Raw genomic sequence first — 57,671 nt, 5'->3', positions numbered from 1 at the left:
CTCGCGGTGAGGTTTCTGTCATTCGACAGAAAAGCTGGAAACCCAGAAGTTACCGGAGGACCTCCAACCGATACACGCAGGTCACCGAAAGCGCGATCGCGGCCGCAAAACTATCGACTGATAGTTATTGGCGCTCGCCGAAGGACATCCGCATATGGCCACCACAGTCGACACCCGCCCCGCCGATCCGCCCGACCACGGCTCCGACAGCGCCGATCTCGCCGATTTCGGCTACCAGCCCGTCCTGCATCGCAAGCTCGGGCGCTACGCCTCCTTCGCGGCCGGATTCTCGTTCGTCTCCATCCTCACCACGATCTTCCAGTTCTTCGGCTTCGGATATTCGTTCGGCGGGGCCGCGTTCTTCTGGACCTGGCCGATCGTGTTCCTCGGCCAGCTCATGGTGGCGTTGAACTTCGCCGAGCTGGCGGCGCGGTACCCGCTGTCCGGGTGCATTTACCAGTGGTCGCGGCGGCTGGGCGGCGCGGTCGTCGGCTGGTTCGCCGGGTGGCTGATGATCATCGCGCGGGTGGTCACCGCGGCCGCGGCGGCGATCGCGCTCCAGGTGGTATTGCCCTCGATCTGGAGCGGATTCCAGGTCATCGGCTCCGACACCGCGCTCACCTCCTCATCCGGTGCGATGAACGCGGTACTGCTCGGGACCGTGCTGATGGCGCTGACCACGCTGATCAATGTGATCGGCATCGATATCATGGCGCGGATCAACTCGATCGGGGTCACCATCGAAATCGTCGGCGTGCTGGCGATCATCGCGCTGTTCTTCGCCGATACCGAACGCGGGCCCGGCGTCGTCTTCGAGACCGAACACGCCGCACCCGGCCCGTACTGGGCGGCGTTCCTGGTGGCCGGGCTGATGGCGGCCTACGTCATGATCGGATTGGATTCGGCCGGTGAGCTCGCCGAGGAGACCAAGGATCCGCGCCGGGTCGCGCCACGGATGATCCTGACCGCCCTGACGGTCTCGGCGATCGGCGGCGGGTTGATGCTGCTCGGCGCGCTGATGGCGGCACCGAGCCTGTCCGACGGCGCCCTGGCCGCCGATGGGCTGGCCTATGTGCTCACCGCCAAGCTGAACAGCACCGCGGGCACGGTGCTGCTCGGTTGTGTCGCGGTCGCGATCATGGTGTGCACGCTGGCCATTCAGACCGCCGGTTCGCGATTGATCTTCTCCATGGCGCGTGACGGGAAACTGCCTTTCGCCCGCGCGCTTTCGGTTGTGCACCCGCGCTTCGGCACTCCGGTACTGCCCGCGGTGGTGTTCGGTGTGCTCGCCATCGCTTTGCTGCTGGTGAATCTCGGCAATGCGGCGATCTTCGCGACGCTGGCCAGCGTCTGCATCGTGACGCTTTACCTCGCCTATCTCCTGGTGACGGTGCCGCTGCTGGTGCGCCGCTGCCTGGGCTGGCCGACAGGCGAGCAGGAAGGCGCCCGCACCGGACTGTTCTCGCTGGGCCGCTTCGGGATTCCGGTGAATGTGCTCGCGGTGCTCTGGGGTATCGCGATGGTCGTGAATCTGGCCTGGCCGCGGGCGGAGGTGTACACGCCGGACGGCGGATCATCGGTGATGCGTTGGGCCGCACCGATCTTCGTGCTCGCCACGCTCGCGGTGGGTGCGCTGGTCTACCGGATGGTGGTCGCCCGCAACGGCACCTCCGAGCCGACGCCGCAACCTCTGACCACCGAGCCGATGCCCGGACCGCTGACCCGATAGCCGCGCCTGAGTCGTTCGCAGCCCGGACCGCGCGCCGGCTACGGCGCAGGAGCTGATCGGACCGCCGACCTCATAGCCGGCTCCCGCACCGGAGCCGATCACGCTCCCCAACCGCAAAGCCCATTACCGCACCAAAGCCGACCACGCACCCCCAACCGCAAAGCCCACTACCGCACCGAGCCGACCACGCCTACGACCTGCAACCGAACCGACTGCCGCCTAGCCCAAAACGACGATCCTGCCTCGAATTCCCCCACCCACTACCCGCGATCCCCACCGAGGAGCAGCGATGACCCGAACAACCTCATCCACCAGCGGCGCCCGAGCACACGCCCGGGCCCAGGCGGCCACAGCGTCCGTCGTCGGACCCGACCTTCCGCCGGGCCTCGACCCGGAGGCTCTCACCTTCGCCCAGCGCATCCCGGCCGACGGCTACGCCAACGTCGTGCTCGGCCGCGGCACCCGCCTGCGGCTGGCCGATCCGGCGGGCGACGCCTGCGCCCACCTGACGCTCATGCGGGCAGGCGCCCCGTGGGAGCGCCTCAATGTCGCCGACACCGTGAAGGTGCCCTGGCAGGCCTACCTCGGTCCCGGGCATCCGCTGCTATCGGATCAGGGCCGAGTGCTCGCGACCGTCGTCGCCGACGATTCCGGTGCCCACGATGCCCTGTGCGGTCCCTCCGCCACCGGCCGGGCACTGCTGCGGATGGCAGGCGCCAAACAGGGATTGACCCCGCGCGATATCGCACCCCCGGTGTCGCTGTTCCGTGGCGTGCGGGTGGGCGACGACGGCAGCCTCACCGGCACCGGCAACCGCGCGCCCGGTGCGGCGGTCGAGCTGATCATCCATCTGCCCGTCATCGTGCTGATCGCCAACGCCGCGCACGCGCTCGACGACCGGCCGGTCACCGAACTCGATGTGCTGGCGTGGCACGCGCCGGCCGATCTGGATGCCACGCACAACACCGACCCCGAATACCTGCGCGCGGTGGAGAACACCGAAGCCGCATGGGCGGCCGCACTCGACACGAAGGACATCGCATGACCGACACCGTTGCCCGCACCGTCATCGGCGACCACCTGGTCGACGCCTGCGCACCGTGGTCGGCGATCGTGCGCGCGGGCGAATACCTCGAGATCATCGACCTGCACGGAAACCAGGCCGTCGATTGCCTGCTCTACGCGGCCGCCGATCACGCCGACCGCTACAGCGCTCAGGCCACCATCGCCGCGCAGCGCAATATCTTCCTCACCACCGGCAGCGTGCTGCGCACCGAGAACGGCACCCGCCTGATGACGGTGGTCGCCGACGAAGTAGGCAACCACGACACCATCGCCGGCGCCTGCTCCCAGGAGTCGAACACCCTGCGCTACGGCCATCACACCCGCCATCAGCACGCCTGCGTGGAGAACTTCCTCGCCGAAGGCATGCGCTGGGGCCTGGGCAAACGCGATCTGGTGTCGAATATCAACTGGTTCATGAATGTCCCGGTGGAGGCCGACGGCACCCTCGGCATCGTGGACGGCCTGTCGGCGCCGGGCAAGCGGGTGACGCTGCGCGCCGAGACCGACACGTTGGTGCTGGTGTCGAACTGCCCGCAGATCAACAACCCCTGCAATGGATTCGACCCGACGCCGGTGCGCATGGTGGTGTCGCGATGACCGTCATCGATCCGGATCCGGTCATCGCGCCGGAGGTCACGGCGCCGGTCCGCCAGGTGGAGGTGGTGCGGCCGGGTGCGATGACCACCGTGCAGGATTGGCCGGGGCGCGTCGGGTATTGGCATGTGGGAGTGCCACCGTCGGGTCCGATGGACGATGTGTCGTTCCGGCTCGGGAACCGGGTGCTCGGCAATGCCGAGGGCGCGGCCGGGCTGGAATGCACTCTCACCGGGCCGGCGCTGCGGTTCCACGCGGCGACGTGGGTGTGCGTCACCGGTGCTCCGGCGCAGGTCACGGTGGACGGCCTGCCGGTGGAGCAGTGGCGCACCATCGAGGTCCCCGCAGGCGGGTTGCTCGAGGTGGGCGCGATCCGCGGGCCGGGTTTGCGCGCGTACATTCTGCTGTCCGGCGGCTTCGCGCTACCCGAATACCTCGGCAGCTCGGCCACTTTCACGCTCGGCAAGTTCGGCGGCAGTACCGGAGGGACACTGCAAGCCGGTGAACTGCTGCCGATGGGTCCGGCCCACGCCCCGCGGGCCACCGCGGTACCGGCCGACGATCGTCCGGTGATGTCGCGGCGCTGGGAGCTCGCCGTCACCGAGGGACCGCACGGTGCGCCGGAGTTCTTCACCCGCGCCGACTTCGACACCATCATCGGCACCGACTACGAGGTGCATTTCAATTCCGATCGCACCGGCGTCCGGCTGATCGGGCCGAAACCGGAGTGGGCGCGCACCGACGGCGGCGAGGCGGGCCTGCATCCGTCCAATATCCACGACACCCCGTATTCGGTCGGCGCGCTGGACTTCACCGGCGACACCCCGATTCTGCTCGGCCCGGACGGTCCCAGCCTCGGTGGTTTCGTCTGCCCCGTCACGGTGGTGGCGGCGGATCGGTGGAAGCTCGGCCAGCTGTGCCCCGGCGACGCGGTTCGGTTCGTGCCGATCCGGGCGGAGCGCTCCGCGCCGATGGCCGCGCTGGGGCCCGCGCGACGGGCAGGCTGGCAGCCGGTGCTGTCCACCGGCGGCGACGGTGACGACGGCATCCTCCGCCGCACCGACGCCGACGACGACACCAGCGTCACCTACCGGCGCGCCGGCGACGACGGTGTGCTCATCGAATACGGCGCCATGACCTTGGATCTCGGCCTGCGCGCCCGCGTGCACGCCTTGCACGAACATCTGCTCGCGCTCGCACCGCGCGGGATCGTCGACCTGACGCCGGGGGTGCGATCGCTTCAGGTGAAGGTCGATCCGGCGGTACTGCCGGTTCGCCTGCTGCTGGATCTGCTGGCCGAGGCCGAACAGCAGCTGCCCGCGTCGGACGCGCTGGTGGTGCCGAGCCGGACCGTGCACCTGCCGCTGTCCTGGGACGATCCATCCACCAGGGAGGCGATCACCCGGTACATGCACGGTGTCCGCGCGGATGCGCCGTGGTGCCCGTGGAATATCGAGTTCATCCGGCGGATGAACGGGCTGGACTCGGTCGATGACGTCTACCGCACCATGTTCGACGCCGAGTACCTCGTGCTCGGCCTCGGCGATGTGTACCTCGGTGCGCCGGTCGCGACTCCGACCGATCCGCGGCACCGGCTGGTCACCACCAAATACAATCCGGCGCGCACCTGGACGCCGGAGAACGCGGTCGGCATCGGCGGCGCCTACCTGTGCATCTACGGGATGGAAGGCCCCGGCGGGTACCAGTTCGTCGGTCGCACAACCCAGGTGTGGAACCATCGAGGCACCGGAACACCCTGGCTCCTGCGGTATTTCGACCGCATCCGCTGGTATCCGGTCGAGGCGGACGAACTACTCGACCTGCGTGCCGATTTCGCGACCGGGAAGGTGAATCTGCGCACTGAAGACGGCGAGTTCCGCCTCGCCGACTACCGGCGCTTCCTCGCCGACCACGCCGATTCCATCGCCGAGTTCCGCGCCATGCAGGCGCAGGCCTTCGCCGCCGAACGCCAATCCTGGCGCTCGGCGGGCGAGTTGGCCGAAACGTGAGCGGATCAGCGCAGGTCGCGGAAGAACTCCCGGATATCGGAGGTGAGCAGCACCGGCTCCTCCAGGGCCGCGAAATGCCCGCCGCGGTCGACGTCGATCCAGCGGGTGATCGTGTCGGCGGTGCCCGCGTACTTGCGGATGGCGACGTCGTGGGCGAACACGATCACACCCGTCGGCACGCCCGAGTTCTGCTTCTCGACGCCCCACGGCGCGTCCTGCGCGTACCCGACGTAGGCCGCGGTGCCCGCCGTCCCGGTGAGCCAGTACAGCATCACGTTGGTCAGCAGCCGGTCGCGGTCGATGATCTTGTCCGGGTCCACCGGGCGCGGATGGGTCCATTCGCGGAACTTGTCCATGATCCACGCCAGTTGGCCGACCGGTGAGTCGACCAGCCCGTAGGCCAGGGTCTGCGGGCGGGTCGACTGTATCGAAATGTAGCCGAATTCCTCCTGCATGAACGCCTCGGTGCGGCGGACCCGGTCGCGCTCGAGTTCGGTCAGCGTCGCCAGTTCTTCCTCCGCCAGCGGCAACGGCAGGAAGTCGCCAACACCACCGTTGACGTGCACGCCCGCCACTCGCTCCGGTGCCACCCGGCCCACCTCCGGGCTCACCGCGGCACCGACATCGCCGCCCTGCACGCCGTAGCGCTCATATCCGAGCCGCGACATCAACTCCGCCCACGCCGCCGCGATCCGCTCGACCGTCCAGCCGGCATCGGCGACCGGCCCGGAGAACCCGAAGCCGGGCAGCGACGGAATGACCACATGGAACGCGTCGGCGGGATCGCCGCCGTGCGCGCGCGGGTCGGTGAGCGGACCGATCAGGTCGAGGAATTCGACGATGGAACCCGGCCAGCCGTGGGTCAGGATCAGCGGCAACGCGTCCGGTTCCGGCGAGCGGACATGCAGGAAGTGGATCAGCTGCCCGTCGATCTCGGTGGTGAACTGCGGGAATTCGTTGAGTGTGCGTTCGGCGGCCCGCCAGTCGTAGTCGTTGCGCCAGTAGGCGACCAGCTCCCGCAGCCAGCCGGTGGGGACGCCGGTAGTCCAGTCGTCGCCGGGCAGCGGTGCGGGCCAGCGGGTCGCGTCGAGCCTGCGGTGCAGGTCGTCGATGTCGCGCTGCGGGATGTCGATGCGGAAGTGGGTGATGGTCATGAGAACTACCGTAGGAACCGGTTAGGGCAAATTCGGTCCTAACTGTGCGGCAGACTCGCGGATATGTGGGAAACCTCGGCGCGACTGCTGCGGCTGCTGTCGCTGTTGCAGATGCATCGCGAATGGACCGGCACCGCCCTGGCCGCCGAACTCGGCATCGATATCCGCACCGTGCGCCGCGATATCGACAAGCTGCGCAACCTCGGATACCCGGTCGAAGCGGCCCGCGGGGTCGCCGGCTACCGCCTCGGCGCCGGCACCCACCTGCCGCCGCTGCTGCTCGACGACGACGAGGCCGTCGCGGTCGCCATCGGCCTGCGCACCGCCGCGGGCGGCACCATCTCCGGCATCGAAGACAGCTCCCTGCGCGCCCTGACGAAACTCGAGCAGATGCTGCCCTCCCGGTTACGTCATCGGGTACGCACCCTGCTCGCGGCGACCGTCACCGTCGGCGCGGGTGGCCCGACCGTAGACCCGGAGATCCTCACCGCGATCGCCGGCGCGATCCGCGACAAGCATCGCCTGCGCTTCGACTACCGAAGCCACAACGGCACAACGACATTGCGCGTCACCGAACCCCATCGCCTCGCCCACACCGGCCGCCGCTGGTACCTCATCGCCTGGGACGTCGACCGCGCCGACTGGCGCACCTTCCGCGTCGACCGCCTACACCCGCGCACCCCCACCGGTCCGCGCTTCACGCCACGCGAGGCCCCCGACATCGACCTGGCCGGCTATGTCTCCAGCAACGTCTCGGTCGCCCCCTACCGCTACGCGGCCCGGGTCACCATCGGTGTTCCCGCCGAAACCGCCGCCGACCGGATCCCGCCGACCATCGGCGTCATCGAACCGATCGACGCCGAATCCTGCACCCTGCGCACCGGTTCCAACTCGCTGGACGAACTCGCGATCTACCTCGCCCTCTTCGACCTGCCGATCCGCATCCACGAACCCCCGGAATTGATCACCCGCATCCGCCAACTCACCGCGCGGCTCAGCGCGGCCGTGGAGTGATCCGCTCGCATCTGGCAGTCCACATCGACGCCGAGGAGCGGGACCGTGAGCGCGCGCAGGTCTTCCCTGAGCCGACGACATTCGTCCGGCTGCCCGGCCTCGGCTGCTGGCAGGATCGACGCTTATGCGCTTCATAGTGCCGGCCATTGTGTCGATGGCCGCAGTCCTGCTCACTGGATGCTCGCTCTTCCCGGAAGGGCCGGATCAGGACGAGCGGGACAGCTGGTCGCGGAAGATCGAGACGGCCATCGAGGCCGTTCCGGGCGTGGCCGACGCGTCACATGCGTTCGAATACCATCCGTACGGTACCAACTCGTACTACACATCCCTGCTCGACGTGCAGCTCGAGGACGACGCCATACCGGCCGACGCCGGGTCCGTGGTGCGTGTCATGGCCACGCAGGCGCTGCCGCCGCACTACCGAGGTGACTCGACAATTGTCGAGATCGAGCGGATGACGGACTCCTATTTCGGGTCCTGGGCGTTCGGGCGGGATGTGCAACCGGAAGTCGACGCAGCCCACAACTGGGCCCGCCTCTCCCTGGCCGGGACCGGTGCGACGATCCACTGGTCCGCGCCCTTCACCATCAATGTCAGCGCGGGCTCGGAGGCGGAACCCCACCGTGCCACCGCGGCAATGCGCCGAATCATCGAGGACTTCCCGGAGCTGGCGTCCAACAATTGGAAGGTGTCCCCCGTTCACGGGGAAGGCATGTTCGAGAGCTATTCGAGGCTGGAACCCAGCGTGATCCACTCCGACGGCCGCCGCCGCTTCCCGTCCGATAGCGAACTCGAATTGTGGGAATGGTTCCTGACCGACCAACCCACCTCGGCGATAGTCCAGGTGTCGGTATTCGACCCACCCGAAGCATCAGGCCGCACACTGGGCGTGATGGTATTCCCGCCCGACGGAGAGAAATTCAGCACCGCGCAGGCGACACAACTCGCCGACCGCCACCTTCCCCACTTGTCCCAGCGCGGTGGCGTGGTCGACTACACCATCATCACCCGCAGCGGGCCCACCTTCGCCGTCCTCGTCGGCGGCTGCCCACCACCCCGCCCCGAGGCCCTGCCGGAGTCGGAGCCCTTCACCCGCCAGTACGAACGGTGCTAGTCCCATGCCTACCGGTCGATGAAGGTTCCTCGCATAGGTTGTCGCGCTTTTCGGGCCTCGTAGCCTGTGCGAGGTGATCAGAACCTGTGCGGCACCAGCTTTGGTGTGCGGTAGGGGGGCCTTGCCGCCGGAAATCGACATGATTGCTACGAACTATGTTCTGGCGACGCCTGATTGGCGAGTCCATCGAGGATGACATCCAGTCCGGCGTTGAACTCCCTTTCGGGTGGGACTGCTTGCGCGTCTCCTGCTGTCTGCGCGAGCAATGGGAACTCCTGGGGGGATAGGGCGGCCATGATTGCGGTGCCTTGACCCGAGAGCGCGGCGTAGTGCTCGTTTTGGAGGAAGCCGAGTAGGTAGGCGATGAGGGTGCGCTGGGCTATGACGCGGTCGGTGCCGGTGAGACCCGCGTCGGTGAGGGCCGAGAGCATGGCTTCGATGAGGTCGAGGGAGCCGCGGGCGGACTGGCGGTGGCGCAGGATCAGGGGTACGGCGGCGGGGTGTTCGGCCGAGGCCCGACGGGTGCGGTCGAGGAGTAGACGGACGCGGTCGCGCCAGTCCAGGCCGGGCGGAAGGGTGAGGTCGACGGCGGCGAAGACGCGCTGGACGACGAGAACTTCGAGGGCTGTCCGGTCCGCGACGTAACGATAGAGGGCCATGGTCGCCATGCCGAGCTCCTTGGCGACGGCGCGCATGGTGAGGGCGTCGAGGCCGTCGCGGTCGATCACGGTGAGGGCGGCGCCGGTCAGGTCGTCGGTGGTCAGCGAACGGGGACGCGGCATGGATTGACAGCGTACGCGATACGCGCATACTGGCTGTAGGCGTACTTTGTACACTTAAGGAGATCCCGATGTCGTTCCCCACCACCGTCACGGGCCGTGAGCTCGTGACGATTACCGGCGCCCCGGTGCCGATACCCGACCCCGATTGCCTGATCCACCTGCAATTCCGCAGATTCGCGGGCTGCCCGGTGTGCAGCCTGCATCTGCGGTCGATCGTCAATCGGCTGGATGAGATCAGTGCGGCGAATATCCGCGAGGTCGTCGTCTTCCATTCCAGCGCCGAAGAGCTGCTGAAATACACCGCCGACCTGCCGCTGGCAGTGATCGCCGACCCCGACCGCCGTCTCTACCGCGAGTTCGGTGTGGAATCGGCGCCACGCGCGCTGCTCGATCCGCGGGCCTGGCCGACCATCGTCCGTGCCGTCGCTCGTGAGCTGCGTGCGTCACGCGAGCCCGGCCACGTCACGCCACCGGGCAACCCGGAAGGCGGGCGGCTTGGCCTGCCCGCGGATTTCCTGATCGCGCCTGACGGCCGGGTTGTGGCGAGCAAGCACGGGCAGCACGCGGACGATCAGTGGTCTGTCGACGAACTGCTGGCTAACGCCGCACAGACCGAGTCCGGGGTATCTCGATAACAGTCGCTCGGCCCGTCCTGCTGCTTTCAACGGCCCTCGCGGCAGCACACCACCGAGGCGTGGGCGGCGTGCGGTCGACCTGCCGCGCCGACCCCGACATCTTCGCGCCGGGAGAACATCCACCTGCCCGCGTAACCTGCGCGGTCCCGATTCGGCCTTTATCCATACGGCGACCTTGTTGCCTTCGAAGGAGATTCACTCATGATGACTATCGATCTGTACGTATCCGATCCCACCTTGACCGGTGAGCGCGGCCAGGCCCTCGCCGCGCACGTGCTGCACACGATCACCGCCGCAGACTCCGCGCCCGACGCGGTGATGGCGCGCGCCCGCGAGTTCACCCACGTCCTCGTGCACCAGCCCGCCGCCTGGGCCACCGGCGGGCCGAGCCTGTCCGACGCACCGCGCTACCTGGCCCGGGTCACGGTCCCCGGTTCGTGGGCGGGCCAAGGTTTCGGCGACGGCATCATCCCCTTGATCACCGACGCCATCGCCGAATTCGAAGGCGATCCGCAGCGGCTGCGCGACCACCCGCATTGCGTGGTGCAGATTCTCGGCGTCCGCGAACACAACCTCGGCACCGCCGGCCGCACCACCACCGCCACCGAGCTCACCAAAATGATGACCGCCGATTACGACAGCGAGGCCGACACCCGCGACATCCCCGAAGGCTACGGCGTCGACCCCGTCTGCGGCATGACCCTCGAAATCGCCACCGCCGAATACACCCTCACTTACAACGGCGAAACCCGCGTCTTCTGCGCCCCGGTGTGCCGCAAGGTCTTCGCCGAGGAACACGCCCTCACATAAGCATGTCGGCTCGGCAGCCGATCATCGACTCCTCAGGAACGGCGCGGAGTCGGCGATCCACGCGATGGCCTCGCGCTGCCGATGCTGCCGGACGAATAGACGCAGCGCCGTCAGGACGGTCTCGGTTGCTGTTGCGCCACCGACAACCTGGCGCGCCTGTTCGATCAGTTCGTCCGGCAGTTCGATCAACGTCTTGGCCATAGCTCCAGCGACCGGATGTGCTCGTTCGCCCTCATTCAAGGCAACAGGGCGGCTGGGTCGATCGTGACGTCGAACGGGCTTCGCACGGTGACCTTCTCTCCGCCGGGCACCCGATGCGTCTGCTGGTACTTCTGATCGTCCCCGATCACGTGAGCGAACAACACAGGAAGTTCCTCACCAGGCAGCCGGCCTTTGAAGGAGTTGATCTCGAAGCGCCAGTAGGCAGGAATCCCACCATCCGCATACAAGACCGGCTTCACCATGCGATCTTGGAGGGTGGTCGAGCCCGAGACGACTTCGACGGCCAACTGAACCTGTTCGACCGGAATCCCACGCGCATCCCACGGGATCGGCCCGGTTGCGACGATCACATCGGGGATAGGCTCGTCGTCGCCGATCAGTACCCCGACTCCCTCGAGCACCACGAATTCGGACGTAGCCGCGTCGACCATTCTCCGCACCAGCCGTTGTAACAGCATCTGATGCCGAGGCTTGGGTGCAGTACTGACAACGAGCTGGCCGTTGAGCACCTCGTAGCGCAGCCCGTTCTCGGGTAGGCCGTCGAGATCGGCGGCAGTCCAACGGCCTGCACCCGCAGCAGGTTTGAGCATGCGACGCACCTCCTAGCGGCCGCGAATGCAGCCGTCCATGATCGTCGAGCGTCGACACAGTAGCGCCCACAAGCTGGACCACGCGAGTGCTTACCGGAGTTCGGCGCCCAGGTACCCGCCATCATCAGCGCCGCCGCGTTGGCAGAGCCGGTGTGAGGCCACGATCGTCGCCACACACCGGCTCGAACCGCAACTACCCTTCGCCCACGACTCGCACGTCACCCACACCATCGGTCTCCTCGCCCGCCGCGGCGAACCAGTGCGTCACTTCCCCGTCCGCGATGTCGTCGGCGGGGTCCGCGTCGGTCGGGAGGACCGAGAGGGCGCCGGCGGTGGCAGAGGCGAGGAACTCGTCGACGGCCGCGCGGCCGGTGGCCGCGGTGGTGAAGGTGGCCGACTCGTAGTCGATCTCGTTCACCTCGCGCAGGTGTTCGGCGCGGTCGAGGGCCTGGGTTTGGGTCAGGACCACGGGTGCGCCGTCGGCGAGCTGGACGAAGGCCGGGTGGTCTTCGCCGAGGGGGCGGGCCCGGTCGGTGTAGGAGACCGGGTGGCCGGGGGCGGCGGCGAGTTCGGTGACGATCTCGGGGTCTGACGGGTCGAGGCCCGGCAGGCCGTCGGTCGCACCGATGACGAACGCCGCTCCGGCGGAACGGATCTCGTCGGCGGTCAGGCCGGTCGCGAAGAGCAGGGCGGCGCCTGCCTTCTGGACCGCCCAGGCGGCGACCACGGAATCCACCGACCGCGGCAGCGTCACCGCGACCACGTCACCGGGGCCCACCTCGCGGGCGATGAGCAGCCGCGCCAGCTGTGAGGACCGGCGGTCCAGCACCTGGAACGCGACCTCGGAGTCACCGGCGAGCAGCGCGGGCGCCTGCGGATCTTCCTCGACCACCTCGGCCAGCACCTTGGCGACGGTGCGGGCGCCGACGCGGCCGACCGGTTCCGGTGCGGCGGTCGCGGCGGCGATCCCGGAGTCGGCGAGCAGGCGGGCCCGCTCCCCGGCGTCGAGGATGTCGATATCGCCGACCAGCGCGGCCGGGTCGCCGACGAGCGCGTCGAGCACCCGCTGCAACCTGGTCGAGAGCACCTCGACCTCCTCGGCGGTGAACCGGCTGCGCAGATACTTCAGCGTCAGCTCGATGGTCGACTCGGCCGTCACCAGCAGCGTCAGCGGGTAGTGCGTGGCGTCGTTGACGCCGACACCGGTCACCGACATGCCGTCGATGGAGCTGGCCGCCGAAATGGCTTCCTTGTCCATCGGATACGACTCGAACACCAGCAGCGTGTCGAACTGCGAGGCCGGCCCGGCCACCCGCTGGATATCGGTCAGCCCGACATAGTGGTGGTCGAGCAGATCGGCCTGCTCGTGCTGCAAGGTCTCCAGCAGTTCGCCGACGTTCTGGCGATCATCGATGCGCACCCGCACGGGCAGCGTGTTGATGAACAGACCGACCATCGACTCCACGCCGGGCAGCTCCGCCGGACGTCCCGACACTGTCGCGCCGAACACCACGTCACCGCGGCCGGTGAGCCGCCCGAGCAGGATGCCCCACGCGGCCTGCACCAGCGTGTTCACCGTGACGCCCAGTTCGGCGGCGTGCTTGGTGAGCTTGCGGGTGCGGTCGGCGTCGATCTCGGTGATCAGCTTGCCGATCGAGTAGTCCTCGGTCCCGCGCGGCTGCGGCGCCAGCTGGGTCGGCTCGCCGAGACCGTCGAGCGCCCGTGCCCAGGCCCGCAGCGATTCCTCGCGGTCGCGGCCGGCCAGCCAGCCGAGGAAGTTGCGGTAGGAGGCCACCCGCGGCAGCGCCGTCTGATCACCGCGCACCGCGTACAGCACCAGCAGATCCCGCATGAGCAGCGGCATGGACCAGCCGTCGAGCAGGATGTGGTGGGTGGTGATCGCCAGATGCCACTGGGTCTCCGCGGTGCGGAACAGGGTGAACCGCATCAGCGGCGGCACCGCCATATCGAAGTGCGTGGCCTGATCGGCGGCGATCCGGCGCTGCAATTCGCCGAGGCGCTCGGCCTCGGGCAGCTCCCGCAGATCCACCTCGGTCCACGGCGCCTCGACCTTGTCCAGCACCACCTGCACCGCCTGCCCCGACGAATCGGTGACGAAGGCCGTGCGCAGGTTCGGGTAGCGGTCGATGATGCCCTGCGCCGCGGCCCGCAGCCGCGAAACGTCCAGGCTGCCACCGAGATCCACCACCGCTTGCATGGTGTAGACGTCGACGGTGGCCTGCGTCATCAGCGCGTGGAACAGCAGACCCGACTGCAACGGCGACAGCGGCCACACCTCCGACAGCGCCGGGAACTCGCGCTCCCACTGTTCGAGGTCGCTCTGGCCGACGTGCACCAGCGCCATATCCGACGGCGTGAAACCACCGGCGTCCGGACGACGGGCGTGCGCGGCCAGCGCTTCGAGCGCGGCCACCCACAGGTCGGCGAATTCGCGCACCTGTTCGCGGGTGAGCAGCCCGGCCGGGAACGCCAGCGACGCGCCCAGCTCCGGTCCGTCCGCGCCGTCGGTGACGATGGCGTTGATGTCGAGCACCGCGTTGGCGGGCATGTCCCGGTCCATCTCGACGTCGAGGCGGCCGAGATCGTCCACCGGCACCCAGCCGACTTCGGTGAGTTCCTCGGGGATCTCACCGGCCGACATCCGGCCCAGATAGTTGAAGCTGATCTGGCCGGTGGCACCGCCGGCGAGCTGCACGGCGGTCTCGTCGTTGAGGTAGCGCAGCATGCCGTAGCCGAGGCCCTTGTCGGGCACGGCGAGCAGCTGCTCCTTGACCGACTTGACGATCGCGCCGAGCGCGGCGCCGCCGGCGAAGGCGTCGTCGAGATCGGCGTCGCCGAGCGCCAGCCGCACCGGGTAGGCCGCGGTGAACCAGCCGACCGTGCGCGACAGATCCGCGCCCGGCACGACCTCTTCCTCACGACCGTGACCCTCGAGCTTGATCAGCGCCGCGTCGCCGCCGCGCCAGCGCGCGACCGCCATGGCCAGCGCCGACAGCAGGCCGTCGTTCACACCGCCGCGGTACAGGCTCGGCACCGCGGTGAGTACGGCGTCGGTGACCTCGGCCGACAGCGAGACCTCGACCCGCTCGACGGTGGCGAAGGTGTCGACCTCGGGGTCGAACGCCCGCGCGCCCAGCTGCGGATCGGGTGTGGCCGTGACCTCCTGCCAGAACGGCAGTTCCGCGACCCGCTCGGGTTCGGCGGCCGCGTCGACCAGGCTGTGCGCCCAGCGCCGCATCGAGGTGCCGTTGGCGGGCAGACTGACCGGCTGACCGGCCGCCAGCTGCGACCACGCCACCGCGAAGTCCGGGATCAGGATGCGCCAGGACACGCCGTCGACCACGAAGTGGTGGGCGACGATGAGCAGCACATCGCGGCGATCCCCGTCGAAGGCGAACCAGACGAACTGCGCCATCGCGGCACCGGCCGGATCCAATCGGCCAAGGGCGGCGTCGAATTCGGCGGTGGCCAGTGCGGTGAGCTCGGCCTCGCTGATCTCGGCGGGCGCGTCGACCCGGTGCACCAGCGCGTCGACGTCGACCGCACCGCGGTCCAGCGCCTCGAACGACCAGGACTCGCCGACGCGGCGCAACCGCGAGCGCAGCACATCGTGGTGATCGAACACGGCCGCGATGGTGGCGACCAGCGTCTGCCGGTCGATGCCGTCGGGCAGCCGCAGTGCCATGGACTGCGAGAACCGGTCGAACGACGAGCCGCCCGACAGGATCTGCGCCATGATCGGCGTCAGCGGGATATCGCCGACCCCGCCGCCGGGCAGCTCCTCCAGGCGGACCTGGCCCGGCGCCGCACCGAGCGTGGCGACCTCGGCCAGCGAGGCCACACTGCGCCGCTCGAACACATCACGCGGGGTGAACACCACACCGCGCGCCTTGGCCCGCGACACCAGCTGGATGGACAGGATCGAGTCGCCGCCGAGGGCGAAGAACGAATCGTCCACACCGATCTGGTCCACGCCGAGCACCTCGGCGAACACCTCGGCGATGATCGCCTCGACCTCGGTGACCGGCGCCCGGAATTCGCGCGGCGCGAGCTGCGGTTCCGGCAGCGCCTTGCGGTCGAGCTTGCCGACCGGGGTCAGCGGGATCTCGTCGAGCACCACGATCGCCGACGGCACCATATGCGGCGGCAGCGAGCGCGAGACGAACTCGGTGAGCCGCTCGGTGTCGATCTCGTGGCCGGGCACGGCGAGCACATACGACACCAGGATCGTCGCGCCCGCGTCGGTCTCACGTCCCAGCGTGATCGCGAACTCCACGTCGGGATGCTTGCCGAGCGCGGTGTCGATCTCGCCGAGCTCGACGCGGAAGCCGCGGATCTTCACCTGGAAGTCCGAACGGCCGACGTAGTCGAGTTCCCACCGCACCGTGTCCACAGCGGCATTGCCCGCACGCTGCTCGGGTTCGGCGTACCAGCGCACCACGTCACCGGTGCGGTACATGCGCGCGCCCTCGCTGCTCCACGGGTTGGCGACGAAGCGGTCCGCGGTGAGGTCGGGGCGGTTGTGGTACCCACGCGCCAGCGCGCCACCGGCCAGGTACAGCTCGCCGGCCACACCCGGCGGCACCGGGTTCAGGCGGGCGTCGAGCACCAGCGCGGTCATGCCGTGCACCGGGAAGCCGATGGTGACGTGGCGCCCCGCGGTCAGCCGCGCGTACGACGAGATGATCGTCGTCTCGGTCGGACCGTAGGCGTTGAAGTACTTACGGCCCGGCTCCCACTTGTCCAGCAGTTCCTGGGTGGTGACGTCACCGCCGACGGAGACGACCTCGAGCTCGTCCAGGCCCTCGGGGTCGACCGTGCCGAGCACCGCGGGCGTGATGACCGAATGCGTCACCCGCTCGGTGCGCAGCAGCTCGTGCAGATCGTGCCCGCCGATGATGTGCGACGGCACGATGACCAGGGTGGCACCGGTGTAGTGGGTGACGACCCACTCCAGTACCGACGGGTCGAAGCTCGGCGAGCAGATGTGCAGGAACCGGTGATGCGATTCCAGGTGGTACAGGTCGGCCGCCACATCGGCCAGTCCACCGATACCGGCGTGGGTGACCATGACGCCCTTGGGCAGACCGGTCGAGCCGGAGGTGTAGATGACGTAGGCCGGATGCCGCATGGCCAGCGAGCTGATCCGGTCGGCATCGGTGACCGGCGCGGGCGACTGCGCGTCGATCAGCTCGTCGGTGGACGGATCGTCCAGGCACAGCCATTCGACCTCGTGCGGTAGCCGGTCCAGGTACTGGTGCGCGGTCAGGCCGAGCACGGCACCGGAGTCGGTCACCATGTGGCGCATCCGGTCTTCCGGATACGTCGGGTCGACCGGCACATGCGCGCCGCCGGCCTTGGCCACCGCCCAGAACGCGGCAACCATCTCGTAGGAGCGCGGGAACGACAGCGCGACGATGCGCTCCGGCCCGACCCCACGCTCGATGAGCACCCGCGCCAGGCGCGAGGAGTACTCGTCGAGTTCGCGGTAGGTGATGGAACGGCCTTCGTACCGCACCGCGATCTGGTCCGGGTTGATCCTGGCGCCATGGGTGAGCAGATCCGGCAGCAGGCCGGTGGCCATCACGTCTTCGCCGTGCACGTGCGTCAGCAGCTGGTATTCGGCGTCGGCCAGGATCGGCAGATCGCCCACCGGTTGTTGCGGTGCGGCGGTGATGGATTCGAGCAGCCTGGTGAAGCGCTGCGCGAACACCTCGACGGTGGCGTCGTCGAACAGGTCACGCGCGAAGGAGAATTCGGCGTACATGCCGGCACCGTCGTCGCCCGCGGCCTCGCGGATGGTCAGCGACAGATCGAACTTGGCGGTGTCGACGTCGAAATCGACGGCCTGCACGTGCAGGCCGGGCAGCTCGAAGCTGGTGTCCGGCAGGTTCTCGAACGACAGCGCCACCTGGAACAGCGGGTGCCGCGCGGTCGAACGCTCCGGGTTGAGCAGTTCCACCAGCCGCTCGAACGGCAGATCGGCATGCGCGAACGCTTGCAGGTCGGCGTCCTTGGTGGCGGCGAGCAGCTCACCGAAGGTGAGTTCGCCGCGCACGTGCGAACGCAACACCAGCGTGTTGACGAACATGCCGATGACGTCGTCGAGTTCGGCCTCACCGCGACCGGCCACCGGGGTGCCGATGGCGATGTCGTCGGTGCCGGACATCCGCGCCAGGAACACCGCCAGCGCGGCGTGCACGACCATGAACATGGTCGCGTTCTGCTCCCTGGCCACCTCGGCCAGCCTGCGATGCAGCTCCGACTCGATCGGGAAGACCACCCGACCACCGGCGAACGACTGAGTCGTGGGCCGGGCGCGGTCGGCGGGCAGGTTCAGCTCGTCGGGCAGTCCGGCCAGCGCGGTGCGCCAGTACTCGGCCTGCTGGCTGATCAGGCTCTCCGGATCCGATTCCGAGCCCAGCACCTCGCGCTGCCAGATGCTGAAGTCGGCGTACTGCACCGGCAGCGGCGCCCAGCCCGGCTCGACACCGTTCGCGCGGGCGGCGTAGGCCACCATCACGTCGCGGGTGAGCGGGCTCATGGACCAGCCGTCGGCGCTGATGTGGTGAGCCACGAAGACCAGCACGTAGTCGGCATTGTCGACCTGGAAGAGCTTGGCGCGCAACGGCACTTCCACCGTCACGTCGAAGCCCGCCGAGATCACCTCGACGATCCGCTCGCGCAGTTCCTCCGCGCCGACGGCGACCGGCGTCAGATCCGGCACGGCCTGATCGGCGGGCAGGATCACCTGATGCGCCGCGCCGCCCTGTTCGGGGTAGACGGTGCGCAGGGTCTCGTGCCTGCCGACGACGTCGGCGACGGCCAGCCGCAACGCACCCACATCGAGGTCGCCGCTCAACCGCACCGCGACCGGGATGTTGTTGACGGCCGAGGCGGTGTCGAACTGGTTGAGGAACCACATCCGCTGCTGGGCCAGCGACAACGGCACCTGCTCCGGACGCGGACCCGCCACCAGTGCGCGGCGGCCACCGGCACCGGCATGCTGCTCGACCTTGACCGCGAGACCGGACACGGTGGACGCCTCGAACAACGTCCGCACCGGCACCCGCGCATCCAGCGCCGCACCCAGCCGGGCCGCGACCTGCGTGGCCAGCAGCGAGTTACCGCCGAGGGCGAAGAAATCGTCGTCCGCGCCGACGCGCTGCACGCCGAGGACCTCGGCGAAGACCCCGGCCACGATCTCTTCGATCGGGGTCGACGGCGCGCGGAACTCCTGCACCTCGAACTCCGGCTCCGGCAGCGCCTTGCGGTCGAGCTTGCCGTTGACGTTCAACGGCAGCGCGTCCAGCACCACGAACGCCGAGGGCACCATGTACGACGGCAGCGCCGCCGTCAGCGCCGACTTCACCTGCGCCACATCGAGTCCGCCGCGCTGCCGTTCCAGCCCGACCTCGTCCACATGCGCGGCCACACCGGACGCCGGCACCAGGTAGGCCACCAGGCGGTCACCGGTGCGCGGATCCGACTTGGCCACCACCGCGGTCTGCGCGACCTCCGGCAGTGCCAGCAGCGCGGCCTCGATCTCACCGAGCTCGATGCGGAAACCGCGGATCTTCACCTGGAAGTCGGTGCGGCCCCGGTATTCCAGCTCGCCGTTGCGGTTCCAGGCCACCAGGTCACCGGTGCGGTACATGCGCTCACCGGTGCCGAAGGGGTTGGCCACGAACCGTTCCGCCGACAGGTCCGCGCGGCCGAAGTAGCCGCGCGCCAACTGCGCACCGGCCAGGTACAGCTCACCGGCCACACCGTCGGGCACCGGGTTCAGGCGGGCGTCGAGCACGTAGACCTGGCTGTTCCATTGCGGCACACCGATCGGCACCGAGGCGATATCGGCCGCGCCGACGCGGTGGGTGGTGATCGAGACCGCGGCCTCGGTCGGGCCGTACAGGTTGAACAGCTCGGTGCGCGGATGCGACTCACGGAACCGCTGGGCCAGCGCACCGGGCAGCGCCTCACCGATGGCCAGCACCCGCCACAGCGAATCCGGCAGCTCACCGGTCAGCAGCGCGTCCAGCATGGACGGCACCACGTGCAGGGTGGTCACCCATTCGCGCGCCATCAGCTCGTTCAGGTACGCCGGGTCGCGGTGGCCGTCGGGCGCGGCGATGACCAACCGGCCACCGCAGACCGCCGCCGACCAGAACTCCCACACCGACAGGTCGAAGGTCGCCGCCGTCTTCAACAGCACCGCGTCGGCCGCGTCGAGCCCGAATTCGGCCACCTTGTACTGCAATTGGTTCGCGATCGCCGCATGCGGCAGCGCGACACCCTTCGGGCGGCCGGTCGAACCGGAGGTGAAGATGACGTAGGCGGTGTGCTGCGGCAGCAGCGGCGCCACCCGCTCGGCGTCGGTGACCGGCGCGTCGCTCAGTGCGGACAGGTCCAGCTCGTCGAGCGAGATGACCGGTGCCGCATCCGAATCGAATCCGGCGTCGTCGTTGGTGAGCACGCACACCGGCGCGGCCGTCTCCAGGATGTAGCCGGTGCGCTCGGCCGGCTGATCCGGATCCAGCGGCACATAGGCGCCACCGGACTTGGTCACCGCGTACATGGCGACCACCAGATCCACCGAACGCCGCAGCGCCAGCGCCACCCGCGACTCGGGGCCGACCCCGAGCGAGATCAGGTGCCGCGCAAGGCGATTCACGCGGGCGTCGAGTTCACCGTAGGTGAACTGGGTGCCGTCGTCGGTGACGAGTGCGACCGACTTCGGCGCCGCCGCCACCGTGGCGTCCAGCAGCGAGACCAGCGTGGCCTCGGTGTCGACGGGGTGCTCGGTGGCATTGCGGCCCGCCACCAGACGGGTGCGCTCGGCGCCGTCGAGCAGTTCGATATCGCCGACCGGGGTGCGCGGCGCGGCGACGATCTCGCCGAGCAAGCGGGCGAACCGGTCGACGAAGCCCTGCACCGTGCCGTGATCGAACAGATCGGTGGCGTAGGTGAAGAAGCCGGTGATACCGGCGGGCTCACCCGCGTCGCCGTAGCGGTCGGTGGCGATCAGGTGCAGATCGAACTGCGAGAGCTGGGTGTCGATATCCAGCCCCGACACCGCGAGTCCGGGCAGTTCCAGGCCGGCCTGGGCCAGGTTCTGGAACGACAGACCCACCTGGAACAGCGGATGCCGCGCGGTCGAACGCACCGGGTTGAGCACCTCGACCAGGCGCTCGAACGGCACGTCGGCATTGGCGAAGGCCTGGATGTCGATATCGCGCTGACGGTTGAGCAGCTCGGTGAACGGCTCGCCGGCGTCCACGCGGGTGCGGAAGACCAGCGTGTTGACGAACATGCCGATCAGGTCGTCGAGCACGGCCTCACCGCGACCGGCCATCGGGGTGCCGATGGCGATGTCGTCGGTGCCCGACAGCCGCGACAACAGCACCGCGAGTGCGGTGTGCACGACCATGAACAGCGTCGCGCCCTCGGCGCGGGCCAGTTCGATCAGCGCGCGGTGGGTGTCGGCGTCGACGTGCAGTTCCACCTTGCCGCCGGCGAAGGACTGCACGGCCGGACGCGGACGGTCCGACGGCAGATCCAGCTGATCGGGCAGGTCGGCGAGCGCGTCGGCCCAGTAGGCGACCTGCTTGGCGGCCAGCGACTTCGGATCGTTCTCATCGCCCAGCAGCTCGCGCTGCCAGATGCTGTAGTCGGCGTACTGCACCGCCAGCGGCGCCCAGTTCGGCGCCTCGCCGCCCGAGCGGGCCGCGTAGGCGGTCATCAGGTCCCTGGTCAGCGGGCCGACCGAGGAGCCGTCACCGGAGATGTGGTGCACGACCATGGCGAGCACGTATTCGCGGCGCGGCGAGCCGTTGTCGTCGGCGACCTGGAACAGCGCCAGCCGCATCGGCACCTCGGTGGTGACGTCGAAGATGGTCGAGGTCAGCTCCACCACGGCGGCTTCGATCTCATCGGCCGGGATCACCCGCACGTCCAAGCGCGGAATCGCCCGGTTCGGCGGCAGGATCACCTGCACCGGACCGCTGTCGTGCTGCGGGTAGACCGTGCGCAGGATCTCGTGCCTGGTGACCAGGTCCGCGATCGCCGCACGCAGCGCCGCGATATCCAGATCGCCGCTCAGGCGCACCGCGATCGGCACGTTGTAGGCGGCCGAGTCGGTGTCGAAGCGGTTGAGGAACCACATCCGCTGCTGGGCCAGCGACAGCGGGATCTCCGCCGGACGCGGACCCGCGACCAGCGCCTTACGACCGCCGGCTTCGGCGTGCTGCTCCACCCGGACCGCGAGCGCGGCCACCGTGGACGCCTCGAACAGCAGCCGCACCGGCACCCGGGTGTCGAGCGCTTCGCCCAGCCGGGCCGCCACCTGGGTGGCCAGCAGCGAGTTACCGCCCCAGGCGAAGAAGTCGTCGTCGAGGCCGAGCCGCTTGTCCTGCGAATCCGGGCGATCCGCGATCCGCAGCACCTCGGCGAACACATTCGCCACGATCTGCTCGATCGGGGTGACCGGCGCGCGGAACACCGCCTTCTCGAAGGTGGGTTCCGGCAGGGCCTTTCGGTCCAGTTTGCCGTTGGCGTTCAACGGCAGCGCGTCGAGTTCGACCACCACCGACGGCACCATGTACGACGGCAGTTCCGCCGCCAGCGCCGCCTGCAGCTCCCGCTGCTCGATCGCGCCGCCGGCGGGCACCACGTAGGCCACCAGCCGGTCGCCGATGTTCGGGTCGGTGTGCGCGAGCACCGCGGCGGCGCTGATGTTCGGCTGCCGCAGCAACGCGGCCTCGATCTCGCCGAGCTCGATGCGGAAGCCACGGATCTTCACCTGGAAGTCGGTGCGGCCCCGGTACTCCAGCTCGCCGTCGCTGTTCCAGGCCACCAGGTCACCGGTGCGGTACATCCGCTCGCCGGTGCCGAACGGATCGGCGACGAAGCGGTCGGCGGTCAGGTCGGCGCGGCCGAAGTAGCCGCGCGCGAGCTGGGTGCCCGCCAGGTACAGCTCACCGGACACGCCCACCGGCACCGGCCGCAGCCGCGCGTCGAGCACGTAGACCCGGCTGTTCCATTCCGGGGCGCCGATCGGCACCGTCAGGTCGTCGGCCGTGGTGACGCGGTGGCTGGTGATCGACACCGCCGCCTCGGTCGGGCCGTACAGGTTGAACAGCTCGCTGTCGTTTCCGGCAAGGAACCGCTGTGCGGTCGCGGCGGGCAGCGCCTCGCCAATGGCAAGGACCCGGCGCAGGCTCTCGGGCAGCTGCCTGCCGGACTCGGTCAGCAGCGCGTCCAGCATCGACGGCACCACATGCAGTGTGGTGACGCCGGTGCCGCGCATCAGCTCGTTGAGGTAGGACGGATCGCGGTGCCCGTCGGCCGTGGCGATCACCAGACGCCCACCGCAGACGGCGGCCGTCCAGAACTCCCACACCGACAGGTCGAAGGTCGCGGCCGTCTTCAGCAGGATCGCGTCGTCGGCGCCGAGCGCGTATTCGGCCGTCTCCCAGAGCAACTGGTTGACGATCGCGCGGTGCGGCACCGCCACACCCTTGGGCTGGCCGGTCGAACCCGAGGTGAAGATGACGTAGGCGGTGTGCGCCGCGGTCAGCTCCGTGCGCCGCTCGCCGGCGCTCACCGGTGCGGCGGCGACGCCGGACAGGTCCAGCTCATCGATACGCACGGTGTCGGCCGCGTCGGTGCGGAAATCGTCGCGCGCGGTGGTCAGCACGCAAATCGGTGCCGCGGTGGACAGGATGTAGTCGGTGCGCTCGGCCGGCTGATCCGGATCGATCGGCACGTAGGCGGCACCGGCCTTGGCGACCGCGTACATGGCGGTCACCAGGTCGGCGCTGCGCCGGATGGCCAGCGCGACCCGGTCCTCCGGTCCGACACCGCGACCGATCAGGTAGCGGGCCAGGCGGTTGACCCGCTCGTCCAGCTCGGCATAGGTGATTTCGCGGATGCCGGTCGGCTCGTCGGCCACCAAGGCGACGGCCTCGGGGGTCGCGGCCACCGTCGCGTCGAGCAGCGAGACCAGCGTGGCCGAGGCGTCGACCTCATGCGCGGTGTCGTTCCACTCGGTGACGATGCGCTCGGTCTCCGCCGGCGCCAGCAGATCGATCTCGCCCACCGGCACGGACGCGTCCTCGACCACCGCGTCGAGCACCCGCACGAAACGGTCGGCGAAGCTCTGCACCGTCGACTCGTCGAACAGGTCGATGGCATAACCGAATTCGGTGATGATCTCGGCCGGGGTGCCGTCGTCGGCGTAGCGGTCGTACAGGGTGACGTGCAGGTCGGTCTTGGCCAGCTGCGAATCGAAGTTCACCGCGCTGACCGAGAGGCCGGGCAGCTCGAAGGTGGTCTCGGCCAGGTTCTGGAACGACAGGCCCACCTGGAACAGCGGGTTGCGCGCGGTCGAACGCACCGGGTTGAGCACCTCGACCAGCCGCTCGAACGGGACGTCGGCGTTGGCGAACGCCTCCAGGTCGCGTTCCTTCACATCGGCGAGCAGCTCGGTGAACCGCGCGCCCGGCGTCACCGGGGTGCGGAACACCAGGGTGTTGACGAACATGCCGATCAGGTCGTCGAGTTCGCGCTCACCGCGACCGGCGATCGGGGTGCCGACGGCGATGTCATCGGTGCCCGACAGCCGCGACAGCAGCACCGCCAGCGCCGCGTGCACCACCATGAACAGCGAGGCGTTGTTGGCCCGCGCCAGTTCGTGCAGGCGGGCGTGGCGCTGCGGATCGATCTCGAACCGGATGGCCTTGCCGTGGAACGACTGTGCGGGTGGACGCGGCCGGTCGGCGGGCAGTTCCAGCTGATCGGGCAGATCGGCGAGGGTGGCCTTCCAGTACGAAACCTGCTTGGCGGCCAGCGATTCCGGATCGTCCTCGTCGCCGAGCACCGCGCGCTGCCACAGCGCGTAATCGGCGTACTGCACCGGCAGCGGCGCCCACTGCGGGGCGTCACCGTTGACGCGGGCCACGTAGGCGGCCATGACATCGCGGGCCAGCGGGCCCATGGAGGAGCCGTCGGCGGCCACGTGGTGCACGGTGAACGCCAGCACGTGATCGTCGGTGGCGACGCCGGTGTCGTCGGCGACGATGCGGAACAGCGCCACCGCCAGCGGCACCTCGACGGTGACGTCGAAGGTGGTCATGGCGAATTCGATGACCTTGGCCACCAGCTGCGATTCCGGCACCGCGATCACCGTCAGGTGCGGGGCGTACCGCTCCGCCGAACCGATCACCTGGTGCGGGCCCTCGGCCGAACGCGGGTAGATGGTGCGCAGCACCTCGTGCCGGGCGAAGACGTCGCCGATGGCCTGTTCCAGCGCACCGACGTCCAGGCGGCCCGACAGCCGCACCGCGAGCGGAATGTTGTCCACCGCGGAGGTGGAGGTGTCGAACTGGTTGAGGAACCAGTAGCGCTGCTGGGCGGGCGAGAGCGGAATGCGCTCCGGCCGCTCCCCCGCGGTCAGTTCGGGGCGGGCCCGGCCGGACCCGGCATTGCGCTCGACCCGGTTGGCCAGCGCGGCCACCGTGGACGCCTCGAACAGATCGCGCACCGCCAGCTGGGTGTCCAGGGCCGCGCCGAGTCGCGCGGTGACCTGGGTGGCCAGCAGCGAGTTGCCGCCGAGGGCGAAGAAATCGTCGTCGAGGCCGATCCTGGCCACGCCGAGCACGTCGGCGAAGGTGCCCGCGACGATCTCCTCGATCGGGGTGGACGGCGCACGGAACGCCTTGGCCTCGAACACCGGCGCGGGCAGCGCCTTGCGGTCGAGCTTGCCGGAGGCGTTGAGCGGGAACTCATCCAGCACCACGAACGCCGTCGGCACCATGTAAGCGGGCAGTTCGGCGCCGAGCCGGGCGCGAACGCTGTCCAGGTCGATGCTCTGGCCCGCGGTGGCGACCAGGTAGCCGACCAGCTGATCGCCGAGGCGGTCATCGGAGCGGACCAGCACGACCGCCTGGGCGATCTCGTCCAGGCCGGTCAGCGCGGCCTCGATCTCGCCGAGCTCGATGCGCAGACCGCGCAGCTTCACCTGGAAGTCGGTGCGGCCCAGGTACTCCAGCTCACCGTCGCGGTTCCAGGCCACCAGGTCACCGGTGCGGTACATGCGCTCACCGGTGCCGAACGGGTTGGCCACGAACCGATCCGCGGTCAGATCCGGGCGCGCCACATAACCGCGCGCCAGCTGCACACCGGCCAGATACAGCTCGCCCGCGACGCCGGTCGGGACCGGGTTCAGGCGGGCGTCCAGCACGTACACCTGGGTGTTGAACACCGGCGCGCCGATCGGCACCGACACCGTGTCGGCCTCGGTCACCTCGTGGAAGGTGACGTCGACCGCGGCCTCGGTGGGGCCGTACAGGTTGTGCAGCCGGGCGCCGGTCAGTTCCTGCATCCGCTGCGCGGTGGCGGCGGGCAGGGCCTCACCGGAGGCGAAGACGTTGCGCAGGCTGGTGCATTCGTCGGCGCGCTCTTCCGCGACGAACACCGACAGCATCGACGGCACGAAGTGGGTGGTGGTCACCCGCTCGGCGGTGATCAGCTCGACCAGGTAGCCGGGGTCGCGGTGGCCGTCCGGTTTCGCGACGACCAGCCGCGCGCCGATCTGCAAGGGCCAGAAGAACTCCCACACCGACACGTCGAAGGTCGCGGGCGTCTTCTGCAACACCACATCGGAGGCATCCAACTGGTACGCCGACTGCATCCACACCAGGCGGTTGACGATCGCCGCGTGCGGCACCGCCACACCCTTCGGGCGACCGGTCGAACCGGAGGTGAAGATGACGTAGGCGGTATGCGTCGGCAGCAGCGGCGCGGTGCGCTCGGCATCGGTCACCGGGGCGGCCGAGTAGCCGGACAGATCCAGCGCCTCGATCTCCAGCGCGGTCCGATCCCCCGCGTCGAACTCGTCGGCCGCGGTGGTCAGCACACACACCGGGGCGGCGGTGTCGAGGACGTAGCGGGTGCGGTCGGCCGGATGATCCGGGTCCAGCGGCACATAGGCGCCACCGGCGACGGTCACCGCGTACATGCCGACGACCAGTTCGATCGAGCGGCGCATACCCAGCGCGACATGGGTGTCCGGTCCGACACCGAGCGAGATCAGATGCCGGGCCAGCCGGTTCACCTGTGCGCTGAACTGGGCGTACGTCAGGGTGGTGTCGGCGAAGGTCAGCGCGGGCGCGTCCGGGGTGCGGGCGGCCTGTGCCTCGAACATCGCCACCAGCGTCGCCGGATCGGTGCCGGACGGGCTCGCCGACAGCGCGGCGGGCACGTCGAAGTCGGTCGCGTTCCATTCCCGCACCAGCCGCTCGCGCTCACCGGTGTCCAGCAGGTCGGTATCGCCGATCGCCGCGGCCGGTTCGGCCACGGCCGCACGCAGCATCCGCAGCAGCCGCTCGGCCAGCGAGGCGACCGTGTCGCGGTCGAACATGTCGGTGGCGTAAGCGAATTCGGCGTTCATACCGTCGCCGGCGTCGGTGAGGTTCAGATGCAGGTCGAACTTCGCCGTCACCACATCCAGCGGCAGCCCGGCGACCTCGAGGCCGGGCAGCTCGAAGGTGGTCTCGCCGGTGTTCTGGAACGACAGCATCACCTGGAACAGCGGATGCCGCGCCTGCGACCGCGCCGGGTTGAGGATCTCCACCAGCCGCTCGAACGGCAGATCCGCGTGCCCGAAGGCGGCGAGATCGGTTTCCCTGGTGCGGGCGAGCAGCTCGGTGAACGGCTCGTCCGGGCGCACCTCGCTGCGCAGCACCAGGGTGTTGACGAACATGCCGATGGCGTCGTCGAGCACGGCCTCGCCACGTCCGGCGACGGCGGTGCCGATGGCGATGTCGTCGCTGCCGGACAGTCGCGACAGCAGTGCCGCGAAGGCCGCGTGCACCACCATGAACAGGCTGGCGCCGTGGTCGCGGGCCAGCGCGTTGAGTCCGCGCAACAGTTCGGCGTCGATGCCGAACTCGTAGACCTCGCCGCGGTTGGAGGCCACCGCGGGCCGGGACCGATCGGCGGGCAGGTCCAGCTGCTCGGGCAGCCCGGCCAGAGTGTTCGACCAGTAGGCCACCTGCTGGGCGATCAGCGAGGACGGGTCGTCCTCCGAACCCAGCGTGTCGCGCTGCCACAGCGCGAAGTCGGCGTACTGCACCGGCAGCGGCGCCCAGCCGGGAGCCTCGCCGCGGGTGCGGGCCGCGTAGGCCACCATCACGTCGCGGGCCAGCGGACGCACCGACCAGCCGTCACCGGAGATGTGGTGCACCACGAACACCAGCACGTGGGTCTCGGGTCCCTCGGCGTCCACCACGTGGAACAACTCGGCCCGCACCGGGACCTCGGCGGTGACGTCGAAGCCGGTGAGCACCAATTCGCTGATGCGGTCGGTGATCTCGGCCTGCGCGACGTCGACCGGGGTCAGGTCGAGGCGATGCTGCCCGGCGGGCAGGACCACCTGCACGCCCTGACCGTCGGCGGTCTGCGGGTAGACCGTGCGCAGCACCTCGTGCCGGTCGATCACGTCCGCGACGGCCAGCGACAGCGCGCCGGTGTCGAGGGCGCCGGTGAGCCGGACCGCGAGCGGGATGTTGTTGACCGCGGTCTGGTTGTCGAAGCGGTTGAGGAACCACATGCGCTGCTGTGCCAGCGACAGCGGCACCTCGTCCGGGCGCGGCCCGGCGACGAGTTCGCGGCGGCGGCCGGTACCGGCGTGCGATTCCAGCTTGGCGGCCAGCGCGGCCACCGAGGGGGCCTCGAACAGGGTGCGCACCGGGACGCGGGTGTCGAGGGCGGCGCCGAGCCTGGCCACAACCTGGGTGGCGATCAGCGAGTTGCCGCCGAGATCGAAGAAATCGTCGTCCAGGCCGACCGGGCGTTCACCGGGCAGGCCGAGCACCTCGGCGAAGGTGTTCGCCACGATCTCCTCGACCGGGGTCGACGGCGCGCGGAACTCGCGGGCCTCGAACTCCGGTTCGGGCAGCGCGCGCCGGTCCAGCTTGCCGTTCGGGTTGAGCGGCATGGCGTCGAGCACCACGATGGCGGCCGGGACCATGTAGGACGGCAGGCGACCGGACAGGTGGGTACGCAGTGCGTCGAGGTCGACGCTCGCGCCGCCCGCGGGCACCACATAGGCCACCAGCAGATCGCCGGTGCGGGCATCGGAGCGCACGATCGCCACCGACTGGGCGACCGATTCGTGTGCGGTGAGCGCGTTCTCGATCTCACCGAGCTCGATGCGCAGACCGCGCAGCTTCACCTGGAAGTCGGTGCGGCCCAGGTAGGTGATGGCGCCGTCGGCGCCACGGGTGACCAGGTCACCGGTGCGGTACATGCGGGTGCCGGTGCCGAACGGGTTGGCCACGAAGCGATCCGCGGTCAGATCCGCCCGGCCGACGTAGCCGCGCGCCAGCTGATCGCCGGCCAGGTACAGCTCACCCGCCGCGCCGGGGACCACCGGGTGCAGGCGCGAATCCAGGATGTAGGCCTGCGCGTTCCACACCGGCAGACCGATCGGCACCGCGCCGTCGACCTCGGCGGCGACCGGGGCGGCCGTGGCGTGCACGGTGAACTCGGTCGGGCCGTAGAGGTTGTGCAGTTCGGCGGTGCTGACCCGGCGGATCGCCTCGACCGCGTCGCTGGTGAACGCCTCACCGGCGATGAACAGCAGCCGCAGCGAGCTCAGTTCGGCCGCGGAGACGCTGCCGGCGAACACCGTCAGCATGGACGGCACGAACGAGGTCATGGTGACGCGTTCGGCGGCGATCACCTCGGCCAGGTACTGCGGGTCGCGATGCCCGTCCGGGCTCGCGATCACCATGCGACCGCCGGTCGACAACGGCCCGAACAGCTCCCACACCGACACGTCGAAGGTGGCGGGGGTCTTGAACAGCACCACATCGTCGGCGCCGATGCCGTATTCGCCGGTGATCCAGCGGATCTGGTTCACCACGGCCGCATGCGGCACGGCCACGCCCTTGGGGCGGCCGGTGGAACCGGAGGTGAAGATGACGTAGGCCGGATGCTGCGGCCGCAGCGGCGCGATGCGCTCGGCGTCGGTCACCGGGGACGCGTCGTAGCCGGACAGGTCCAGCTCGTCGAGCACCACCGTCGACAGACCTGTGGCGTCGAAACCGTCACGCGCCGTGGTCAGCACGCACACCGGCGCGGCCGTGTCGAGCACGTAATCGATGCGCTCGGCCGGCTGATCCAGGTCCAGCGGCACATAACCGCCGCCGGCCGCATGCACCGCGTACATGGCCACGACCAGATCCACCGACCGGCGCAGGCCGAGAGCGACCAGGCTCTCCGGGCCCACGCCCATGCCGATCAGGTGCCTGGCCAGCCGGTGCACCCGCTCGCCGAATTCGGCGTAGCTCAATGATGTTCCGGTCGCCGGGTCGACCAGCGCGACCGCGTCCGGGGTGGCGGCGGCCTGCGCGGCGAACTCGGCCACCAGGGTGGACGCGTCGCCGAGATCGCGGGCGGTCTCGTTCCAGGCGCGCAGGGCGCGGTCGGTTTCGCGGGCGTCGAGCAGATCGATATCGCCGATGGCGCGGTCCGGTTCGGCGGCCACGGCCGCGAGTAGCCGGTTGAAGCGGCGGCCGAACTCGACCATGGTGGCGGCGTCGAACAGGTCGGTGGCGTAGATCAGTTCGGCGGTGATGCCGCCGTTCTCGCCGTTCTCCGAGAGCACCAGTTGCAGATCGAACTTGGCCACATCGATCGGCAGATCGACGCCGCTGACCGTCAAGCCCGGCAATTCCAGGCTGTTCTGGCCGGTGTTCTGGAACGACAGCATCACCTGGAACAACGGGTGCCGCGCCTGCGACCGCGCCGGGTTCAGGATCTCCACCAGCCGCTCGAATGGCAGATCGGCATGCCCGAAGGCCGCGATATCGGTGGAGCGGACGGTGCGCAGCAGATCGGTGAAGGTAGCGCCGCCGTCGACCTCGGTGCGCAGCACCAGGGTGTTGACGAACATGCCGATCAGATCGTCGAGCGCGCGCTCGCCACGACCGGCGACCGGTGTGCCGATGGCGATATCGGGCTCACCCGACAGCCGCGACAGCAGCACCGCCAGCGCCGCGTGGGTGACCATGAACAGCGTCGCGCCACGGGTGCGCGCCAGCTCGGTGAGCTTGGCATGGGTCTGGGCGTCGATCTCGAAGACCTCGGTGGCGCCCTGCCCGGACGCGACGGCCGGGCGCGGCCGGTCGGCGGGCAGGTCGAGCTGCTCGGGCAGCCCGCGCAGGGTGCGGGTCCAGAAGTCGATCTGCTCGGCGATCACCGATTCCGGATCGTCCTCGGAGCCGAGCACCTCGCGCTGCCACAGCGCGAAGTCGGCGTACTGCACTTCCAGCGGACGCCAGGCCGGCTCGCCGCCCTCGACGCGGGCGCCGTAGGCGGTCATCACGTCGCGGGTCAGCGGGCCCATGGAGAAGCCGTCGGCCGAAATGTGGTGCACCACAAGGGCGAGCACGTGTTCGGTCGGGCTGATCTCGAACAGCCGGGCCCGGAACGGCACCTCGGTGGTGACATCGAAGCCGGTGCGCACCAGTTCGGCGACGCGGGCGGGCAGCTCGGCCTCGGCGACCTCGACCGGGCTCAGGTCCGGGATCACCTTCGCGGTGGGCACGGCCTGCTGGTAGGCGGTGCCGTCGATCTCCGGGTAGAAGGTGCGCAGCGATTCGTGGCGGGCCAGCACATCGGCGACGGCGATCTGCAAGGCCTGCCGGTCGAGCAGACCCGACAGCCGCACCGCGGCCGGGATGTTGTCGACCGCCGATTCGGGATCGAACCGGTTGAGGAACCACATCCGCTGCTGGGCCAGCGACAGCGGCACCAGTTCGGGACGCTGCTGCGGCACCAGCGCGGCCCGCGCACCGGCACCAGCGCGGGATTCGGCCCTGGCCGCCAGTGCGGCGACCGTGGACGCCTCGAACAGCTCGCGCACACCGAGATCGGTGTCGAGCGCCGCCGAGAGCCGGGCCGCCACCTGGGTGGCGCTGAGCGAGTTGCCGCCGAGGGCGAAGAAATCGTCGTCCAGGCCCACCCGGTCCAGGCCGAGCACATCGGCGAAGGTGGTGGCAACGATCTCCTCCACCGGCGTGGTCGGGGCGCGGAACACCGCGGCCTCGAACACCGGCGCGGGCAGCGCCTTGCGGTCCAGCTTGCCGGAGGCATTGAGCGGGAACTCGTCGAGCACCATCACCACGGCGGGAACCATGTAGGCAGGCAGCTGCCGTCCCAGTTCCTCGCGCAGCGCTTCGGTATCCACCGGAACACCCGGCGTCGCGACCACATAGGCCACCAGCGGATCGCCGGTGTGCTGATCGCCACGCACCACCACGACCGACTGGGCGACCTCGTCGAGCCCGTTCAGCGCGGCCTCGATCTCGCCGAGCTCGATGCGCAGACCGCGCAGCTTCACCTGGAAGTCGGTGCGGCCCAAGTACTCCAGCTCACCGTCGGCGGTCCAGGCCACCAGGTCACCGGTGCGGTACATGCGCTCGGACGTGCCGAAGGGGTTGGCCACGAACCGGTCGCTGGTCAGATCGGGACGGGCCACGTACCCGCGCGCCAGCTGGGTGCCCGCCAGGTACAGCTCACCCGCGACACCGACCGGCACCGGCCGCAGCCGCGCGTCGAGCACGTAGACCTGGGTGTTGTAGACCGGCGCACCGATCGGCACGGTGTCGGTGTCGGCGTCGGTCACTTCGTGGAAGGTGACGTCGACCGCGGCCTCCGTCGGGCCGTACAGGTTGTGCAGCGCCGCGCCGGTCAGCTCACGCAACCGGTGCGCGGGCTTGGGCGAGAGCGCCTCACCGGAAGCGAAGACCATGCGCAGCGAATCACACCGCGCGGCAGCCGCGTCGGCCACGAAGACGGCCAGCATGGACGGCACGAAGTGGGTGACCGTGACGCCCTCGGCCGTGATGATCTCGGCCAGGTAGGCGGGATCGCGGTGCCCGTCCGGCTTCGCGACCACCAGCCGCGCGCCGATCTGCAACGGCCAGAAGAACTCCCACACCGACACGTCGAACGTCGCGGGCGTCTTCTGCAACACCACATCGGAGGCATCCAACTGGTACGCCGACTGCATCCACACCAAACGATTGACGATCGCGCCGTGCGACACCGCCACACCCTTCGGGCGACCGGTCGAACCGGACGTGAAGATGACGTAGGCGGTGTTCGACGGCCGCAGTGGGCTGCGCCGCTCGGCGTCGGTGATCGGCCCGTCGGTGTAGCCGGACAGATCCAGCAGGTCGATGCGCACCTGCGCGGTGTCGATCTCCAGATCGTCACCCGAGGTGAGCACACACACCGGATCGGCGGTGGCCAGGATGTATTCCGTGCGCTCGGCCGGATGATCCGGGTCCAGCGGCACATACGCGCCACCGGCCATGCTCACCGCGTACATGCCGACCACCAGGTCGATGGAGCGCCGCATGCCCAGCGCCACATACGATTCCGCGCCGACACCGCGTTCGATCAGCCAGCGGGCCAGCAGGTTCACCCGGGAGGCGAACTCCGCGTAGGACAGAGTTGTCCCCTCGAAGGTGACAGCAGGCGCGTCGGGCGTGCGCGCGACCTGCGCCTCGAACATCGACACCAGCGTCGCGGCGTCGTCCACCGCATGCGCGGTGTCGTTCCAGCCGGAGACCACCAGCTCCCGCTCGGCGGCATCGAGCAGCTCGATCTCGCCCACGGCAACAGCAGGTTCGGCGGTGATGGTGCCGAGCACCCGAATCAACCGGTCGGCGATCCGCCGCACGGTCTGCTCATCGAACAGATCCCGCAGATAACCGGCGCGAATCCGCAACTGCGTATCGAGCTGAGCGATCAACGTCAACGGGTAGTGCGTCGCATCGGCCGCATCCAAACCGGTGACCGCCATGCCATCGATATCGGCAGCCTGAGCCTGAATCCCCTCGGCATCAACCGGATACGACTCGAACACCACCAGGGTGTCGAAGAGTCCGCCGATTCCTGCCGCCGACTGAATCTCGGCAAGCCCAACATAGTGATGGTCCAGCAGGTCCGCCTGCTCACCCTGAGTCCGGCCCAACACATCAAGCACCGACTCGGAAGCATCAAACCGAACCCGAACCGGGACGGTATTAATGAACAAACCCACCATGGACTCGACGCCCGCCAGCTGAGCGGGGCGGCCCGACACAGTGGTGCCGAACAGGACGTCATCATTGCCGGTCATCCGGCCCACCAAAATCGCCCACGCGACCTGGAGCACCGTGTTCGGGGTGACGCCCAGCTCCGCGGCCAGCGCCGTCATCCGCGCGGTGGTGGCCTCGTCCAGTTCGAACAGGTACTCACCCGACAGCGAGGTGATCTCGCGGCCGGCGTCCGGGCGGGCGAGCAGGGTCGGCTCGCTGATGCCGCGCAGCGCCTCGGTCCACGTCGCGAGCGAGGCGGTGTGGTCCTGCTGGGCGACCCATTCCAGGAAGTGCTTGTAGGAGCGCACCGCGGGCAGCGCGTTCACGTCGGCGTGCACCGCGTACAGCACCAGCAGGTCCTGCATGAGCAGCGGCATGGACCAGCCGTCGAGCAGGATGTGGTGGTTGGACACCACGAACTGCCACCGCGCGCCGCCCTCGGCACTCGCGTCGGCGACCTGGATGAGGGTGAACCGGATCAGCGGCGGTTCGGCCAGATCGAAACGCCGCATGCGGTCGGCCTCGATCAGGTCGGTGGCATCGCCGGTCTCGGTGCGGTCGTATTCGGACCAGTCGACGCGGACGCTGTCGAGCACCACCTGCACCGGGTTGCCGTCGTGGTCGGAGACGAACGCCGTGCGCAGGTTCTCGTAGCGGTCCACCAGTGCCTGCGCGGCCGCGCGCAGCCGGTCGGCGTCGACGCGACCGGTCAGCGTCAGCACCGCCTGCGCGGTGTAGACGTCCACCGAATCGGCGGCGAGCCTGGCGTGGAACAGCAGACCCGACTGCAGTGCCGACAGCGGCCACACATCGGTCAGCGCCGGGAAACGCTGCTCCCAGCGGTCGATATCGCGCTGCTCGGTGCGCACCAGCGCGAAGTCGGACGGTGTGTGCCCGCCCGCGCCGGTCGAATTGGCGTGCCGGGCAACGGCTTCCAGCGCGGTGACCCACAGGTCGGCGAACTCGCGCACCGACGCGGCGTCCAGCAGGGTGGACGGGTAGCCGATATTGGCGGTCAGCTTGTCGCCGACCACGATGGCGTTGACGTCCAGCGGCGCCATCGCGGGCATATCCGCGTCGTAGGCACCGCCGAGCGAACCCAGTTCGGGTGCCGGGATCCAGCCGAAACCGCGCAGCGATTCCGGCACGTCGCCGTCGGAGACCCGGCCCAGGTAGTTGAAGCTGATCTGGCCGGGCAGCTCATTCGGCAATTCGGCGGCGGTGTCGCGGTTGAGGTAGCGCAGCAGGCCGTAGCCGATGCCCTTGTCCGGCACCGCCAGCAGCTGTTCCTTGACCGCCTTGAGCGCGGCGCCCAGCGCGGGGCCACCGGCCAGCGCGCCGTCGATATCGATACCGCGCAGGTCGAAGCGCACCGGGAAGATCGCGGTGAACCAGCCGACCGTGCGCGACAGGTCCGCGCCGGCCACGATGTCTTCCTCGCGGCCGTGGCCTTCCAGGCGGATCAGCAGCGAGTCGTCGGGCCGCACCCCGCTGGTGCGCCGGGACCGCCAGACCGCGGTGGCCAGCGCCAGCGCGGTGAGCAGACCGTCGTTGACGCCGCCGTGGAACAGCGCGGGCACCGTGGTGAGCAGGGCCTTGGTGACCTCGGGCGACACCTCGACCTGAAGCTTGTCGATGACGCCGGAGGTGTCCACCGCCGGATCCATCGGACGCTCGGTCAGCAGCGGATCGGACACGCCGACCACCGAACGCCAGTAGTCGAGTTCGGCGACCCGCTCGGGGTTGCGCGCCTCGCGTTCGAGGGCGTGCGCCCAGGCCCGCATCGACGTCGCGGGCGCCACCAGTTCCGGTTCCTGACCGGCGGTGAGCTGACCCCAGGCGGCGACGAAATCGGGTACCAGGATGCGCCAGGACACGCCGTCGACCACCAGGTGATGGGCGACGACGATAAGGCGCCCGGCCCGGTCGGCGCGGTCGGGTTCCAGCCACACGAACCGGACCACCACGCCAGTGGCCGGGTCGAGCCGGTTCAGCGAGGCGTCCAGCGCGGTGGCGGCCAGATCGAACAGTTGCGCGTCGTCGACGTCGGCGGAGAAGACCGTGTGGTCGATGAGCGCGTCCACGTCGACGGTGCCCGGCGCCGCAGTCTCCACGATCCAGTCGCCGCCGGATCGGCGCAGGCTCGCGCGCAGCATGTCGTGCCGGTCGATGACCGCGCCGACGGTGGCGGCGATGCCGGCCCGGTCGATGCCGACCGGAAGTTCCAGTGCCAGCGTCTGATTGAAGCGGCTGAACGATCCGCGCCGCTGCGCCATGAACCGCACCACCGGGGTGAGGGGCATGGTGCCGACACCGCCGCCGGGCAGCTCTTCCAGCGCGGGCGCCGCCGTCGCGGCGCCGTCGGTGGTCTCGGCGACCGCGGCCAGGCCTGCGACGGTGCGCTGTTCGAAGACGTGGCGCGGGGTGAACACCACACCGCGCGCCTTGGCCCGCGACACCAGCTGGATGGAGACGATGCTGTCGCCGCCGAGGGCGAAGAACGAATCGTCCACGCCGACCCGCTCCACGCCGAGCACCTCGGCGAAGACCTCGGCGATGGTCTGCTCGACCGGCGTGCGCGGGGCCCGGAACACCACCTCGGTGGCGAAGACCGGCTCCGGCAGCGCCTTACGGTCCAGTTTGCCGACCGGGGTCAGCGGCACCCGGTCGATCACCATGATCGACGACGGCACCATGTAGGCGGGCAGGCGTTCCTCGACGTGCGCCGTCAGCGTCGCGACGTCGATCGAACGACCTTGCGCCGCAACCACATACGACACCAGCGAGACCGCACCCGCGGCGTTCTTGTGGCCGATGGTGACCGCGAAGTCGACGGTTTCGTGCGAGGCCAGCGCGGCGTCGATCTCACCCAGCTCGATGCGGAAACCGCGCACCTTCACCTGGAAGTCGGAGCGGCCGACGTATTCGACCTCACCGTCACGCGTCCAGCGGACGACGTCACCGGTGCGGTACATCCGCTCGCCGTCGCCGTACGGGTTGGCCACGAACCGGTCGGCCGTCAGCCCCGGCCGCGCGTGGTACCCGCGCGCCAGCTGCACGCCCGACAGATACAGCTCACCCGCGACACCCACCGGCACCGGCCTGAGCTGGGCATCCAGGATCAGCGACCGCATGCCGCGGATCGGTCCGCCGATGGTCACCGTCTCGCCCGGCACCAGCGGATCGCTGATGTTGGTCATGATGGTGGTCTCGGTGGGGCCGTAGCCGTTGTGGAAGTGGCGGACCTCGCCGGACTCGCCGTCCAGCGGCACCGCCCACTTGGCCACCAGTTCCGGCGGGCAGGCCTCACCACCGGCGACCAGCACCCGCAGGGTGTCCAGGCCGCTCGGATCGAAGGTGGCCAGCGCGGCCGGGGTGATGAAGGCGTGGCTGACCCGCTCGGTGCGGATCAGTTCCGACAGCTCCTCGCCGCCGTACACACCCGGCGGCACCACGACCAGCGCACCGCCCGCGCCGATGGCGAGCAGCAGCTCGAGAATCGAGGCGTCGAAGCTGGGTGAGGCGAAATGCAGTGCGCGCGAATCGAAGTCGAGGGCATAGCGCTCGATCTGTTCGGCGCTGAAGTTCGCCAGGCCGCTGTGGGTGACCACGACGCCCTTGGGGACGCCGGTGGAGCCGGAGGTGTAGATGACGTAGGCCGGATGCTGCGGCCGCACCGGGCGCACCCGGTCGGCGTCGGTGATCGGCGCGCCGTCGAACCCGTCGAGGTCCAGATCGTCGAGCACCAGCCAGCGTGCCGATTCCGGCAGGCCATCCCGCACCGAGGCGACGGTGAGGCCGATCGGCGAACCGGAGTCGGTGACCATGTGCGCGATGCGCTCGGCCGGGTAGTTCGGGTCCACCGGCACGAAGGCCGCACCGGTCTTGGCGACCGCCCAGGCCGCGAACACCGAATCGGCCGAACGCGGAACGCCAACGGCGACAAGGTCTTCGGCGCCGATGCCCTCGGCGATCAGCAGCCGGGCCAGGCGGTTGGACCGCTCGTCCAGCTCGCCGTAAGAGACAGTTGTCCCCTCGAACACCACCGCGGGCGCCTTCGGGTCGCGCGCGGCGGCCTCGGCCAGCAGGTCGGCCAGCACGCGCGGCGCCACGGCGGGCTCACCGGTGCGCGAGACCAGATCCGCGCGTTCGGCGGCATCGAGGACGTCGATGGCGCCCACGCTGATCGAGGCGTCGGCGGCGATCGCCTCCAGCACCCGCCGCCAGCGCGCGGCGATCTCGGCCACGGTGGCCTCGTCGAACAGTTCGGTGGCGTAGGTCAGCGCCAACGCCATGCCCGCGCCGGGCTCGCCGTGCTCGGACAGCGTGAACTGGAGGTCGAAGCGGGCGACGTTCTCTTCCAGATCCAGCGCCGACACCGTAAGCCCCGGCAGTTCCAGGCTGGTGCGGTCGAGGTTCTGGAAGGCCAGCATCACCTGGAACAGCGGGTTGCGGGCCTGCGAACGCTCCGGCGCCAGCAGTTCCACCAGCCGCTCGAACGGCACGTCGGCATTGCCGTAGGCGTCCAGGTCGGTGCGGCGCACCCGCTCCAGCAGCTCGGCGAACGATTCGGCCGGATCGATCCCGGTGCGCAGCACCAGGGTGTTGACGAACATGCCGACGAGGTCGTCGAGGGCCTGCTCGCCACGGCCTGCGATGGGCGTGCCGACGGCGACGTCATTGCTGCCGGACACCCGCGACAGCAGCACCGTCAGCGCGCCGTGCATGACCATGAACAACGAGGCGCCGCTACGGCGAGCCACCTCGTCCAGGGCGGCGACCAGCTCGCCGGGCAGTTCGGTGTGCAGGGTGGCGCCGCGCAGCGAGGCGACGGCCGGACGCGGCCGGTCGGTCGGCAGCGCCAGCTCGTCCGGGATGCCGTCGAGCGCGCGCTGCCAGTAGGCGACCTGACGGGCCATCAGCGACTGCGGGTCGTCCTCGGAGCCGAGCACCTCGCGCTGCCAGAGCGCGAAATCGGCGTACTGCACCGACAGCGGCTCCCAGCCGGGTGCGCTGTCCTGGATCCGGGCGCTGTAGGCAAGCATCACGTCACGGGTGAGCGGGCCCATCGAGAAGCCGTCGGCGGCGATGTGATGCACCACCACGACGAGCACATGCTCGTCGGCGCCGGCCTGGTACAGCCGGGCACGCAGCGGAACCTGTTCGGCCACATCGAATCCGGTGGACACGAACGCGGTGACCACCTCGAGCAGTTCACCGGCGTCGACCGGAACCGGGTTCAGGTCGAGATGGATCTGCTCGGCCGGCACGATCACCTGGACCGGGCTGCCGCCGTGCTCGGGGTAGCGGGTGCGCAGCGATTCGTGCCTGCGCACCACATCGGCCACCGCCAGGCGCAGGGCCTCGGCGTCCAGCGCACCGGACAGTCGCAGCGCGATCGGCAGGTTGTAGGCGGCCGAGCTGGTGTCGTACTTGTTCAGGAACCACATGCGCTGCTGCGCGAACGACAGCGGCACGGTCTCGCCGGTGGCGCGCGGACGCGCCGTCAGCCGGGTCCTGGCCTCGGTGCCGGTATGCGATTCCACCCGCGCGGCCAGCGATTCCACCGTCGACGCCTCGAACAGCGTGCGCACCGGCACCGTGGTGCCGAGCGCCGCGCCGATGCGCGAGACCACCCGGGTGGCGATCAGCGAGTTGCCGCCCAGGTCGAAGAAATCGTCGTCGACGCCGACCCGCGGCAGGTCGAGGACCTCGGCGAATACCGCGGCCACCGTCTCCTGCACCGGGGTGACCGGTGCGCGGAAGGCGCGCGCCTGCACGGCCGGGGCGGGCAGCGCCCGGCGATCCAGCTTGCCGTTGACGGTCAGCGGAATCCATTCCAGCCGCACCACGGCCGAGGGCACCATGTAGGCGGGCAGCAGCTCCGCCGCACCCTCACGCACCTGGTCCAGGTTCGGCGCGGTATCCGGATCCGACACCACATAGGCGACGATCCGCTGATCGCCCGGCTGGTCCTCACGCACGATGACCGCGGCCTGGGCGATACCGGGCTGGGCCAGCACGGCGGATTCGATCTCGCCGAGCTCGATGCGGAAACCGCGCACCTTCACCTGATCGTCGGCGCGGCCGAGGTATTCGAGTTCGCCGAAGCGGTTCCAGCGCGCCAGGTCACCGGAGCGGTAGAGGCGCGAGCCCGCGGCGTCGCCGAGCGGGTTGGCCACGAACCGCGCCGCCGACAGGTCGGGCCGGCCGAGGTAGCCGCGCGCCAACTGCGGTCCGGCGACATACATTTCGCCCGCGACGCCGACCGGCACCGGCCGCAACCGGTTGTCGAGCACGAACACCTGTAGACCGGCGATGGCCCGGCCGACGATGCTGCCCGCGGCCTCGGCGATGGTCGCCGCGTCCAGCGCACGGTAGGACACGTGCACCGTGGTCTCGGTGATGCCGTACATGTTGACCAGCACCGGAGCCTTGTCGCCGTGCCGGGCGACCCAATCCGAGAGGCGGCGCAGCTCCAGCGCCTCACCGCCGAACACCACGTACCGCAGCGACAGCGGGGTGGCGTCCTGGGCATTGCGGTCGGCCTCGGCCAGCTGGTAGAAGGCCGACGGCGTCTGGTTGAGCACCGTCACCTTCTCCGCGCGCAGCAGTTCCAGGAACTGTTCGGGCGAGCGCGAGGTGTAGTAGTCGACGACGATCAGGGTGCCGCCGAACAGCAGCGGACCCCACAGCTCCCACACCGAGAAGTCGAAGGCGTAGGAGTGGAACAGCGTCCACACGTCGTCGGGGCCGAAACCGAAGTCGCGATCGGTATTGGCGAACAGCCGCACCACATTCCGGTGCGCCACCGCGACGCCCTTGGGGCGGCCGGTGGAGCCGGAGGTGTAGATGACGTAGGCGACGTGGTCCGGGTGCAGCGGGGCGCGACGGTCGGCGTCGGTGATCGGCCCGTCGTCGGCGTCCTCCACATTGCCGGCCTCGACGGCGAACCCGTCGAGCACCACGCTCGGCAGGTGCTCGGGCACCGTCACCTGCACCGTCGAGTCGATGATCACGCTGGTCGGCGCGGCATCGGAGAGCACATAGGCGATGCGGTCGGCCGGGTAGGCCGGGTCGACGGGCACATAACCCGCACCGGTCTTGACCACCGCGAGCAGCGCGACCACCAAATCCAGTGACCGCGGCAGGATCACCGCGACCAGCGATTCCGGGCCGGCGCCGTCGGCGATGAGCCTGCGCGCCAGCACATTCGCGCGCCGGTCGAGTTCGGCGTAGGTGAGGGTGTCGGCGCCGAAGCGGGCCGCGATGCGATGCGGGTGCGCGGCCGCAGCGGCGTCGAACAGGGTCGACAGGGTGGCGTCGGCGTCACCGAAGATGCCGGTGGCGGATTCGGTGGCGAGCGCATCGGCGCCCGAGGAGACCCACCGCTGCGAGACGTCGAGCCGCTCGGCCTCACCGAGCAGGTCGATATCGCCGACGGCGATCGAGGCGTCCTCGGTGACGCCGCGCAGGATCCGCACCAGCCGGTCGGCGAAGGCGGAGACCGTCTCCGGGTCGAACAGTTCGGTGGCGTAGTTCCACGACAGCGACAGCGCGCCGTCGCCGATCTCGCCGACGGTGAGCTGGATGTCGAACTTCGCGGTGCCCGGATCGAATTCGACCACGTCCAGGTCGAGACCGGGCAGCGAGACCGTGCCCATATCGGCGGCCGAGGCGGCCTCGAAGGTCAGCGCGATCTGGAACAGCGGGTGATGGGCCTGCGAGCGCGCGGGGCTGATGACGTCGACCAGCCGCTCGAACGGCACGTCGGCGTGCGCGAACGCTTCCAGGTCGGTGCGGCGCACCTGCTCGAGCAGCGCGGCGAACGCGACGCCGGGTTCCACCTCGGTGCGCAGCACCAGGGTGTTGACGAACATGCCGACCAGATCGTCGAGCGCCTGTTCGCCGCGGCCGGCGATGGGGGTGCCGATGGCGATGTCGGTGCTGTTGGACAGCCGGGCCGCCCAGGTCGCCAGCGCCGCGTGCACCACCATGAACAGGGTGACGCCATGGGCGCGGGCCAGCTCCTCGAGCTCGCCGCGCAGTTCCGCGTCGATCGAGAAGGTGTGCGTACCACCGGCATTGGTGGCGATCTCGGGCCGCGGCCGGTCGGCGGGCAGCTCGATCTGATCGGGCAGATCGCGCAGCTGCTCGGTCCAGTAAGCGATCTGGCGGGCGGCCACGGATTCCGGATCGGATTCCTCGCCGAGCACCTCGCGCTGCCACAGCGCGTAGTCGGCGTACTGCACCTCGAGCGGCGCCCAGCCGGGGATCTCACCTCTGGTGCGCTCGGCGTAGGCGGTGACCACATCGCGCAGCAGCGGGCGCAGCGAGAAGCCGTCGGCGCTGATGTGGTGCATGACCAGCACCACCACATGGGTCCGCGGATCGACTGAGAGCAGCGCGGCCCGGAACGGGATCGCGGTGGTCACGTCGAAGTACGTGCTCGCCAGCGCGACGATCCGCGCGGGCAGTTCCTCGGCGGTGACGGTTTCGGGCGCCAGCCGCACCCGCACCTCGTCGGCGGGCAGGACCCGCTGGTAGCCGGTGCCCTCGACCTCGGGGTACACCGTGCGCAGCGCTTCGTGCCTGGCCAGCACGTCGGCAATGGCGGCGTTCAGCGCGTCCAGGTCGAGGTCGCCGGTGAGCCGGATGGCGACCGGGATGTTGTTGACGGCGGTCTGGTTGTCGAAGCGGTTGAGGAACCACATCCGCTGCTGCGCCGGCGACAGCGGCACCAGCTCACCGCGCTCGCGCGGCACCAGCGGCACCTGCCCGCCCGCACCCGCGGACGACTCCACCCGGGTGGCCAGCGCGGCCACCGTCGGCGCCTCGAACAGCACCCGCACCGGGATCTGGGTGTCCAGGGCAGCGCCGAGCCGGGCCGCGACCTGGGTGGCGACCAGCGAGTTGCCGCCGAGGGCGAAGAAATCGTCATCGAGGCCGACGCGTTCGACGCCGAGCACATCGGCGAAGGTGCCGGCCACGATCTCCTGCACCGGCGTCACCGGGGCCCGGAAGGCGGTGGCGGCGAAGGTCGGCTCGGGCAGCGCCTTGCGGTCGAGCTTGCCGGAGGCGTTGAGCGGGAAGGCGTCGAGCACCACGTACGCCGCCGGCACCATGTAGGCGGGCAGCTGCTGACCGAGTTCGGCGCGCACCGCGTCGATATCGACCACGCGATCCGGGTCGGCCACCACGTAGGCGACCAGCTGATCGCCGGTGTGCTCGTCCGTACGCACCACGACCACGGCCTGCGCGATGGATTCCAGTGCGGTGAGCGCGTTCTCGATCTCGCCGAGCTCGATGCGCAGACCGCGCAGCTTCACCTGGAAGTCGGTGCGGCCCAGGTATTCCAGCTCACCGTCGGCGGTCCAGGCGACGAGGTCGCCGGTGCGGTACATGCGCTCGCCCGCGGTGAAGGGGTTGGCGACGAACCGGTCCATCGTGAGATCGGGTCGTCCGACGTAGCCGTGCGCGAGTTGCGCACCCGCCAGATACAGCTCACCCGGGACACCCGCGGGCACCGGCCGCAGCCGCGCGTCCAGCACGTAGACCTGGGTGTTGAAGACCGGGGCGCCGATCGGCACGGAGGTGGTGTCAGCGTCGGTGACCTCGTGGAAGGTGACGTCGACGGCGGCTTCCGTGGGGCCGTACAGGTTGTGCAGCCGCGCCCCGGTCAGCTCGCGCAGGCGCTGTGCGGTGACCGCGGGCAGCGCCTCACCGGAGGCGAAGACGTTGCGCAGGCCGAGGTATTCGGCGGCGAGGGGTTCGGCCACGAACACCGACAGCATGGACGGCACGAAGTGCACCGTGGTGACCTGCTCGTCGGCCATGAGCTGGGCCAGGTAGGCCGGATCGCGATGCCCGTCGGGCTTGGCGACGACCAGGCGCGCGCCGACCTGCAAGGGCCAGAAGAACTCCCACACCGACACGTCGAAGGTGGACGGCGTCTTCTGGATCACCACGTCGTCGGCGGCCAGACCGTATTCGGCGTGCATCCACACCAGCCGGTTGACGATCGCCGCGTGGCTGACCGCGACACCCTTGGGACGCCCGGTCGAACCCGAGGTGAAGATGACGTAGGCGGTATTGCCCGGCCGCAGCGGACGATGCCGGTCGGCGTCGGTGAGCACCTCGTCAGAGAAGCCCGACAGGTCCAGCTCATCGATGCGCACCTGGCGCGTCTGCGTGGTGGTGTCGAGATCCGAGCCGGAGGTGAGCACGCACACCGGACGCGCGGTCTCCAGGATGTAGTCGATGCGCTCGGCCGGATGATCCGGATCCAGCGGCACATACGCGCCACCCGCGACGCTGACCGCGTACATGCCGACGACCAGATCGATGGAGCGCCGCATCCCCAGCGCCACATACGATTCCGGGCCGACCCCGGCCTGCTTGAGCCAGCGCGCCAGCCGGTGCACCCGTCCGGCGAACTCGGCGTAAGTGAGACTTGCCCCCTCGAACGTGACCGCGTACGCGTCGGGGGTGCGCGCGACCTGGGCCTCGAACAGTGAGACCAGGGTGGCGGCGGCATCGCCGACCGGCGAGGTCAGCGCGGCGTCGACCGGGAATTCGGTGTCGTTCCACCGATCCAGCACGCGGGTGCGCTCGATCGAGTCGAGCAGTTCGATATCGCCGACCGAGGCGCCGGGGGCGTCGGCCACCCCGCGCAGCACCCGCAGGAACCGCTCGGCGAAGGTGCTCGCATAGCCGGCGTCGAAAAGGTCGGTGGCGTAGACGAGTTCGGCTTCCATCTCCGAATCCGCGCCTTCGCTCAGCGTCAGCTGGAGATCGAATTTTGCGGTCGGCTGGTCGATGCCGAGTTCGGTCACCGTGAGGCCGGGCAGCTCGAGGGAGGTGCGGCCGAGGTTCTGGAACGACAGCATCACCTGGAACAGCGGATGCCGCGCCTGCGAACGCGCCGGGTTCAGCACCTCGACGAGACGTTCGAACGGCACGTCGGCGTGCGCGAAGGCCGCCAGATCGCGTTCACGCACCTGCGCCAGCAGTTCGCCGAACGACTGGGCGGGATCGACCTCGGTGCGCAGCACCAGGGTGTTGACGAACATGCCGACCAGATCGTCGAGCGCCTGCTCACCACGTCCGGCCACCGGGATGCCGATGGCGATGTCATCGGTGCCGCTCAGCCGCGCCAGCAGCGCCGCGAACGCGCCGTGCACCACCATGAACAGCGTGGTGCCGGTGCTGTGGGCAACCTGGTTCAGTTCCTCGATCAGCGCGCCGGGCACCCGGAAGCGGTGGGTGCCCGCGCCGTAGCTCGCGACGGCCGGGCGTGGACGTCCGGCCAGGCGCAGTTCGTCGGGCAGCCCGGCCAGCGCGGTGCGCCAGTAGTCGAGCTGCTCGGAGATCAGCGAGGTCGGATCCTCTTCGGAGCCGAGCGCCTCGCGCTGCCACAGCGCGTAGTCGATGTACTGCACCGCCAGCGGCGGCCAGCCCGGCTCCACCGACGCGGTCCTGGCGACGTAGGCCGTCATCAGATCGCGCACCAGCGGACGCATGGAGAAACCGTCGGCGGCGATGTGGTGCACCATGACGGCCAGCACGAAGTCCTGCTCGCCCAGCTGGAACAGCCGCAGCCGCACCGGCAGTTCGGTGGTGACGTCGTAGCCGCGGGAGGCGAATTCGTAGAGGGCCGAACCGATCTCGTCCTCGCCGAGGGACACCACATCCAGTTCGGGGATGGCCCGCGTCGAGGGCAGCACCCGCTGGTAGGCGACCCCGTCGTGGGACGGGTAGATGGTGCGCAGCGATTCGTGGCGCACGATCACATCCGACACCGCGCCGCGCAGCGCCGCCAGATCGAGCACGCCCTGCAACCGGACCGCGGCCGGAATGTTGTTGGCCGCGGAATCGGCGTCGAAGCGGTTGAGGAACCACATCCGCTGCTGGGCCAGCGACAGCGGCGGATGCTCCGGGCGCACCTGTTCGGTGAGCGCCTGCCGAGCGCCGCTGCCCGCATGCGATTCCATCCGCGCGGCCAGTGCACCGACGGTGGGCGCCTCGAACAGGGTCCGCACACCCACCTGGGTGTCGAGCGCGGCGCTGAGCCGGGCCACCGCCTGGGTGGCGACCAGCGAGTTGCCGCCGAGTTCGAAGAAGTCGTCGTCCACACCGACCCGGCCGACGCCGAGCAGCTCGGCGAAGACCTCCGCCACGATCTCCTCGATCGGCGTCGACGGCGCGCGGAAGCTCTTGGCCTCGAACTTCGGCGCGGGCAGCGCCTTGCGGTCCAGCTTGCCGCTGGCGTTCACCGGGAACGCGTCGAGCACGACGAGGGCGGCCGGGATCATGTAGCCGGGCAGGGTGGCGGCCAGCGCTGCCTTCACCGCATCGGGGTCGATGACCGCGTCGGGTTCGTGCACCACATAACCCACCAGCTGATCGCCGGAGTGCGCGTCGGCGCGCACCACCACGACCGACTGCGCGATACCCGGCTGCGCCAGCAGCGCGGCCTCGATCTCGCCCAGTTCGATGCGCAGACCGCGCAGCTTCACCTGGAAGTCGGTGCGGCCCAGGTATTCCAGCTCACCGTCGCGCGTCCAGGTGACGAGGTCACCGGTGCGGTACATGCGCTCGCCGGGCGCACCGTACGGGTTCGCGACGAACCGGTCCGAGGTCAGGTCGGCGCGGCCGAGATAGCCGAGCGCCAGCTGATCGCCCGCGAGATAGAGCTCTCCCGCGATACCGGGGGCGACCGGTCGCAGCCGGGCGTCGAGCACGAAGACACGGGTGTTCCACACCGGGCGGCCGATCGGCACCGAGACGGTGTCGGCGTCGGTGGCCTCGTGATAGGTGACGTCGACGGCGGCTTCGGTGGGGCCGTACAGGTTGTGCAGCCGGGCACCGGTCAGCTCGCGCAGCCGCGCGGCCGTGGGCGCGGGCAGCGCCTCACCGGAGGCGAACACCTGCCGCAGTCGCGACGCGGGAAGGGCCGCGGCGTCGCCGTTCTCGTTGCCGATCGTGGCCACGAACACCGACAGCATCGACGGCACGAAGTGTGCGGTGGTGATGCCCTGTTCGGCGATGATCCGCGCCAGGTACACCGGGTCGCGGTGCCCGTCGGGCTTGGCGACGACCAGGCGCGCGCCGGCCTGCAAGGGCCAGAAGAACTCCCACACCGACACGTCGAAGGTCGCGGGGGTCTTCTGGAGCACGGCGTCGGCGGCGTCGATCGGGTACTCGTGCTGCATCCACAGCAACCGGTTGACGATCGCGGCATGGCTCACCGCGACGCCCTTGGGGCGGCCGGTGGAGCCGGAGGTGAAGATGACGTAGGCGGTGGACGCACCCAGGATCGGCCGGGCGCGTTCGGTGTCGGTGACCGGGGCGGTATCGAACGCGGACAGGTCGAGCGCGTCCACCGCGAGCAGCGGTGCGTGCTCGGTGCCGAATTCGTCTCGCGTGGTGGTCAGCACGACCGCGGGCCGCGCGGTGTCCAGCACATAGTCGATGCGGTCGGCGGGCTGATCCGGGTCGATCGGCACATAACCCGCGCCGGTCTCCAGCACCGCGTACATCGCGACGACCAGGTCGATCGACCGCCGGATGGCCAGCGCCACCAGCGAATCCGCGCCGACACCGTCGGCGAGCAGGCGGCGGGCCAGCTGATGCACCCGGCCCGCGAATTCGGCGTAGGTGAGCTGCTCGTCCTCGAAGACCAGCGCCACCGCGTCCGGGGTGGCGGCGGCCTGCTGCTCGAACAGCGACACCAGGGTCGCCGCGGGCACCGGGTAGGCGGTGTCGTTCCAGTCGGTGAGGACCTTGGCCCGCTCGTCGGCGGCGAGCAGGTCGATATCGCCGATGGCGATGGTCGGGTCGGCGGTGATCGCGGCCAGCACCCGGTCCAGACGGTTGGCGAATTCGGCGACCGTGGCCTCGTCGAACAGGTCGAGCGCATAGGAGAACTCGGCCGACATACCGGCGGCCTCGCCCAGCTCGTCCTGGGTTTCCGACAGCGTCAGCTGTAGGTCGAACTTCGCCAGCCTGGCGTCGTAGTCGATGCCGTTGACCGACAGCCCCGGCAGTTCCAGGCTGGCCTGACGGGTGTTCTGGAAGGTCAGCATCACCTGGAACAGCGGATGCCGCGCCTGCGAGCGGGCCGGGTTCAGCACCTCTACGAGACGTTCGAACGGCACGTCCGCGTGCGCGAAGGCGTGCAGGTCGGTTTCGCGGGCGCGCGCGAGCAGCTCGTCGAAACCGGCGGCGCCGTCGACCTCGGTGCGCAGCACCAGGGTGTTGACGAACATGCCGATCAGGTCGTCCAGCGCGGCCTCACCGCGGCCGGCGACGGGGGTGCCGATGGCGATATCGCTGGTACCCGACAGCCGCGCCAGCAGCACCGCCAGCGCCGAATGCATCACCATGAACAGCGAGGCATTGTGCCTGCGGCCCAGCTCCACCAGCGCGCGCTGAGTCTCGCCGGAGATGACGAACGGATAGGTGCCACCGCGATAGGAGGCGGCGGCCGGGCGCGGCCGGTCCGAGGGCAGCACCAATTCGTCCGGCAGGTCGGCCAGTTCGCGCGACCAGTACCGGATCTGGTTGGAGATCAACGAGTTCGGATCGTCCTCGGAGCCGAGTACCTCGCGCTGCCACAGCGCGTAGTCGGCGTACTGCACCGGCAGCGCCGACCAGGCGGGCGCCTCCCAGGAGGTGCGCGCCGCGTAGGCGACCATCACATCGCGGGCCAGTGGTCCCATCGACCAGCCGTCGGCGGAGATGTGGTGCACCACCATGCCGAGCACGTACTCGGTCTCGCTGATCTCGAACAGCCGCGCGTGCAGCGGCACTTCGCTGGTGACGTCGAAGGCCATCGAGGCCAGCTCCACCAGGTGATCGATCAGGTTGTGCTCGGTGACCGGGATCGGGGTCAGGTCGGGCACGATCTGGGCGGCATCGAGCACCACCTGCACCGGGCCCGCGCTGGTCTCCGGGAAGACCGTGCGCAACGATTCGTGCCGGTCGATGACGTCGATGACCGCGACCTGGAGCGCGGCGACATCCAGATCACCGGACAGCCGGATGGCGACCGGGATGTTGTTGACCGCGGATTCGGTGTCGAAGCGGTTGAGGAACCACATGCGCTGCTGCGCCAGCGACAGCGGCACCTCCTCCGGCCGGTCGCGCGCCACCAGCGCCTTGCGGGCGCCGTCACCGGCGTGCGATTCCACCCGCGCGGCCAGCGCCGCCACGGTGGATGCCTCGAACAGCATGCGCACCGGCACCCGGGTGTCGAGTGCGATGCCGAGCCGGGAGGCGACCTGGGTGGCGATCAGCGAGTTGCCGCCGAGTTCGAAGAAGTCGTCGTCCACACCCACCCGGGTGATGCCGAGCACCTCACCGAAGATCTGCGCCACGATCTCTTCGATCGGCGTTGTCGGAGCACGGAATTCGCGCACCTCGAACACCGCAGCCGGCAGCGCCTTGCGGTCCAGCTTGCCCGAAGGGTTCAGCGGCAGCGCCTCGAGCACCACGATCGCCGAGGGCACCATGTACGACGGCAGCGTGCGATGCAGCGCGCCCTTGATGCTGTCGATGTCGACCGGGCCCGCGTCGGTGACGACATAGCCGACCAGCTGATCGCCGGCCACGGTGTCGAGCACGAGCACCACGGCCTGGTTGACGGCCGGATGTTCCAGCAGCGCGGTCTCGATCTCGCCCAGCTCGATGCGCTGACCGCGGAACTTGACCTGGAAGTCGGTGCGGCCGATGTATTCCAGCACGCCCGCCGTGCCCACCTCCGGGTCGCGCGGTTCGGTCCAGCGCACCAGGTCGCCGGTGCGGTAGAGCCGCGATCCGGGCGGGCCGAACGGGTCGGCGACGAAGCGTTCGGCGGTCAGGTCGGGGCGGCCGTGATAGCCGCGCGCGGTCTGGATGCCGCCCAGGTACAGCTCACCGGGAACGCCGACCGGCACCGGCGAGAGCCCCTCGTCGAGCACGTAGGCGCGCGCGTTCCACACCGGGCGCCCGATCGGCACGCTGGCCGGGGCCACCGCGTTCAGATGCCAAGCGGTGGCGTGCACGGTGAACTCGGTGGGGCCGTACAGGTTGTGCACGGCGGCCGTGGAGAACTGCCGGAACGCGGTCACCGTCGCCGGCGGCAGCGCCTCACCGGCCACCAGAACCGCACGCAGCGAAGCACATTCGGCGGAATTGGCGGCACCGGCGAAGACCGAGAGCATCGACGGCACGAACGAGGTCATGGTGACCTTGTGCCGTCCGATGATCTCCGACAGGTACAGCGGATCGCGATGGCCGTCCGGGGCAGCGATCAGCATCCGGGCGCCGACGGCGAGCGTGCCGAACAGCTCCCACACCGACACGTCGAAGGTGACCGGCGTCTTCTGCAGCACCACATCGGCCGGGCTCATCCGGTATTCGGCGGTGATCCAGGCGATCTGGTTGACCACCGAGGCATGGCTGACCGCCACGCCCTTCGGGCGGCCGGTCGAACCGGAGGTGTAGAGCACGTAGGCGGTGTTCGACGGGCGCAGCGGCGCTCGCCGATCGGCGTCGGTGACCGGGGCGTCGGAGTATCCGCTCAGATCCTCGGTGTCGAGGAAGATCACCGGCACCTCGCCGGCGCTGATGTTGTCGGCGATGGTGGTGAGCACACACACCGGTGCCGAGGATTCGAGCACGTACTCGGTGCGCTCGGCCGGGTGATCGGGATCGATCGGCACGTAGCCGCCACCGGCGGTCATGGTCGCGTAGAGCGCGACGAGCATGTCCACCGAACGCCGGATACCAACGGCGACCAGCGATTCCGGGCCGACACCGGCGTCGATCAGCTTGCGGGCCAGGCGGTTGACGCGGCTCGCGAACTCGGCGTAGGTGAGTTCTTCATCCAGCCCGTCGATGCGGCCGGCTGCGTCGAAGACGACGGCGATATCGTCCGGGCGCTGCCGCACCTGCTCGGCGAACAGCTCGAGCACGGTGGCGGCCGGAACCTCGTGGGTGGTGTCGTTCCAGCCCGAGAGCACGGTGGCGCGTTCGGCGTCGTCGAGGATCTCGATATCGCGGACCGCGGTATCCGGCTCGGCGACAACGGTTTCCAGCACCCGTAGGTAGCGGCGGGTGAACTCGTCGACGGTGGATTCGTCGAACAGATCGGTGGCGTAGGAGACCACCGCCGACATTCCGGCGGGCGCGCCATCACCGGCGCGCTCCTCGGTGACGGTCCACTGGAGGTCGAACTTGGCGATGTCGACCTCGAGCTCGTCGGCGGTGACCGACAGCCCGGGCAGCTCCAGCGTCGCGTGCGACATCTCCTGGAACGACAGCATCACCTGGAACAGCGGATGCCGGGCCTGCGAACGCGTCGGGTTGAGCACCTCGACCAGCCGCTCGAACGGCACGTCGGTGTTGGCGAATGCCGCCAGGTCGGTTTCCCTGGTGCGGGTGAGGAATTCGGTGAACTGCTCGCTGCCGTCGACCTCCGAACGCAACACCAGCGTGTTGACGAACATGCCGATCAGATCGTCGAGCGCCTGCTCACCACGGCCCGCGACCGGCGTGCCGATGGCGATGTCGGTGGTGCCCGACAGCCGCGCCAGCAACACCGCCAGCGAGGCGTGCATGACCATGAACAGGCTCACGCCCTGCGCGCGAGCCAGCGCGGACAGCCGCTGATGCAGTTCGGCGTCGATGGTGAAGCCGACCCGGCCACCCTGGAAGCTCTGCACCGCCGGACGCGGCCGGTCGGTGGGCAGGTCCAGCTGATCGGGCAGCCCGGCCAGCGCGCGCTGCCAGTAGGCGATCTCGCGCGCGGCCATCGACTCCGGATCCGATTCCGAGCCGAGCAGCTCGCGCTGCCAGATGCTGTAGTCCTGGTACTGCACCGGCAGCGGCGCCCACGACGGCTCCTCGCCCTCGGCGCGCGCCAGGTAGGCGGCGGCCACATCGCGGGCCAGCGGTCCGAAGGAGAAACCGTCGGCGGCGATGTGGTGCACCACGAACGCCACCGCGTACTCCGGGGTGCCGTTGCCGCGGCCACCGGTCACCTCGTAGATGCGCACGCGGATGGGCAGCTCACGTGAGACATCGAAGCCGGTGGAGGCGAATCCGGCCAGCACGCCGGGCAATTCGGCTTCATCGATCGGCTCGACGGTGATGCCGAGATCGACCTGCTCGACCGGGATGACGAACTGGTACCCGCCGTCACCGGACTCCGGGAAGATGGTGCGCAGCGATTCCTGCCGCGCCACCACATCGTTGAGCGCGGTCTGCAACGCCTCGACATCCACCCGGCCGCGCAACCGCACCACGAACGGCAGGTTGTAGGTCGGCACGGTGGGGTCGAACTGGTTGATGAACCACATCCGCTGCTGCGCCAGCGACAGCGGCACCCGTTCGGGCAGGCGCTGGGCCACCAGCGGCGGGCGCGCACCCGCGGTGGAAGCCGAATGCTCCGCGCGCGCGGCGATTCCCGCGACGGTCGGCGTCTCGAACAGCGCACGCACCCCGAGCTGGGTGTCGAAGGCCGCACTGATCCGCGACACCACCTGCGTCGCGACCAGCGAGTTACCGCCGAGGTCGAAGAAGTTGTCGTCGATGCCGATCCGGTCCTGGCTCAGCACATCGGCGAAGATGCCCGCCACCACCTGCTCGGCCTGGGTGCGCGGGGCACGGAAGCCGGACGCGTCCGCCGCGAACACCGGCTCCGGCAGGGCCTTCCGGTCCAGCTTGCCGCTGGTGTTGAGCGGGAAGGCGTCCAGCACCATGATCGAGGCGGGCACCATGTAGCTCGGCAGCTTCTCCGCGACGAACCGCGTCAGCTCCGCCGATTCCACCGTGTGCCCCGGCGCGGGCACCACATACGCCACCAGCTGCTGGCCGGTGGCGGTGTCGACCACCAGCACCACGGCCTGGCTGACGGCGCTGTGCGCGAGCAGGTCGGTCTCGATCTCACCGAGCTCGATGCGCTGGCCACGGAACTTCACCTGGAAGTCGGTGCGGCCGATGTACTCCAGCACTCCGGCGGCGTTCCAGCGCACCAGGTCGCCGGTGCGGTACATGCGCTCGCCGTTCGGCGACAGCGGGTTGGCGACGAAGCGATCCGAGGTCAGATCCGGGCGGCCGCGGTAGCCGCGCGCCAGCTGACGTCCGCCCAGGTACAGCTCGCCCGGCGCGCCGATGGGCGCGGGCCGCAGCCGCGAATCCAGAACGTAGACCTCGACATTCCACTCCGGAATACCGATCGGCACCGTGACGGTGTCGGCGGCGGTGGCCTCCCAGTAGGTCACCGAGACCGCGGCCTCCGTGGGACCGTAGAGGTTGTGCAGGCCGGCCGAAGTGATCGCGCGGAAGGCCGCCGCGGTCTCCGGCGGCAGCGCCTCACCGATGACGAACACCGCGCGCAGCGATTCGACCTGCGCGGGGGTGGCGTGCGAGACGAAGACGGTGAGCATCGAGGGGACGAAGTCGGTGATCGTCACCCGGTGCTCGGCGATCATCTGCGCCACGTACAGCGGATCGCGATGCCCGTCGGGTGCGGCGATCACCAGCTTCGCGCCGACCATCAGCGGCAGGAAATAACCCCACAGCGACACGTCGAAGGTGGTCGCGGTCTTCTGCAGGTACACGTCGTCGGCGGTCAGCTGGTACTCGTCGAGCATCCACAGCTGCTGGTTGACGATCGCGTGATGGGTGACCGCGACACCCTTGGGGCGGCCGGTCGAACCCGAGGTGTAGATGACGTAGGCGGTGTTGTCCGGCCGCAGCGGGGCCCGGCGATCGGCATCGGTGATCGGCTCGGCCGAGAAACCCGACACGTCGAGGGTGTCGATCTCCACCCGCTGCACCGATTCCGGCAGCTCCAGCTCGTCGCCGGAGATCGTCAGCACGCAGACCGGTGCCGCGCTGTCGAGTATGTAGGCGGTGCGATCGGCCGGATGATCCGGATCGATCGGCACATACGCGCCACCGGCCTTCAGCACCGCGTGCATGCCGATGACCAGCTCCAGCGAACGCCGCATCCCCAGCGCCACCAGCGATTCCGGGCCGACACCGTCGGCGATCAGGAACCGGGCCAGCCGGTTGACCCGCTCGTCGAACTCGGCGTAGGTGAGGGTGGCGCCCTCGAAATCGAGCGCGATGTTGTCCGGGGTGCGCGGGATCTGCGCGTCCAGCAGCGCGGGCAGCGTGGTGGTCGGCACCTCGTGCGCCGAATCGTTCCACTCCACCAGCGATTCGGTGCGTTCGGCGGCGGTGGTGACCTCGAGCTGCCACACCGCGGTCTCGGCGTCGGCGGCCAGGAACCGGTCGAAGAACTCCAGGAACCGGCCGTGATGGCGGCGCGCCTCGTCCTCGGTGTAGAGATTCGGGTTGGTCTCGAAGTCGATATGCGAACGGGTGCCCGCCACCGACTGATAGAAGTTGACGCCCAGATCCTCGATGCTGCCGGTGGACAGCACGCTGAGCTGGCCGACCATCGGGCCGAGCACCAGCTCGTCGTGGAACAGCATGATGTTGACCCACGGACCGAAGAACTCCGTGGTCACCACACCGTCACCGGCCGAGTCGCGGCGGATGTCCTCATGCCGGTAGCGCTGATGACGCAGCGCCCCCGACACCTCCACCTGCACCTGCCGCAGCAGTTCGGTGACCGAGGTGTCGTAGCCGACGTGCAGGCGCAGCGGCACGATATTGGACGCCACACCACCGGAGCGGCGCATCGCGGCGGTGGTGCGCGCGGTGACCGGCAGGCTGAGGATGACTTCCTCGCTGCCCGTCAGCTGCGCCAGGTACGCGGCGAAACCGGCGATCAGCATCGCGGCCGGCGAGGAGTCGTGTCGGGCGACGGCCTCGGTGAGCAGCGAATCCTGCTCCTCCGACAGCGCCGCGCTGACGATCCCGTTCACCGGCGACGGCGGCGCCGACCGTCCGGCCAGGCTCGAACCCTCCTCCAGGCCCGCCACCCGCTGCGCCCAATGCTCCTTATCGGACTGGAAGCGCGTGCTGTCGCGGTAGGCGATCTCGGATTCGTAGAGCGTGCGCAGGTCGGTGGCCTTGCTCGGCGCGGGCTCGGCGCCGGTGACATAGGCGGTGTAGAGCTCGGCGATGCGCGTCATGAACGTCATCGCGCCGAAGCCGTCGAGGGCGATGTGATGCGCCCGCGAGTACCAGAACCAGCGGTGATCCTCGATGCGCAGCGCGGCGGCGCGGATCAGGCGGTCCTTGACGATGTCGAGCGGCTGCGAGTACTCCGCGCGCATCCACTCCTGGGCGGCGGCCTCGGGGTCCTCGGCGTCGCGCAGGTCGACGTATTCGAGGGTGGCGTCCAGCGACGGGTCGACGGTTTGCAGCGGTTCACCATCGCGTTCGATGATCCGCAGGAAGCCCGACCCCATCTCCAGGGCGGCGTCGGCACTGGCCCGCTCGAGGGCCGCTACATCGAGGTCGCCGCGCAGATCCACATACTGCGCGATGTTGACCGGCACCTGAGGATCGACATGCTGGGCATACCAGATACCCAGCTGCGCCGGGGACAACGGAAAGAACTCATCCCGCTCACCACCAGTTTCGCCGTTTCCGCCGAAATCCAGCCGGTCCAACCGTAACCTCGCTTCCGGAACACCACGCAAGCGCTCCCCGACGACACCCGGACAGGACGCTCACCTATCCAAGCGTGGCGTCCACTTCTCCGAGCTCAGTTCTCGTATCAATCAGACAAAAATGTTCATTGGCACTATCTGTCCGCCGGGCCACTTGTTACATGGGCACGACCGGACCCGAGGTCACCCACGCGGCACATCCGCGAACTTCGCTGCTGATCACCGAATCAATCTACCGTCGCCCCGGGCACCGAACCAACCAACGCCCATAGCCTGCGCACATCGTCGCTGGCGGCGGGGTGGAGTTGGGGTTGCCTGGAGTTTCCGGGTGACTCACGGCGGTTGTCCGGCGGGCGTGAGCCGGGCGACAGTGGGGCTGGGGCGGCTCTGGGTGTGAGCCGCGTCGTCATGCCGTGGGCACGATGCTCGCCCACACCCCGCGGACATATCGGAGAGCATCGGCAGCCGTCACCGTGAGGCGGGTCTGGGCCGACAACTCACGCCGCCACGTGGCCTCGTCCGGTGGATCGGTGAACAGTGCGCCGGACGGGTAGCGGTTCGTCGGACCGTACCGGCGAAAAAGTTCGGCTGCGTCCTCGGTAACCGCGCCGTGGTCGGCGAGCAGTTTCAAGTCGTACAGATCGCGCGATGCTCTACGGTCCGCCCAAGCAGCGGTCTTCCAGGCCACGAATGCCGGAGTTGTCGGGACGATCAGCTCGGCAGCAGGAGCGTCGGCATAACGCTGGACAATCTGCCGGAGCTCGGTGGGCCAGGACGGATATCCGGTTCGATTCAGCAGCTGTACTCGTACGGCGGTCCCGGCCGAGGTGATGATCACCGCTGGCTGGGTATCGCGCACATCGGTCAACGCGGGCCGCCATTGAAGATCAGGAAACTCGCGTCGTACCGCCCGAAGGAGCAGGCGCTCCATTCGCTCGGCGATCTCCTGTCGCCTGCCGAGCGCGATCAGATCAATGTCCTCCGACAGCCGCCCGTCCGGCAGCACAGTCCGCGACAGCGCCGTCCCGCCGAAGAACAAGACGTCCTCGGAGAAGTCGCGACTGATGGCGCCGAGAAGGTGCGAGATGAGATGGTCGCGGCGCACTTGTTCGACGGCAACGCCGAACTGACCTGCCACGCGCTGCTCCTCGTCGAATGTGAGCATGTCAGATGGCCTCGAGCAGACGGTTGAGGGCAGACGTCCGCCGCTGCGCCGCCGCGAGCTGGGTAAGCAGTTCGCGATCGGCTCTTGGCAACAAAGCGTGCGCAGCCGACCATGCCTCGTCGGGTAGTCCACCGAGTTCCGGGCGCGCGGCCAGGTCGAGGGCGGTTTGTTCGACGCTGGTAATCCAGCCGCTTCCGAGATCCCACCGATGCCGCTGGAGGTCGAGTTTTTCGACCTCCCGGCGGACGAAGTAGACCGTCGCGGGCCGATCGATCAGTTCCAGGGTGGTCCGGTGCCGGCTCGCTGCCACAACGGCAACTGCCAGCGCGCGCGGTATCGCACCGTGCACCCGAGCTGCGGACAACCCCATGAGCGCCACCGATTCGATGCCCTCGTCGGCGGCCGCGATGCCGAGCGCTGTCGGCTCGAGCTCGGGCAGCCAGATCGAACCGACGCGATCATCGGGTACAGCGGCGTAGTAGCCAGTGGCCACGCGATGCAGAGCGCCGGCATCGGCCAGACGCGCGATCTCCGGTCGCGGATGCCGGTAGACCGGCGCGGCGTCTCGGGGACGCAATATCCGGATCGGACGTTGAAGCAATTCTGCTGGGGTTCGAGCGGAAACCTTCGGCATCACTGGCACCTCCGTAGGCTAAGAGCCTACTCTCATGCCAGTCTTGCTATCGAAACGCTCTTCCATGAAGCAGCTCGACCCGCCGAAGCTGCTAGGTCTCCGGATCCTCAATCCACATGAATGTCGACTCCGCCGAAAGCCGATGGAACCGAAGCCGGGTCCGGCGCGTCCATGTCTGCGTAGGTAAGTTCTGAGCGCAGTCGGCGGAGTGGAGGGTTCTGGGGTGGGCATCGAGATTCCCGAGGCGTTGCAGTGGGCCGCGAAGTACGTCGTCGGGGCCGGTGACTGGCCCGAGGGCGATGAGACCGCGATGCGGCGCATGGCCGATGCCTACAGCAGCGCCGCCACCACCCTCGACGACCTCGGCGACGACGCCCAACGCCAGGTCAACCAACTGCTGT

15 protein-coding genes are annotated in these 57,671 nt (G+C 69.4%); 8 read left to right on the top strand and 7 right to left on the bottom strand.

Annotated features, from left to right (window positions below; translation table 11 throughout):
- The first annotated feature begins 154 nt into the window (after positions 1-154).
- The 4 genes from FEK34_RS22115 (at position 155) to FEK34_RS22100 (ending at position 5,397) form a co-directional block, all read left to right on the top strand.
- The gene (locus FEK34_RS22115) at positions 155-1,729 is read left to right on the top strand and encodes an amino acid permease (protein WP_138450618.1); all 1,575 of its coding nucleotides are present in this window, start codon (positions 155-157) and stop codon (positions 1,727-1,729) included.
- Between the two features lie 289 nt (positions 1,730-2,018).
- Positions 2,019-2,774, top strand: a complete 756-nt coding sequence (locus FEK34_RS22110) for a DUF1989 domain-containing protein (RefSeq protein ID WP_138450616.1) — start codon at positions 2,019-2,021, stop codon at positions 2,772-2,774.
- The gene (locus FEK34_RS22105; protein ID WP_138450614.1) at positions 2,771-3,391 is read left to right on the top strand and encodes an urea amidolyase associated protein UAAP2; all 621 of its coding nucleotides are present in this window, start codon (positions 2,771-2,773) and stop codon (positions 3,389-3,391) included. Before FEK34_RS22110 ends, FEK34_RS22105 begins: the two co-directional genes overlap by 4 nt.
- Positions 3,388-5,397, top strand: a complete 2,010-nt coding sequence (locus tag FEK34_RS22100) for a 5-oxoprolinase/urea amidolyase family protein (protein ID WP_138450613.1) — start codon at positions 3,388-3,390, stop codon at positions 5,395-5,397. The genes FEK34_RS22105 and FEK34_RS22100 overlap by 4 nt, the downstream gene beginning before the upstream one ends.
- Positions 5,398-5,402: 5 nt before the next feature.
- Here FEK34_RS22100 and FEK34_RS22095 read toward each other — a convergent pair whose 3' ends face one another.
- Positions 5,403-6,551, bottom strand: coding sequence for an epoxide hydrolase family protein (locus tag FEK34_RS22095; protein ID WP_138450611.1), 1,149 nt, complete (start codon positions 6,549-6,551; stop codon positions 5,403-5,405).
- 63 nt (positions 6,552-6,614) lie between these two features.
- On the opposite strand from FEK34_RS22095, the gene FEK34_RS22090 reads away from it, so the two are divergent.
- A complete protein-coding gene (locus FEK34_RS22090) occupies positions 6,615-7,565 on the top strand; it encodes a helix-turn-helix transcriptional regulator (RefSeq protein ID WP_138450609.1) in 951 nt (316 codons plus the stop codon).
- Between the two features lie 154 nt (positions 7,566-7,719).
- Positions 7,720-8,679, top strand: coding sequence for a hypothetical protein (locus tag FEK34_RS22085; protein WP_138450607.1), 960 nt, complete (start codon positions 7,720-7,722; stop codon positions 8,677-8,679).
- Between the two features lie 146 nt (positions 8,680-8,825).
- Here the strand turns inward: FEK34_RS22085 and FEK34_RS22080 are convergent, their stop codons facing one another.
- Positions 8,826-9,461, bottom strand: coding sequence for a TetR/AcrR family transcriptional regulator (locus FEK34_RS22080; protein WP_138450605.1), 636 nt, complete (start codon positions 9,459-9,461; stop codon positions 8,826-8,828).
- Positions 9,462-9,529: 68 nt separating this feature from the next.
- Here FEK34_RS22080 and FEK34_RS22075 point away from each other — a divergent pair, with 68 nt between their 5' ends.
- Together FEK34_RS22075 and FEK34_RS22070 are read left to right on the top strand one after the other, a co-directional pair.
- Entirely contained in the window at positions 9,530-10,096 is a 567-nt protein-coding gene (locus FEK34_RS22075; RefSeq protein ID WP_138450603.1) for a peroxiredoxin-like family protein, read from the top strand.
- 201 nt (positions 10,097-10,297) lie between these two features.
- Entirely contained in the window at positions 10,298-10,906 is a 609-nt protein-coding gene (locus FEK34_RS22070; RefSeq protein WP_138450601.1) for a YHS domain-containing protein, read from the top strand.
- Between the two features lie 21 nt (positions 10,907-10,927).
- Here the strand turns inward: FEK34_RS22070 and FEK34_RS22065 are convergent, their stop codons facing one another.
- The 5 genes from FEK34_RS22065 to FEK34_RS22045 all read right to left on the bottom strand — a co-directional run bounded on the left by FEK34_RS22065 (position 10,928) and on the right by FEK34_RS22045 (position 57,213).
- Entirely contained in the window at positions 10,928-11,107 is a 180-nt protein-coding gene (locus FEK34_RS22065; protein WP_138450599.1) for a type II toxin-antitoxin system VapB family antitoxin, read from the bottom strand.
- A gap of 35 nt (positions 11,108-11,142) precedes the next feature.
- Positions 11,143-11,718, bottom strand: a complete 576-nt coding sequence (locus tag FEK34_RS22060; protein WP_138450597.1) for a Uma2 family endonuclease — start codon at positions 11,716-11,718, stop codon at positions 11,143-11,145.
- 193 nt (positions 11,719-11,911) lie between these two features.
- On the bottom strand, positions 11,912-55,471 hold the full coding sequence (locus FEK34_RS22055) for a non-ribosomal peptide synthase/polyketide synthase (protein WP_138450595.1): 43,560 nt from the start codon (positions 55,469-55,471) through the stop codon (positions 11,912-11,914).
- Positions 55,472-55,877: 406 nt separating this feature from the next.
- Positions 55,878-56,636: a nucleotidyl transferase AbiEii/AbiGii toxin family protein gene (locus FEK34_RS22050; RefSeq protein WP_138450931.1), complete on the bottom strand. Its 759-nt coding sequence runs from the start codon at positions 56,634-56,636 to the stop codon at positions 55,878-55,880.
- Position 56,637: 1 nt separating this feature from the next.
- Complete coding sequence (locus FEK34_RS22045) at positions 56,638-57,213, bottom strand: type IV toxin-antitoxin system AbiEi family antitoxin domain-containing protein (RefSeq protein ID WP_249359493.1); 576 nt, start codon at positions 57,211-57,213, stop codon at positions 56,638-56,640.
- Between the last annotated feature and the right edge of the window lie 458 nt (positions 57,214-57,671).

Source organism: Nocardia cyriacigeorgica (assembly GCF_005863245.1).
Taxonomy (GTDB): Bacteria; Actinomycetota; Actinomycetes; order Mycobacteriales; family Mycobacteriaceae; genus Nocardia; species Nocardia cyriacigeorgica_C.
Note: the sequence above shows the minus strand (reverse complement) of the source record. Positions and strands in the feature narration are given on the sequence as shown.

Coding starts and splice junctions, on each gene's coding strand:
- FEK34_RS22110 (WP_138450616.1), top strand. CDS start 2,019: ATGACCCGAACAACCTCATCCACCAGCGGCGCCCGAGCACACGCCCGG.
- FEK34_RS22085 (WP_138450607.1), top strand. CDS start 7,720: ATGGCCGCAGTCCTGCTCACTGGATGCTCGCTCTTCCCGGAAGGGCCG.
- FEK34_RS22075 (WP_138450603.1), top strand. CDS start 9,530: ATGTCGTTCCCCACCACCGTCACGGGCCGTGAGCTCGTGACGATTACC.
- FEK34_RS22070 (WP_138450601.1), top strand. CDS start 10,298: ATGATGACTATCGATCTGTACGTATCCGATCCCACCTTGACCGGTGAG.
- FEK34_RS22080 (WP_138450605.1), bottom strand. CDS start 9,461: ATGCCGCGTCCCCGTTCGCTGACCACCGACGACCTGACCGGCGCCGCC.
- FEK34_RS22090 (WP_138450609.1), top strand. CDS start 6,615: ATGTGGGAAACCTCGGCGCGACTGCTGCGGCTGCTGTCGCTGTTGCAG.
- FEK34_RS22115 (WP_138450618.1), top strand. CDS start 155: ATGGCCACCACAGTCGACACCCGCCCCGCCGATCCGCCCGACCACGGC.
- FEK34_RS22060 (WP_138450597.1), bottom strand. CDS start 11,718: ATGCTCAAACCTGCTGCGGGTGCAGGCCGTTGGACTGCCGCCGATCTC.
- FEK34_RS22100 (WP_138450613.1), top strand. CDS start 3,388: ATGACCGTCATCGATCCGGATCCGGTCATCGCGCCGGAGGTCACGGCG.
- FEK34_RS22105 (WP_138450614.1), top strand. CDS start 2,771: ATGACCGACACCGTTGCCCGCACCGTCATCGGCGACCACCTGGTCGAC.
- FEK34_RS22065 (WP_138450599.1), bottom strand. CDS start 11,107: ATGGCCAAGACGTTGATCGAACTGCCGGACGAACTGATCGAACAGGCG.
- FEK34_RS22095 (WP_138450611.1), bottom strand. CDS start 6,551: ATGACCATCACCCACTTCCGCATCGACATCCCGCAGCGCGACATCGAC.
- FEK34_RS22050 (WP_138450931.1), bottom strand. CDS start 56,636: ATGCTCACATTCGACGAGGAGCAGCGCGTGGCAGGTCAGTTCGGCGTT.